Source organism: Mycolicibacter engbaekii, assembly GCF_002101585.1.
GTDB lineage: Bacteria > Actinomycetota > Actinomycetes > Mycobacteriales > Mycobacteriaceae > Mycobacterium > Mycobacterium engbaekii.
On record NZ_LQOT01000018.1, the window covers coordinates 1 to 57671 of the forward strand.

Below are 57671 nucleotides of genomic sequence, written 5' to 3' on the forward strand. Positions count from 1 at the left end.
CCCCCCCCCCCGCCGGAGCCCGGGCGCTCGCCGGGCTCGCGGCTGTCGGAGTCCGCACCGGCGCCGCCGTTGCCACCGTTGCCGGCGCGGCCGCCGGCACCGCCGGAGCTGGTTCCGGCGGTGCCGGCGAAGTGGCCGCCGCCGCCCCTGCCGCCAGCGCCGCCGAGGACGGCGCCGTTGCCGCTGTTGCCGCCGTTGCCGCCGCCACCACCGACGCCGCCGCCGCCTCCGTTGGCGGCACGGCCGCCGCCGCCGGTGCCACCGGTGCCGCCCGTGCCGCCGGCGCCGCCGCTTCCGGCGTCCGGTCCGGCGTCGCCGCCGTTGCCGCCGCGACCGCCGCCGCCCCCGCGACCGCCCTGAGACGTGCCGCTGTAGGCGCCCCCGCTGCCGCCGTTACCCCCGGCGCCGCCGATCCCGCCGTTGCCGGAGTTGGCTCCGGCGCTGCCACCGTTGCCACCGATGCCGCCACCCCCGCCGTCGCCGCCCCGGTGACTGCTGGCGGCCCAACCGCCCGTGCCGCCGGTGCCGCCAGCCCCGCCGTTACCGCCGTTGCCGGCGTTCGGGCCGGCGTTGCCGCCGTCGCCGCCCCGGCCACCCAGGCCGCCCTGAAGCCCGCTGCTGGCATCGCCGCCCTTGCCGCCGCTGCCACCGTTGCCGCCGTTGCCGACGGTGCTGTCGCCCCCGTTGCCGCCGGTTCCGCCGGGGGCGCCGTAGAGCTGCCCCACGCCATGTCCGCCGCGGCCCCCGTTGCCGCCGTCTCCGCCGCCACCGTCGGCGCCGCGGTCACCGCTGTGGCCACGGACCCCCGCAGCGTTGAGCCCGCCGAGCCCGCCGGTGCCGCCGTTGCCTGCGGCCAGGGCGCCATCGCCGCCCCTCCCGCCGGAGCCCGGGCGCTCGCCGGGCTCGCGGCTGTCGGAGTCCGCACCGGCGCCGCCGTTGCCACCGTTGCCGGCCCGGCCGCCGGCACCGCCACCGCCCCCCTGGCCGCCGGTCCCGGTCTCCGACCTCGCCACTCCGCCTTCGCCGCCGGCACCGCCGTCACCTCCGGCCGCGCCGCGGCCGCCGCTGCCGCCGTCCATACCGGCGATCGACGCATACCGCGGAGTGACCCCGTTTCCGCCCTTTCCGCCGTTTCCGCCGTCTCCGCCTTCGCCGCCGACGCCACCGTTCCCGGCAAGGATTCCGCCGGCACCGCCCGCACCGCCCTGGCCGCCGGCCCCACCGACCCGGCCGATCGCGCCGTTGAGACCGGCGCGGTTGCCGTCCGTCTTGCCGTTCGCCCCGTTGTTGCCGACGCCGCCGTCGCCACCCCTGCCGCCGGCCCCCCCGTTACCGGTGGGCCCGGCGTCACCGCCGTTGCCGCCATTGCCACCTGCCTGACCGTTGCCGTTGGCCAGTCGGCCGCCCTTACCGCCGTCGCCGCCGTCGCCACCGTGGCCCGAGTTCGGTCCGGCGATCCCGGCGTTGCCGTTCGGGGTCCGGGTTCCATCCCCGCCCAGGCCACCCTGCCCGCCCGTGCCGCCGCGTCCGACCTGCCCGCCCGCCCCGCCGTTGCCGCCGTTACCGGCTCCGGCTCCAGCGGTGCCGTCGGCGCCGTTTCCACCTGATCCGCCGCGGCCCGCTTCGCCACCGTCCCCGCCGGCGCCGCCCACGCCGCCGGAACCGTGCCGGCCGGCCGTTCCAGCGGTTGCCGTGCCCCCGGTGCCCCCGCTGCCACCGGAGCCGCCCTGGCCCCCCTGCCCGCCGTTGCCGCCGGACCCACCGTTGCCACCGTCTTTGCCGCTTCCCGCGGCAGCGTCCTCGCCACGGACGCCCGCGCCGCCGGCACCCCCGTTGCCGCCCTGACCGCCCGTCCCGCCCGCGCCGCCGGCGCCCCCGTCGCCGGCCAGGGTGCCGCCCGAGCCGCCGCTGCCGCCGGCCCCACCGCTGCCGCCGGTGCTCCCGCGGCTGCCGTCGGCACCCGGTCCGGTTGTGAGGCCCGCCGCGCCGGTGCCGCCGGCTCCACCGTTGCCGCCCGCTCCACCGTCACCGAAGAAGAAGGCGTCCCCGCCCGCGCCACCGGCACCGGCAGTGCCGCCGATTCCGTCGATGCCGGCCCCACCGTCTCCACCGTTGCCGCCGTTGCCCATCAACCAACCGCCGGCTCCGCCGTTGCCTCCCGCGCCGCCACCGTCGGCGCCGGTGCCGCCGGCCCCGCCGTTGCCGAACCAGCCGGCGTCGCCGCCATCACCGGCGGCGACGGGCTCGCCGTCGACGATCTGGCCGGAGTAGCCGGCGCCGCCATCACCGAACAGCCAGCCTCCGGCGAGACCGTCCACGCGGTCGGGCGTGCCGTCGGCGCCGTTGGCGATCATCGCCCCCAGCCCGAGTTCCTCGCTGAGGCTGTTGAGGCCGTCGAGCACCGGGGTGGCTCCCGGGCTGTTGATCCATTGCTGGACGGCCTCGTGGATGGGCAGCCACACCAGGCTTCGCCAGGCGTCGCTCAGCAGCTCCTCGAAGTCGTCCCACAGTTCGGCGGGCGGAGTACTGAACAGTTCTGGTAGGCCGATCGCGACGTCCGGCGTCGTATCCACGCCGGGCAGCAGCCAGTCGATATCGCTGTCCTGGTCAAAGCTCAGCAGGTCGGTATCTGCATGAGCTGATAGCGGTGCCGTCAGGGAACCTGCCCCCAGTAGTAGAAACGCCGTAGCGGCCACGCCTGCGCCACGGTGTGGGGTCCCAGGTTGCCGGTTGTGGCGCCGGTTGTGCGTGCGATTGCGACGTCCCATGTCGAGCGTCTCCCAACCTTTGGTCACTCAAATGGTTAGACAACTATGCCACTAGAAACAAAAGTTTTTAGGTTTTCGGGAATCAGCGCCTAGGCGCCAGTGGATGAGGTGGGATCGGGCGGCCCAACCCGGCTAGACGAGCGGCGCCGCTCGCCTGCGCTGGTCGACCATCGCCAGTGCGGTGTCGGCCCAGCGAATGTTCTCTTCCTCGAACGCGATTCCGCGCAGAAGAGTCAGATAAGGCCCGAGGTGTTCGGCCTCTTCGATATAGCTCTGCTCACTGCGGCCGTCGAGCAGCCGGTCGCGCCTGGCCAGGTAGCGGTCGAGCTTGGCTTCGGCTCGTTTGCGGCTTTCGCCGATGGCGGCGCACACGGCAGGCCCGTCCCCGACATCGAGTGCCTGGACTTGGACCAGCAATTCGTCGCGAACCGTGGTGGGTTTGGGAGAAGCCGCAGTGAACGCGTGCAGGATCTCCCGGCCATGGTCGGTCAGGGAATGCACACGCTTATTCGGCCGGCGCTCCTGCTGCACGACGCGCGTGCGGATCAAGCCCTGCGCCGCCATCCGCTCGAGTTCGCGATAGAGCTGCTGCGGGGTGGTCATCCAGTAGTTGGCGACCGATGCGTCGAAGCGCTTGGCCAGGTCGTAGCCGGAAGCCTCCCCCTCCACCAACGCAGCCAGCACCGCGTGTTGCAAAGCCATCGTCGTCCCCCTGAACTCATGCGTGCTCGCCGCCACGGTGTCGCCGCGCCTGGCAGATCTGCAAAATAGCAGCGGGCTGACCAGTAGCGGAAGTGATTAGTCACCTGCCGCGCGAGACCAGCCCCCTCGCCGTCGGGGTAGGCCGCCCAGGGGTACCGGCCAGCGGTGTCAAGGCGCGTGTGTCAGCGGTGCGACTCCGTCGCTAGCATGGCGTTATGACCGCGATCACTCCCGCCAGCGCACCGCTCTCCGGCACCGATACGGTGTCCAACCCCGCCACCGGGGAGGCGGCGGGCCAGGTGCGCTGGACCGATCCCGCCGAGGTCGACAAGATCGCCGCCGGGCTGCGCACCGCCCAGCGCGAGTGGGAGCACCGCGGCGCCAAGGGCCGGGCCAAGGCGCTGGCCCGCTTCGCGCTGTGGCTCGGCGACAACCGGGACGAGATCGAGCGCCTGCTGATCTCCGAGACCGGCAAGTCCGCCACCGACGCCGCCCAAGAAGTCCCCCTGCTGATCATGATCCTGTCCTACGTGATCAAGGTGATGGAGAAGGCGGTGGCCCCGGAGACCCGGCCGGCGTCCACCCCGGTACTCAAGGTCAAGAAGATCACCATCCACTACCGGCCGCGGCCGGTCGTCGGCGTCATCGCGCCGTGGAACTACCCGGTGGCCAACGCAATGATGGACGCGATCGGCGCGCTGGCGGCCGGGTGCGCTGTGCTGCTCAAGCCGTCCGAGCAGACCCCGCTGACCGCCGAACTGCTTCGCAAAGGCTGGCTGGACTCCGGGGCTCCGGATGTGTTCGCGGTGGTGCAGGGAGCCCGCGAAGTGGCCGAAGCGGTGATCGACAACTCCGACTACGTGCAGTTCACCGGCTCCACGGCCACCGGACGCAAGGTCGCCGAGCGGGCCGCCAGCCGGCTGGTGCCGGTCAGCCTCGAACTGGGCGGAAAAGACCCGATGATCGTGTGCGAGGACGCTGACATCGACCTGGCTGCGCACGCGGCGGTCTGGGGCGCGATGTTCAACGCCGGCCAGACCTGCGTGTCGGTCGAGCGGGTGTACGTGCTCGAACCCGTCTACGACAAGTTCGTCGCCGCGGTGGTCCGCGACGTCGAGGCGCTGCAGGTGGGCACCGGCGAGGGCAAGCACTTCGGGGCGCTGATCAGCGAACAGCAACTCGCCATCACCGAGCGGCATGTCAAAGAGGCATTGGCCGCCGGCGCCCGCGCACTGACCGGCGGTGAGCGCTCTCCCGGACCCGGCAGCTTCTACCCGCCCACCGTGCTGGTCGACGTCGACCATTCGATGGCCTGCATGACCGAGGAGACCTTCGGGCCGACCCTGCCGATCATGAAGGTCAGCAGCGTGCAGGAGGCGATCCGGCTGGCCAACGACAGCCCCTACGGGCTGAGCGCCTCGGTGTTCTCCAAAGATGTCGCCCGGGCGAAGGACATCGCGCTGCAGTTGGACTGCGGAGCGGTCAACGTCAACGACGTGATCTCCAACCTGATGTGTACGACAGCGCCGATGGGCGGCTGGAAGACCTCGGGTATCGGGGCGCGCTTCGGCGGCGAGGACGGCATCCGCAAGTTCTGCCGGCAGGAGACCGTCGTCGTGCCGCGCACCAACGTCGGCGCGGGTGGTAACTACTACCACAACTCGCTGGCCACGCTGGCTCGGACCAACCGGTTGCTCACCCGGATCGTGTTGGCCCGCCCGCGCCGTACCGCGAAATAGTGCGGCTCTTCTCGGCGGCGCTGTTCTGGTTGCTGACCACCGCGACACTTGCGGTGGCGCTACCGACCGCGTGGGCGCAGTACAACCTCATCGATGCCGACGGTTATGCCCGGCTGGCGGCCCGGGCCGCAACGGTGCCCGCCCTCCAGGACGCGGTCGCGGCCGAGCTCAGCGCCCAGACGGTGCAGCTGATCCGGGGGAGCGGCCTGCGCATCGACCCGGCGGAGGCCCGGGAGGCGGCTCGCCAATTCACCGCCGGACCGGAGTTTCCGGCGCAGTTCGTTCGGGTCAACCGGGACGGGCATGCCTGGTTGCTCAACGTCGGCGATCCCGGGCCCTGGGAGATCGACGTGATGCCGATGCTGCGCAGTGACGCGTTCGCCCAGCTGCTGGCCATCTACCCCGTCACGCTGCCGGCCTCGTTGACGGTGCCGCTGACATCGACGTCCACCGAGGTGATGCGCCCAGCCGGGCTGCACCGGCTCGCGGTGTGGGGCCCGTTGCTCACCGTCGTGCTGGGCGCCATGGCCGGATTGTGCGCGGTCCTGACGGTGGTCGCCGCACGCCACCGCGGCAGGGCCCTGGCCAGCTTGGGTGTCTCGGCGCTGCTGGTGGGAGCCGGCGTCTGGTCGGCCGTCGAAGTGGCGCGGCGCTACCTCGATCAAGTGCTGCGCCAGGCCACCGGCGACATCCGCCGGATCGCCGATGCCGTTGCCGACGTGGCTCAAACAAGTCTGCATCAGTGGCTGACCGTAACCCTGGCTGCCGGGGCAGTATTAGTGCTGGTAGGAGTGGGTACGGCGTTGCTGGGCGGACTGCGGAAAACCTGAATGTCGCCCGAACGGTGGATACCGAACGGCCATTGACTTTTGCAATGATCTCGGCGAAGGAGTTCCTTTTTCCCCGAGAGGCGGGCTCGCCCCCATGAGTGACCACGACGTGCCGTCGGCCGGACCGAACGCCGACGTGCCCGGACCACTCTCGCCGCCTCCGTCGGTCCGGTTCGACTTCCAGCCCTATCACGTGCTGCGCGTACTGGCCGTCGTGTGGGCGGTGGCGGGCCTGGTCACCTGGCCGGGCATCGGGTGCTGGGTCAGCGCCGCGGTGTCGGCGTGGGCGGACTGGTACACCCGCAGACACCGCATCGGCTGGCCGATCGACGCGGAGGACTTCCTGGTGGAGCGGGGATGGGCGCTGCGCCGTCCCCGACACCGCGCTGCCGACAACCGGCCCCCGATCCCGTTTCGCCCCATGACGGTTCCCGAGCTCTATGCCGCCGCCGTCAAGATCTTGCTGCGCAACTGGCCGACCCTGGTCGGCGTCCCGGCCCTCATCTGCACCGGTTTCGGGGCGGTCTTCGTGTTGATCATGAACAGCCTGGAGGCGCCCACGCCCGCGCATGTGGCGGAACTTTTGATCACCGGCCACGACACGCTGCTCAGCGTGTTGGCCATGACGCTGGCGGTGCTGGCGGTGCTCTACGTCCTGGTTCTGCCGGCCGATGCGCTGCTGATCCTGTTGGGCGTGCAGGCCACCGACAAAGTGGTCGGCGGCAAGCGCGTTCGGTTCGAGGAGATGTTCTGCCGTGCCACCGAACGGGTGCGCGCGGTGAGTCGACTGACCTCCGCCTACTACATGGTCGGGGTGGTGGTGGTGGTCTTGCATGTGGCCGCGCGCCACAGCGGTTTCTATGCCGCAACCATCCCGCTCCTCGTGGTCGCGACCGTCACCGCATTTGTGCTGGGAATGCTGCTGAGCATGTCGCCCATCGTGATGATCCTGGAAAACCGCGGAGTCGCCGAATCATTCGGGCGTTCGATCCAGCTCTGCAAGCCCGCGGCGGGACGGATCATCGGTATCCACGTGCTGTGGATGACCGGCATGGCGGCCGTGGCGCTGCTGTCCTCGGCGCTGACCTGGGTGACCGTGGTGATCACCTACCCGGTGCTGATCGGCCTGGTCCGGTGCCTGCAGATGCTGGTCTACACCGACCTGCGGATCCGGCAGGAGAACTACGGGCCCGAACTGCTCGCCGAGTGGGTGCGCAACATGGGCCGGGAGGGGCTGGCCAGCGGCTAGCCTGCGGCGGGGCCGCCCAGCATCCGCCACAGGAACGAAAAGCTCAGCGCCGACTTGAACGCCGCCTGGGCGTTGTCGGCCGCGCCGCCGTGGCCGCCCTCGATGTTCTCGTAGTACCAGACCCGGTGCCCGGCCGCCTGAAGTGCCGCGGTCATCTTGCGGGCGTGCCCGGGATGCACGCGGTCATCACGGGTCGAGGTGGTGATCAGCACCGGCGGATAGCCGGCATCGGCCGAAATGTTCTGGTACGGCGAGTACTTACTGATGAACTCCCACTCATCCGGGTCATCGGGGTCGCCGTACTCAGCCACCCACGACGCACCGGCCAGCAGCAGGTGGTAGCGGCGCATGTCCAGCAGCGGCACCTGGCAGACCAGCGCCCCGAACAGCTGCGGGTAGCTGGTCAGCATGATGCCCATCAGCAGTCCGCCGTTGCTGCCGCCCACCGCGCCGAGCTGCTCGACGGTCGTGATGCCACGGTCCACCAGGTCGGTTGCCACCGCGGCGAAGTCCTCGGCCACCAGATGCCGGCCCGAACGCATCGCCTGGGTGTGCCAGTCCGGGCCGTACTCGCCGCCGCCGCGGATGTTGGCCAGCACGTAGGTGCCGCCGCGTGCCAGCCACAGCCGGCCCAGCACGGCGTCGTAACCGGGCGTGCGTGCCACCTCGAATCCGCCGTAGCCGCCCAGCAGCGTCGCGCCGGTCGCATCGGCGGGGCGAACCACGAAGTAGGGGATCGCGGTCCCGTCTTTCGAGGTCGCGAAGTGCTGGTGCACGGACAGCCCGTCGGCGTCGAAAAGCGCCGGAGCGGATTTGATCTCCGTCAGGTCGCCGTCGGCGGGGCCGTGCAGCAGGCGTGAAGGTCTGTCGAATCCGCTTGAGTCCAAGAAGATCTCGTCGCCGGTGTCGTCGGCGGCCACGATCACGGTGTTGGTGTTGGGCGGCACCGCATCGATGGGTCGCCGTTGCCAGTCGACCGGCGAGACCACTTCCACGCGGCTGGCCACGTCATGCAGGGTCACCAGCACCAGATGATCACGGGTCCATGCGTAGTGATGCAGGGCGGTGTGGGCGTCCGGTTCGAAGACGACGCGGCACTGCGCGGTGCCGGCGAGGAACTCCTCGTAGTCGGCGGCCAGCAGTGAACCGGCCCGATACGACGCGGTGCCGGTGTCCCAGTCGGTGCGCAGCTCGATCAGGATCCACTGCCGGTGTACCGACACCGAGGCGTCGGTGGGGGCGTCGATGCGGATCAGCTCGCCGTCACGCAGCTCGTAGACCTGGTCGTTGTAGAAGTCGATCGCCCGCGACACCATGGTGCGCTCGAAACCCGGAGTGCGGTCTGCGCCCGCGGCCACCAGCACATCGGTGACCGAACCGGTGAACACCGTCTCCGCTTGGATCAGGTCCTGGCCGCGTCGCCACCGCTTCACCATCCGGGGATAGCCGGATTCGGTCAGGGAGTCGGCGCCGAAATCAGTACCCACCAGGACGGTGTCGTCGTCGGCCCAGCTGATCCGCGTCTTCGCCTCGGGAAGCTCAAATCCCTGACGATCCGGCCCGACGAACTCTCGTGTCGTCATATCGAATTCGCGCACCACCACCGCGTCGGACCCGCCCCGGGACAGCGATATCAGGGCCCGGCTGTGGTGGGGTTCGATCACATTGGCGCCGCCCCACACCCAGTTCTCGTCGTCGGCGCGGGCCAACTCGTCGAGGTCGATGACCACCTCCCAGTCCGGGTGGTCGGTGCGGTAACTGTCCAGGCTGGTGCGCCGCCACAGCCCCCGGGGGTTGGCGGCGTCACGCCAGAAGTTGTAGAGGTAGGCCCCGCGGCGCCGCACATACGGGATGCGGGCGTCGGTGTCGAGCACCTCGCGGGCTGCGGCGCGCATCGCCTCGAAATCGTCGCCGGCGAACTCGTCGACAGTCGGCACGTTGTGGGCGCGTACCCACTCCAGTGACCGTTCGCCGGTAACGTCCTCCAGCCACAGGTAGGGGTCGTCGCAGTCGTGGGCGGGCATGGAATTCATTGTGACGGTGACGGTAATGTGAGTTGAGTAACACCCATGTCTAAGGAGCAGCGTCGATGACCGTTTTCGCACGTCCGGGTACCGCAGGAGCGGTGATGAGCTACGAGTCCCGGTACGGGAACTTCATCGGCGGGCAGTGGGTGGCACCGGTGGGCGGTGAATACTTCGAGAACACCACCCCGGTCACCGGTCAGCCGTTCTGCGAGGTTCCGCGCTCCACGGCGGCCGACATCGACTTGGCGCTGGACGCCGCGCATGCCGCCGCGCCGGCCTGGGGCAAGGCGTCCCCGGCCGACCGGGCGGCGATCCTGACCAAGATCGCCGATCGGATCGACCAGCACCGCGAGCAGCTCGCGGTCGCCGAGGTGTGGGACAACGGCAAGCCGGTCCGGGAGACCCTCGCCGCCGACATTCCGCTGGCCGCGGATCACTTCCGCTACTTCGCCGCGGCGATCCGCACCCAGGAGGGTGCGCTCAGCCAGCTCGACGACGACACCGTTGCCTACCATTTCCGCGAGCCGCTGGGCGTGGTCGGCCAGATCATCCCGTGGAACTTCCCGCTGCTGATGGCCGCCTGGAAGCTGGCGCCCGCGCTGGCCGCCGGGAACGCGGTGGTGCTCAAGCCGGCCGAGCAGACTCCCGCGTCCATCCTGTACCTGATGAGCCTGATCGGCGACCTGCTGCCGGCGGGAGTCGTCAACGTCGTCAACGGATTCGGTGTCGAGGCGGGCAAGCCCCTGGCGTCCAGCAACCGGATCGCCAAGATCGGCTTCACCGGCGAGACCACCACGGGACGGCTGATCATGCAGTACGCCAGCCAGAACATCATCCCGGTGACTCTGGAACTGGGCGGCAAGAGCCCCAACATCTTCTTCTCCGATGTGCTCGCCGCCAACGACGACTTCCAGGACAAGGCGCTGGAAGGCTTCGCCGGTTTCGCCCTCAACCAGGGCGAGGTGTGCACGTGCCCGTCGCGGTCCCTGGTCCAGGCGCCCATCTATGACGAGTTCCTGGAACTGGCCGCGATCCGCACCAAGGCGATCCGCCAGGGCGATCCGCTCGACATCTCCACGATGATCGGGGCGCAGGCCTCCAACGACCAGCTGGAGAAGATCCTGTCCTACATCGCCATCGGTAAGGAGGAAGGCGCCACCACCGTCACCGGTGGCGAACGCGCGGAGCTGGGCGGCGACCTGTCGGGTGGCTACTACGTGCAGCCGACGATCTTCGCCGGCCATAACAAGATGCGCATCTTCCAGGAGGAGATCTTCGGCCCGGTGGTCTCGGTGACCTCGTTCACCGACTACGACGACGCGATCGCGATCGCCAACGACACCATCTACGGCCTGGCGGCCGGGGTATGGAGCCGCGACGGCAACACCGCCTACCGGGCGGGCCGCGACATCCAGGCGGGCCGCGTGTGGATCAACTGCTACCACGCCTACCCGGCGCACGCGGCGTTCGGCGGCTACAAGCAGTCCGGCATCGGCCGGGAGAACCACAAGATGGTGCTCGACCACTACCAGCAGACCAAGAACCTGCTGGTGTCCTACTCCCAGACGGCGAACGGCTTGTTCTGATGGCCGCCCCGGACCGGGTGCTGGTCACCGACGCCGCCGCGGAACTTCTGTCGCGGCTGGTGGCACGCCACGGCCCGGTGATGTTCCACCAGTCCGGTGGCTGTTGTGACGGTTCGGCGCCGATGTGCTACCCCGACGGCGACTTCATCATCGGCGACCACGACGTGTTGCTCGGTGTGCTCGACGCCGCCGGCGCCGAGGTTCCGGTCTGGATCTCCGGTCCGCAGTTCGCGGCCTGGAAACACACCCAGCTGACCATCGACGTGGTGCCCGGCCGGGGGGCGGGCTTCAGCTTGGAGGCACCCGAAGGGATGCGGTTTCTGACCCGCAGCCGGGCCTTCACGGACGCCGAGAACGCGGCACTGGAATCGCTGCCGGTGATAACCGGGTCGCTACCGGGCTGACCGGCGTAATCGCCGTAAAATCTGGTGGTGTGATTCCGCTCCCGCGCCCCTGGTTGCTCAGCAGCGCCATGCTGGTCGGGGCGGCGCTCGGCATCCTGGCCGGCATCGGGGTGACCCTGCTGATCAGCGCGCCGCTGCGCCCGGACGTCGCGATCACGCTGGTACTCGGTGCGCCCAGCGTCGCGGGGCTGGTGCTGGTGTTCGTCTCCTCGCGTCGGTGGGTAACCGCATTGGGTGCGTTTCTTCTCGCGCTGGGGGTCGGATGGTTCGGCGCGCTGGCCGCGATCCAGGTGGTCTCCGGTGTCTGAGGCCACCGACACCGGGTCGCTGCCGATGACCGAGCCCCATATGGCTCCGATTTTCGACACCGGGCCCCACCCGGTGCCGCTGCCGTCCGATGAGGTGGGCGAGGCGCCTGCCGACGATGTGCCGCCGGCGCGGGTCCCCGAAGCGCAATCCCGGCTGGCGCCGGCCAAAATGCCGGCAAACCCCGCCAAGCCGCCCAAGCCAGTGTTCGTGGCCGGCCAGTATCAATTCCTCAAGTGGTGGCAGCTGGCCCTGGCGCTGGCCGCGGTGTGGATCCCGGCGGCTGGGATCGGCCTGGGGCTGTTCGCCTGGTGGTACTCCCTGGCCGACAAGACACCGGCCGTCTTCGTCGTCGTGGCCTACGCGGTGGTGTGTACGGTCGCCGGGCTGATCGTGGCGATGGTCGGGGAGAGGCCGCTGGTCTCGGCGGTCGCGATCGCGCTGCTGTCGGCGGTGTTCGCCTCGGCGGTGGCCGCCGCGCCGCTTTACGGGCATTACTACTGCCAGCACGTCAGTCGCTGCGTCGCCGGCGTTCTTCCGTACTGAGCTGCTTGCCACGGGAATTGAGGTCGCACCCGGCGCTCGAGCGCTATTTCTGGCAGGTGAACTGGCAGACGTCGGTGTTGCCATTGCGAAACAGCTCGGCGCAACCGGTGAGGTATTTCATATAGCGCTCGTAGACCTCTTCGCTCTGCAGAGCAATCGCCTCGTCCCTGTGGGCCGCCAGCGAGGATGCCCAGGTGTCCAGGGTGCGCGCGTAGTGCATACGAAGCGGCTGAACGCGGGTGACGCTGAAGCCGGCCGCGGTAGCGTGCCGCGTCACCTGTGCCACCTGCGGAAGGCGGCCGCCCGGGAAGATCTCGTCCATGATGAACTTGACGAACCGCAGCAGCTGCATCGTCATTTTCAGCCCGCGCTCCCGGAACTCTTCGCTGCTGGCCGCCACGATTGTGTGCAGCAGCATCACCCCGTCGGCGGGTAAGGCGCGGTAGGCGAACTCGAAGAAGTCGTCGTACCGGTCGTAACCGAAGTGCTCGAACGCCCCAATCGACACGATCCGGTCGACCGGTTCGTCGAACTCCTCCCAGCCCTGCAGGAACACGCGCTTGCTGCGCCGGTCGTCCATCGCATCGAAAGTTGTCTGCACGTGGACGGCCTGGTTCTTGCTCAGGGTCAGCCCGACCACGTTGACGTCGTACCGCTCCACGGCCCGGCGCATCGTGGCACCCCACCCGCAGCCGACATCCAGCAGGGTCATCCCGGGCTGCAACCCGAGCTTGTTCAGCGCCAGATCGATCTTTGCGAGCTGGGCTTCCTCCAGGCTCATATCGTCGCGCTCGAAATATGCGCAGCTGTAGGTCTGTGTCGGATCTAGAAACAGCCGATAGAAGTCGTCGGACAGGTCGTAATGCGACTGCACGTCCTCGAAATGCGGCCTCAGCGATTTCGCCAATGACATTGTTCCCCCATATTGTTTGCGCGGGCGGTCACACGAACGACCCCGACGCCCCCATGCTCGGCGGCGCCGAGCGGTCTGTGTTGGCTGCCAACCCGAGCGCAGGTGTTCGTTTACGACACCGGCGAAGTGGGTTCCGGTCGGCGGTGAAACCCGCCCCGGGGATACCCCCGGGCTGTGGCGCGGAAACCGCAGCCGGCCGACACCGCAACGCCGCTACCGGGCCGGCGCGGACGGCGGTACGCGCCCGGCCGCCCGCCGGCCGCCCACGTGAGGCATCCGATAGCCGCGGGTCCGGGCGGCGGGCAGTCGCTTCCCGCTAGGGTGAACCCGTGACCCACTATGACGTCGTCGTTCTTGGAGCCGGTCCCGGCGGGTATGTCGCGGCCATTCGAGCCGCCCAGCTGGGCTTGAACACCGCCATCGTCGAGCCGAAATACTGGGGCGGGGTCTGCCTCAACGTCGGCTGCATCCCCTCGAAAGCGTTGCTGCGCAACGCAGAGCTGGCGCACATCGTCACCAAGGAAGCCAAAACATTCGGCATAAGCGGCGAAGCCACGTTCGACTACGGGGCAGCCTTCGACCGAAGCCGCAAGGTCGCCGAGGGCCGGGTTGCCGGCGTGCACTTCCTGATGAAGAAGAACAAGATCACCGAGATCCACGGCTACGGCCGGTTCACCGACCCGAATACGCTGGCGGTCGAGCTCAACGAGGGCGGAACCGAGACCGTCACCTTCGACAACGCGATCATCGCCACCGGGTCCAGCACCCGGTTGGTGCCGGGCACCTCGCTGTCGGACAACGTCGTCACCTACGAGCAACTGATCCTGAGCCGGGAGCTGCCGGCCTCGATCATCATCGCCGGTGCCGGGGCCATCGGCATGGAGTTCTCCTACGTGCTGGCGAACTACGGCGTGGACGTGACCGTCGTGGAGTTCCTGCCGCGGGCGCTGCCCAACGAGGACGCCGACGTGTCCAAGGAGATCGAGAAGCAGTTCAAGAAACTGGGCGTCAAGGTCCGCACCGGGACCAAGGTGGAAAGCATCACCGACGACGGGTCGACGGTGTCGGTCGTGGTGAGCAAGGACGGCCAGACCGAAACGCTGCAGGCCGACAAGGTGTTGCAGGCCATCGGCTTTGCGCCCAATGTCGACGGCTACGGGCTGGAGGCGGCCGGGGTCGCGCTGACCGAGCGCCGCGCCATCGGGGTCGGGGAGTACATGCAGACCTCGGTGCCGCACATCTACGCCATCGGTGACGTCACCGGGCTGCTGCAGCTGGCGCATGTCGCCGAGGCGCAGGGCGTGGTGGCCGCCGAGACCATCGGCGGGGCCGAGACCATGTCGCTGGGTGACTACCGGATGATGCCGCGGGCCACCTTCTGCCAGCCGCAGGTGGCCAGCTTCGGTCTCACCGAGGAGCAGGCCAAGGCCGAAGGCTATGACGTCAAGGTGGTGAAGTTCCCGTTCACCGCCAACGGCAAAGCGCACGGCGTGGGCGACCCGAGCGGGTTCGTCAAGCTGATCGCCGACGCACGCTACGGCGAGCTGATCGGCGGGCACCTGGTCGGCCACGATGTGTCCGAACTATTGCCCGAGCTCACCTTGGCGCAGAAGTGGGATCTGACGGCCAACGAACTGGCCCGCAATGTGCACACGCACCCGACCATGTCCGAGGCACTGCAAGAGTGCTTCCATGGGCTGACCGGACACATGATCAACTTCTGATCCTCGGCTCGGCGCTCGAGGCGCTGCTGTCAGCTCTTGACGAGAGTGAACTGGGCGACATAGCTGACATTGCGTTGAAAGAAATCTGCGCAGCCCAGCAGGTACTTGACGTACCGCTCGTAGACCTGGTCAGAGGTCACGGCGATCGCCTGCTCGCGGGCCGCTTGCAACCTGGTCGCCCAGGTGTCCAGAGTCCGTACATAATCCTGCGTAAGGTCTTGACGATCGGCGACGGAAAACCCTGCAGCGCCTGAGTATTCGACAACATCGTCGTCGCAGGGCACCGAGCCCCCGGGGAAGATCTCCTTGGCGATGAAGCGCATGAACCGCAGGTCCGTCATTGTGATCGGAATGCCCATCTCCGGCCAGCGCTTGAGCGGGTGTCCCATGATGGTCTGCAGGACCATCCGCCCGTCGTCGGGCATCAGCCGGTGGCACAACTCGAAGAAGGCGCCGTATCGCTCCTTGGGGAAGGCTTCGAAGGCCTCGATACTGATGATGCGGTCGACCGGTTGGTCGAATTCCTCCCAGCCGCGCAGCAGAATCCGGCGGGAACGCTCGGTGTCCACATCGTCCAGGAGTCGCTGGCCGAGGCTGCACTGATTTCTGCTCAAGGTCAGGCCCACCACGTTGACGTCGTGGGTTTCGATCGCCCGCAGCATGGCCGATCCCCAGCCGCAGCCGATGTCGAGCAGCGTCATCCCGGGAGCAAGATCGACCTTGGCCAGTGCCAGATCGATCTTGGCGATCTGCGCCTCCTGGAGGGACATGTCCTCGCGCTCGAAGTACGCGCAGCTGTACGTTCGGGTCGGGTCCTGGAACAGGCCGAAAAAGTCGTTCGAGATGTCGTAATGGGCTTGCACGTCTTCGTAGGCCACTGCCATCTTCGGTGTACCAGGCGCAGTGTCGGTCATCAGCCCGGACTCCTATCTGCTCCGGTGAGCCGGCAAGCCGGCCAAGAGCCGTTCATGCCGGCGTCTTTTCGCAGGTGAACTGGACCACGTCGGTATAGCCGGTGTCGAACAGCTCCGCGCAGCCGGTCAGATACTTGTGGAACCGCTCGTAGACCTCCGGCGAGGTGATGGCGACGGCCTCGTCCTTCTTGGCCTCGAGATTGGCCGCCCAGGTGCTCAGGGTCCGAACGTAGTGCGGCTGCAGATGCTGCTCGCGGGTCACGGTGTAGCCGGCCTTGGTTGCGTGTTCGGTGATCTGCGCGGCCAACGGCAGGCGTCCCCCGGGGTAGATCTCATCCATGATGAACTTGATGAACCGCAGCCGCGACATCGTCAGCGGCAGCTTCTTGGCCTGGATCTCCTCGTCGCTGGGGATGACGATGCTGTGCAGCAGCATCACCCCGTCATCGGGCATCCAGCTGAACGTCTTTTTGAAGTAGCCGTCGTACTTGCTGAATCCGAAGTGCTCGAACGCGCCGATCGACACGATGCGGTCGACTTTGCCGTCGAATTCCTCCCAGGGCTGCAGCCTGACCTCCATGCGGCGCGTGCTGGTGGAATGCGCGAACACGTTGTCCTCGATGTGCTGCTTCTGGTTTTCCGAGAGGGTCAGGCCGATGACGTTGACGTCGTAGCGCTCGGCGGCCCGCCGAATCGTGGAACCCCACCCGCAGCCGATGTCGAGCAGGGTCATCCCGGGCTCCAGGCCCAGCTTGCCCAGCGACAGATCCACCTTGGCCAGCTGCGCTTCCTCCAGCGTCATGTCGTCGCGCTGGAAGTATGCGCAGCTATAGGTCTGAGAGGGGTCCTGCCACAGTTTGAAGAAGTCATTGGAGATGTCGTAGTGGAACTGCACCTCGCGTTTGTCTGATCCGCGCGTCTGTGCAGCCGAGTTCGACAGCCACTTGGACTCGGCTTTGGGGCTCGCGCTCGGGGAGTGTGCCACCGCTGGTCCTCTCGGTCGGGAGAGAAGGTCGGTGCTGGTGGCTCAACACTTGGGCCGACATTACGCCTCTCAACGGGGAGGTGTGCTGTGATCAGCCTCCGAACAAGCAGAAGACTCCGAAAGCCACCACCATGCCGGCCACGTTCGCGCAGGCATTGACCACGTCATTGCCCACCCAGCGCCAGCCGGTGGACGCCCGTGCCGGGGCACCGCAGTGCAGTGCGTCCTCCACCGTGGCCCCGCACGTCGCGCAGACGAAGCGGGCCTGCACGCTGGCACCGATGAGCGTGTCGACCAGCGAGCCGACGACTCCGGCCGCCAGACCCACCGGCACCATCGCGACACCGCCGTACACCGCGCCGAACAGGCCGACGGCCAGCGCGCCCAGCACGGTGGCGGCAGAGCCCAGCGGGGACACCGCGCCGGAGGTGCCCTTGGGCACCCGGCCCCGGGTGCGCAGCGACAGCGGCTCGCGGTTGGAGAAGCGCCCGATCTCCGAGGCCCAGGAGTCGGCGATACCGGCCGCGATCCCGCCGATCGACACGGCGTACCAGTACGTGCCGCCGGTGAACGCATAACCGATCACCGGGACCAGCACCGGAAGGCCGGCGTTCACCACCACCTGGCTCAGGGTGCGCATTCCCGCGGTCCGGGCCGGTCGGCGATAGGCGGTGAGCAGGCTGGTGAGGGAGAAGAACAAGGCGGCCGGGATGATCCACGCCCACCCGCCGAGGCCGACCGCCACTGCGGCGATCAGGCCGCCGCACAGCGCTCCCGGCAGGTCCAGCCAGCGCATCCGGAGCATGAACGGCACGATGGCGCAGCCGAACACGACCGCCGCCATCCAGCGCAGCGCGTCGTCGGTGGACAGCTCGCGCGCCACGTGCAGCAGCAACGCCACCCACGGCGTGATCAGCAGGTTGTCGGCGGCCGGCAGCACCAGTAGCTCGATGGCGGCCGTCGTCATCGCGACGAACAGGGCAACCGAGACTGCCATGAACATGTTCAGTTCCAGGCCGGCCCGGCAGAACGTCCAGGTCACTGCGAAGGCGATGGCCACGAAAGCCATCGAGCCCTCAAGGGTTCGAACTCCGCCGCCGGCCGCGACGTGGTGGCGTCCATAGCGCTGTCCGATCAGCGCCGCGCCGGCATCGGCAAGGCCCAGCACCAGGACACCACCTGCGATGGCGACCCGGTCCGGCCAGAAGGCCAGCACCGCCAGCAACGCCCCGGCGGCAAATCCCACCAGTCCGTAGTCGCGGGACCGGGTCCCGTCGAAGACCCCCGGCACCGGGACCAGTCCGCGCTCCACGATGAACGCCAGGGCCACCGTGGCGACCGCCAGCACACCGGCCACCACTGCCCCGTGCGACAGCTGGAATGCGGCCAGGGCCGCGAACAGTCCGCACAGCGCATGGGGGATCTTGCGGATGACCAGGGGGCTCGCCCCCCGCCGCGCCAGTGCTCGCCCGACGACGATCAGCACAGCCGCGATGAACAGGACCCCGCCCCCGGCGACGGCCAGGTCGTGGCTCACGGTGGCTGTCACGCAGGGCTACTCATCGAAGTCCAGCGGCACCCGCAGCGCGCTCAGGGTGGCGGCCAGTGCGTCGTATTGGCTGGTCAGCATGACGAATTCGATCAGCCGGGGCCGATCCAGATGCGCTGCCAGCAGCGCCCAGGTGGCATCGGAGAGCGTACGGGTCTCGATCAGCTCGTCGACCCCGGTCAGCAGTGCTCGCTGGCGGTCGGTGAGCCCGGGCGCATCCGGGCCCTGAAAGATCCGCTCCTGGGTGGCCTCGTCGATGCCTACCGCCCGGGCCATCCGGCGGTGGTGCTGCAGTTCGTACTGGCTGTCGCGCAGGTGGCCGACGCGCAGAATCACCAACTCGGTGTCGCGGGCCGAGAACTTCCCGCCCCGCATGAGCATCCCGCCGAACGGCAGCCAGGACCACATCAGCCGCCGATGCTGTCCGAGCGTGGTGAACAGGTGCGCCCGGGGTACGCGCTGGCGCGCCGCGATGACTTTGCAGACGAGCCAGTTCGTGACGCCGAGGTCACGCAGGCCGGGGGAGTCGGGGATACGAGCAATCACCGCTGTTGCTTTACCAGATACGGCGAGACAGTGCTGCGATGTTCGTTGAGATCCAGGTCACGCCCGAGCGCTGGGAAGGCCCGCTGGGGGCAGTTGTCGTGTTCGCAGACCCGGCAGCCCACCCCGATCGGCGTGGCCGGGACGTCGTGGCCGGCCGCCAGGTCCAGCCCTTCGGAGTAGACCAGCCGGTGGGCGTGGCGCAGCTCGCAGCCCAGCCCGATCGCGAAGGTCTTGTCCGGCTGGCCCCAGCGGGCGGCCCGGCGCTCGACGGTGCGGGCAACCCACATGTACTTGCGCCCGTCGGGCATTTCGGCGATCTGGACCAGGATCTTTCCCGGATTGCCGAAGGTCTCGTAGACGTTCCACAGCGGGCAGGTGCCGCCGCTGGAGGAGAAGTGAAATCCGGTGGCCGACTGCCGTTTCGACATGTTTCCGGCTCGATCGACCCGGACGAAGGAGAACGGCACGCCCCGCATGGACGGCCGCTGCAGGGTGGACAGCCGGTGCGCGATGGTTTCGTAGCTGACCCGGTAGAAGGCCGACAATCGCTCGATGTCATAGCGGAACGTCTCGGCGCGATCGTGGAACTGCCCGTAGGGCAACACGATCGCCGCGGCGAAGTAGTTGGCCAGACCCAGCCGGGCCAGCGTCCGGGAGTCCTTCGAGGTGAACTTGCCCTCGTCGACCATGGCCGTGATCTGCTCGTCGAACTCCAGATAGGCCAATTCGGCGGCCATCTTGAACACCCGCTGCCCCCAGGACAGATGGTTGGAGATGTCCAGGGTGCGGGTCGCCGGGTTGTACCGGTGCAGCACCGTCTCGCCGAGGTCGATCCGGCGATTGATGCGCACCCCATGCACCTCGGTCAGGCGGTTGGCCAGCTCGACGGCCAACTCGCCCTGGTGCCGGCGCATCCGGGTGGCCAGTTCTTCGGCCGCCGTGTCGAGTTCGTGGAGGTAGTTCTGGCGCTGGTAGAAGTAGTCGCGGACCTCTTCGTGCGGCATGGTGATCGCCCCGGTGCCGCTGCCGTCGGAGAAGCGCTCCTCGGTGGCCGCGGCGAGTTGGGCCGTGGTGATGCGGTAGCGGCGGTGCAGGTTGACCATCGCGCGGGCCACTTTGGGGTGGGCGCTGACCACCTCGGCCACCTCGGCCAGGTCGACCTCGACGTCGAGGTCGCGGTCCATGGCGACCTCGCGCAGCTCGGCCACCAGCCGGGTGTCGTCCGGGGAGGAGAAGAAGCTGGCGTCCACGCCGAAGACCTCGGCGATGCGCAGCAGCACCGCGACCGTCAGCGGCCGGACGTCATGCTCGATCTGGTTGAGGTAACTCGGCGAGATCTCCAGCATCTGCGCCAGTGCGGCCTGGCTGAAACCGCGCTCGCTGCGTAGCTGGCGTACTCGGGAGCCGACGTACGTCTTGGCCACCCCACCGACCCTACCTGGTGTGAAGCCGACATTCGCATTGTTGGCATGGCATGATCCGCTCAGGGAAAGACGTACGGGGAGCATCGATGCAGCAGACACAGCTGACCGGCCTGGCCAAGGAATTGATGCCGGTGCCGGACCCACATCCCGACGTGTTCGATCGGCAGTGGCCGCTGCGGGTCGCCGACATCGACCGCGTGGGCCGGCTGCGGATGGACGCCGCCGCCCGCCACATTCAGGACATCGGCCAGGACCAGTTGCGCGAGGGCGGGTATCAGGAAACGCACCCGCTGTGGATCGTCCGGCGCACCATGATGGATCTGATCGCGCCTATCGAGTTCCAGGACATGTTGCGGATGCGGCGCTGGTGTTCGGGCACGTCCAACCGGTGGTGTGAGATGCGGGTCCGCATCGACGGCCGCAAGGGCGGACTGATCGAATCCGAGGCGTTCTGGATCAACATCAACCGCGAGACCCAGGGGCCGGCGCGGATCTCCGAAGACTTCCTGGCCGGACTGAAGCGCACCACCAGCGTCGACCGGCTTCGCTGGAAGGCCTACCTGAGTCGCGGGGACCGTGACGTGAGGACTGGGGCCGCCGAGATCCGCGAGTACCCCATCCGGTTCACCGACATCGACCTGTTCGACCACATGAACAACTCGGTGTACTGGAGCGTGGTCGAGGACTACCTGTCGAGCTACCCGGAACTGCTCGGTGCCCCGCTGCGGGTCACGCTCGAACACGACGCGCCCGTCGCGCTGGGCGACAAATTGGAGATCGTCTCGCACGTTCATCCCGCCGGCTCGACCGACAAGTTCGGTCCGGAGCTGACCGACCGCACTGTTAGAACGCTCACATACGTGGTGGGCGACGAAGTCAAGGCGCTCGCAGCGATCTTTCCGCTGTAACGCGTTCTAGTCAGTACGCGCGTACTGCTAAAAGCGGCGCTGACCTGTGCGGATAAGTTACCGGCCGGTAGCTTTCCGGCGGATTTCACGACCGGCTTTTTGGACGGTTCTTCGCAAACTTTGCAAATTGGCGTGGTTGCATGGCGGAACTTGGCAATTAAACCGCTGGACCTGGGCAGATGTGCTGTGCCATGGTCGCCTCATCACACCAGTGGAAACGTCGGGGTGTTAGCAAGGCCGGGAAGTGATTCGCAGCGCTGCGCTAGAGCACGACCGCCCCGACGATCGAGACCGCAAAGGAGCGCATCCGATGTCGACCGTTGGCACGCCCAAGAGCCCCGAGCAGATCCAGCACGACTGGGACCACAACCCGCGTTGGAAGGGCGTCACCCGCACCTACACCGCCGAGGACGTCGTCGCGTTGCAGGGCCGCGTCGTCGAGGAGCACACCCTGGCCCGTCGCGGCGCCGAGGTGCTCTGGGAGCAGCTGCACGACCTGGACTACATCAACGCCCTGGGCGCGCTGACCGGCAACATGGCCGTCCAGCAGGTCCGGGCCGGCCTCAAGGCCATCTACCTGTCCGGCTGGCAGGTCGCCGGCGACGCGAACCTGTCCGGACACACCTACCCCGACCAGAGCCTCTACCCGGCCAACTCGGTCCCGCAGGTGGTGCGCCGGATCAACAACGCGCTGCTGCGCGCTGACGAGATCGCCAAGGTGGAGGGCGACACCTCGGTGGACAACTGGCTGGCCCCGATCGTGGCCGACGGCGAAGCCGGCTTCGGTGGTGCGCTCAACGTCTACGAGCTGCAGAAGGCGATGATCGCCGCCGGTGTGGCGGGCTCGCACTGGGAAGACCAGCTGGCCTCGGAGAAGAAGTGCGGCCACCTGGGCGGCAAGGTGCTGATCCCCACCCAGCAGCACATCCGCACCCTGACCTCGGCGCGCCTGGCCGCCGACGTCGCCGACGTGCCGACCGTGGTGATCGCTCGCACCGACGCCGAGGCCGCCACCCTGATCACCTCCGACGTCGACGAGCGCGACCAGCCGTTCATCACCGGCGACCGGACCGCGGAGGGCTTCTACCGGGTGCGCAACGGCCTGGAGCCGTGCATCGCCCGGGCCAAGGCCTACGCCCCCTACGCCGACCTGATCTGGATGGAGACCGGCACCCCGGACCTGGAGCTGGCGCGCAAGTTCGCCGAGGGCGTCAAGGCCGAGTTCCCCGACCAGATGCTGGCCTACAACTGCTCGCCGTCGTTCAACTGGCGCCAGCACCTGGACGACGCGACCATCGCCAAGTTCCAGAACGAGCTGGGCGCCATGGGCTTCAAGTTCCAGTTCATCACCCTGGCCGGCTTCCACGCGCTGAACTACTCGATGTTCGATCTGGCCCACGGCTACGCCCGCAACCAGATGAGCGCCTACGTCGAGCTGCAGGAGCGCGAGTTCGCCGCCGAGTCGCGTGGCTACACCGCCACCAAGCACCAGCGCGAGGTCGGTGCCGGTTACTTCGACCGGATCGCCACCACGGTGGACCCGGCGTCGTCGACCACCGCGCTGGCGGGTTCGACCGAAGAGGGTCAGTTCCACTAGGCCTCAATGGCACCAGCCATGAGGCGAGATTCGCGCCGAGCGTGAACGTAGGGCGGCTTTCTTGTCGGATTCCCGCCCTACGTTCACACTCGGCGGTCAGCACCCCGGGGAGTTGACAGCGCAGGCCCCGTCCAGCCATGTTGGGCGGGGCTTGTTGCTGCCGCCGAGACAAAACTTGCCGTGAGGCCGAAAGGAACACAGTGTCGATCCAACGAGTAGGTGTCATCGGAGCCGGTCAGATGGGCGCCGGAATCGCCGAGGTGTCGGCGCGTGCCGGCGTCGAGGTGAAGGTTTTCGAGACCACCGACGCACTGGTGACCGCCGGGCGTAACCGGATCGTCAAGTCGCTGGAGCGCGGCGTGAGCGCCGGCAAGATCACCGAGCGCGAGCGCGACGACGCCGTCGGCAACCTGTCCTTCACCACCGATCTCGGGGACTTCGCCGATCGGCAGCTGGTGATCGAGGCGGTCATCGAAGACGACACCGTCAAGTCGAAGATCTTCGCCGAGCTGGACAAGGTGATCACCGACCCGGACGCCGTGCTCGCCTCGAACACCTCGTCCATTCCGATCATGAAGATCGCCGCCGCCACGCAGAACCCGCAGCGCGTGCTGGGCCTGCACTTCTTCAACCCGGTTCCGGTGCTGCCCCTGGTCGAACTGGTCAGCACGCTGGTCACCGACCCGGCCGCCGCCGACCGCACCGAGGAATTCGCCAGCGCGGTGCTGGGCAAGCAGGTGGTGCGCTGCTCGGACCGGTCCGGTTTCGTGGTGAACGCCCTGCTGGTGCCCTACCTGTTGTCGGCGGTGCGCATGCTGGAGTCCGGCTTCGCCACCGTCGAGGACATCGACAAGGCGATCGTCGCCGGACTGTCGCACCCGATGGGCCCGCTGCGGCTGTCCGACCTGGTCGGCCTGGACACCCTGAAGCTGATCGCCGACAAGATGTACGAGGAGTTCAAGGAGCCGCTCTACGCCGCGCCGCCGCTGCTGCTGCGCATGGTCGAGGCCGGCCAACTCGGCAAGAAGTCCGGCCGCGGCTTCTACACGTACTGATCCCCGAGCTGCCCCGCGGGGTTAATGCGTGGCCGTCACGCCGTAGGCGAACCAGCAGGGTTTGCCCTCCATCGGGGAGTCGAACGGCGTCGCCGTGCGGGTCAGCCCCTCGGGCGGGATCAGGGTGGGGACGCCGTTGAAGACGACGCACTTGGAGTCGGTGAGCAGGTCCTGGGGTGGCCGCTCACCTGCCGGTGCGTCCTGGATGCCCTGATTGGCGGCGCGATTGGCCTGCTCGGCGGCGCTCCTGGCCTCGTTGACAGCCCGGTTGGCGATTCCGGCCGCGCAGGCCTGCGGGTCCTGAGGTTGCCCCTGATCGTCGCCGGCGCACGCATCCTGTCCTTGCCCGCCCGGCGGTTCCGGCTCATCCGCGCCGGCCGGTGCGGCAAACGTCAGAATCGCCCCGGTGGCGATCAAGGCCGACACGACCGTTCTCACGGTGCTTGGGTAGCGCTTTGCGGACATAGCGAGGCACCTGCCTTCCCGGGTCTTCTCGGGCAGCGCATCGATCGGACGGATCTGCCCCCCAGCCGAGGTTTCGGCGTACCCGTGACGTTAGGCGACAGGGCCGCCCGAGAGATACAGGGATTTCCCTGGTATTGGGCCAGGCCTCAGCGGCTTTGTGTGCCCGCCGCTCGCCGCCACGGCAGTATCGGTGACGGGTGCGGTCCGGCGTTGAACTTCTCCAGCGATCCGCCCACCTCGACGATCCCGCAGAGCGCGTTCCAGCTCAGCATCGTCAGATAGTCGATCAGGTCATCGGCGCTCATCCGCGGGTCCAGCAGCCACGAGTGGGTGGCCAGCTGCACGCCGCCGACGATCATGTAGGCCCAGGGCTCGACTCCCTGGGTGTCCATGCCGACCGCTTTCATCCGGCGCCGAAGCATCACGGCGAGCATCCGGGCGATGATCCGCTCGGAGTCGGCGATCACCTTGCTCTTGCTGGCCGAGCTGTTGGCCATCACGAACCGGTACGGCTCGGGTTCGTTGGCCACGGTCTGCACGTAGACCCGGATGATCTCGCGGACCAGGTCGTAGCCATCGAGGTTCGCTGACAGCGCCGCGGCCATGTTCGGGATCAGCGTGGTCTGCGCGAAGCGCATCATCACCGCGGTGGTGAGGTCGTTCTTGTCGACGAAGTACCGGTACAGGACGGTCTTGGACACGCCGATCTCCGCGGCGATCTCGTCCATGCTCACATAGCGGCCACGGCGCCGGATCGCCTCGATCGTCCCGTCGACGAGATCGTTGCGGCGATCGACCTTGTGCTGGTGCCACCGCCGTTTGCGCCCGTCAGACTTAGCGGTGCCCGTATGGAGCTGCTGTGCCACTATCGCGGATTCCATTCACTAGACCTAATAGATAATACGGGCTGGTCCAGCAAACTTCGTGGGCCGGTAACAGTAACCGGCCGCGCAGATGGCGGATGATGGTGTGGTGGCGGATCTACAGAATCAGCCGAGTTGGCCGGGCGCTGCGCAAACCGTGCAGGCCTTGGCGGAGTCGTTCGCCGGTGCTGATCCGGCCGCGGACGCGGTCCGATTGCGGGACCTGCGCCGGATGAAGGTGGTGGCGCTGAGCTTCCTGCTCGGTGCCACCGTGGTCTTCCTGCTCTGCCGGTGGGCGCAGGCAGACGGCCTGGCCCCGGCCTGGGTGGGCTACGTCGGCGCCGCGGCCGAAGCCGGCATGGTGGGCGCGCTGGCGGATTGGTTCGCCGTCACCGCGCTGTTCAAGCACCCCCTGGGCATTCCCATCCCGCACACCGCGATCATCAAGCGCAAGAAGGATCAGCTGGGGGAGGGGCTGGGCACCTTCGTCCGGGAGAACTTTCTGTCACCACCGGTGATCGAGACCAAGCTGCGCGACGCGCAGATCGCCGGCCGGGTGGGCAAGTGGCTCTCGGAGCCGGTGCACGCCGAGCGGGTGGCCGGCGAAACCGCCACGGTGCTGCGGGTCCTGATCGAGATGCTGCGCGACGACGACGTCCAGGACGTGATCGACCGGATGATCGTGCGTCGCATCGCCGAACCGCACTGGGGACCGCCCATCGGCCGCGTGCTGGGTTCGCTTCTGGCCGAGAACCGGCAGGAGGCGCTGATCCAGCTGCTGGCCGACCGCGCCTTCCAGTGGTCGCTCAACGCCGGTGAGGTCATTCAGCGGGTGGTGGAGCGCGACTCGCCGTCCTGGTCGCCGCGCTTCGTCGACCACCTGGTGGGCGATCGCATTCACCGGGAGCTGATGGATTTCACCGACAAGGTGCGCCGCAATCCCGACCACGAGCTGCGGCGCAGCGCGACCCGATTTCTGTTCGAGTTCGCCGACGACCTGCAGCACGACCAGGCGACCATCGCCAAAGCCGACGCCGTCAAGGAGCAGCTGATGGCCCGCGACGAGGTGGCCAACGCCGCGGCCACCGCCTGGCGGACACTCAAGCGTCTGGTGCTCGAGGGTGTCGACGATCCGTCCAGCGCGCTGCGCACCCGGGTGGCCGCGACCGCGGTCCAGGTAGGCGAGTCGCTGCGTGACAAGGCTGAACTGCGCGACAAGGTGGACAACTGGATCGTGCGGGGCGCCCAGCACCTGGTGGGCCACTACGGGGTGGAGATCACCGCGATCATCACCGAGACCATTGAGCGCTGGGACGCCGCCGAGGCCAGCCGGCGCATCGAACTGCATGTGGGGCGCGATCTGCAGTTCATCCGGATCAACGGAACCGTGGTGGGGGCACTGGCCGGCCTGGCGATCTACACCATTGCCCAACTTATGTTCTGACCTGCGCTAGCAAGTGCTTGCAAAAGTTAGCACTCGGCATTATCGTGACACGTGTCAGCAATGATCAGCTCGCGAAAGGGGTCACCGGTGTCGCAGGACGACAAGCTCGCGGCAGTGGTTTCCACGGCAGCGGCGGATATCGGCAGCTTCATCCGGACCCAGCGCGAAGCCGCGCAGGTGTCCATGCGGCAGCTGGCCGAGAAGGCCGGTGTCAGCAACCCGTATCTGAGCCAGATCGAACGAGGGTTGCGCAAGCCCTCCGCTGACGTCCTCAATCAGATCGCCAAAGCCCTGAGGGTCTCCGCCGAGGTGCTCTACGTCCGGGCGGGAATCTTGGAGCCGAGTGAGAAGAGCGAGGTTCGTGACGCCGTGGTGGCCGATACGGCGATCACGGAACGGCAGAAGCAAGTTCTGCTCGACATCTACGGCTCCTTCGTCCAGCAGAACGAAGCCGAAGGTGAGGAGACGCCACCTGACTGATCCGCATGCGTTCTCCTGACGAAATGCCCACGCAAGATTTCACACCGAAAGGAACCCGAAATGGCTGAGAACCCGACCATCGAAGAACTGAAGGCCCCGCTGCTCGCCGCGCTCGGCGCCGCTGACCTGGCCCTGGCCACCGTGAACGACCTCGTCGTCAACCTGCGCGAGCGGGCTGGCGAAGCCCGCGAGGACGCCAGCAACCGCGTCGAGGAGCGGCGCGCGCGGCTGACCAAGCTGCAGGAGGAGCTGCCCGAGCAGTTCGCCGAGTTGCGGGAGCGCTTCACCGCCGACGAGCTGCGCAAGGCCGCCGAGGGCTACGTGGAGGCTGCCAGCGAGCGCTACAACGACCTGGTGGCGCGCGGTGAAGCGGCCCTGGCGCGGCTGCGCAGCCAGACCGGTCTGGAAGACGCCTCCGCTCAGGTGGAGGGCTACGTGGACCAGGCCGTCGAACTGACCCAGGAGGTGCTGGGCAACGTCGCGTCCCAGACCCGCGAGGTCGGTGAGCGTGCCGCCAAGCTGGTCGGCATCGAGCTGCCCAAGAAGGAAGAGGCCGCGCCGGCCCCCGCCGAGAAGCCCGCGGCTCCGGCGCCCGCCAAGAAGGCTCCGGCTGCCAAGAAGGCTCCGGCCGCCAAGAAGGCCCCGGCCAAGAAGGTCACCCAGAAGTAGTCGCAGTTCGACGCCCGGGACGGTGCCCGCCTAGGCTTGCAGCGTGATCGCTGCGAACCTGGTGGGTACCGTCCTTGGCGTTTTGCAGATCGCCGTCTTCGCGACATCGGTGTATGCCTTCGTCCACGCGGCGCTGCAACGCTCCGACGCCTACACCGCCGCCGACAAACTCACCAAGCCGGTCTGGCTGGTGATCCTCGCGGTGTGCGGGCTGATGGCGCTGCTGTTGCAGGTGATGGGCATGGCCATCGCGGCCTGCGCGGCGGGGGTCTATTTGGTGGACGTGCGGCCCCGACTCCTCGAGGTGCAAGGCAAGTCCCACTAGCGCCATGCTGCGTTCGGTGTTTTCAGTTGCGCTGGCGGGTGCCGCGGTCGCGGTGTGTTGTGCCACGCCGGCAATGGCAGAGATCGGCGGATACGTCGACCGCGCCGAGTGGGCCAGCTATGACGACGGTCTGAGCCTGCGGGTGTATCCGAGCGCCTCGGCCCGGGCGGCGGCGATCCGCCTCGACGCCGCGGCCGGCGAACAGGCGTGGCGCGAGGTGCTCAACCACGCCCCGGAGGCCGATCGGCCCGGAATGCGCGAGCAATTCCTCTGTCACTGGAACTATGCCGAGTTCGCTCGACCCGGCAAGCTCAGCTGGAACCTGGAGCCGTGGCGGCCCGTCGTCGACTGGGTCACCATGCTGGAGTCCGGCTGCAATCCCGGCGCCGCCGAGGAGGTCTTCTGATGTCCGCGACAGCCGCCGGCCGCTGGGGTCGTGACCAGGTTGCGCAGCGGGTCGACCACACACTGCTCAAACCCGAGGCGACCGCGGCCCAGGTCGTGGCCGTGGTCGCCGAAGCCGCCGAACTCGGCGTCGCCGCGGTCTGCGTGTCGCCTCTGATGGTGGCCGTCGCAGCGGCGGCGAACCCGGCCGGTGTCCCCATTGCTGCGGTCGCGGGCTTCCCGTCCGGCAAGCATCGGCCGGAGATCAAGGCCCAGGAGGCCGTGCTGGCCGCGGCGGACGGGGCCGCTGAGATCGACATGGTGATCGACATCGGTGCGGCACTGGCAGGTGACTTCGCCGCGGTGGGCACCGACATCGCGACCGTGCGGGCCGCGGTGCCGGGCGCGGTGCTCAAGGTGATCCTGGAGTCCGCCGCGTTGCTGGAGCTCGCCGGTGACGCCACGCTGGTCGCCGCCTGCCGAGCCGCCGAAGACGCCGGAGCCGACTTCGTGAAGACCTCCACCGGCTTTCATCCGTGCGGCGGGGCATCGGTGCACGCGGTGTCGCTGATGGCCGACACGGTCGGGGACCGGCTGGGGGTCAAGGCCAGCGGCGGGATCCGCACGGCCGGCGAGGCGGTGGCCATGCTGGAGGCCGGGGCGACCCGGCTGGGGCTGTCGGGCACCCGCGCCGTGCTCGACGGGTTGGGCTAGCCCCGCCCACCGGCCCTCAGTCGGGAATCGAAGCCGGGGTGGGGACCACCACGGCGAAAAGATCCGCCATCGCCGCCAGGCTCGCGGCCTGCATGGCGGCGGCTGACACGGTGCCGTCGCCGCTCGGCAGGGCCCGCGTGGCGGTGGCCGAGGCAACCACGGTGGGCGCATAGCCCAGATTGAAAGCCCCACGCGCCGTGGAGTTGACGCACATGTGCGTCATGAATCCGGCCAAGATCAGATTCGTCGCGCCGCGTTGGAGCAGCAGGTCGTTCAACTCGGTGCCGACGAAGGAGTTCGGATAGGCCTTCACCACCACCGGCTCCCCGGCGCGCGGCGCCACGGTGGAGACAATGGCACCGGACTCGCTGTCGATGTCATAGGGCGACCCGGGGCCGGCGTTGTGCTGGATGTGGATGACGGGAATCCCCGCGCTACGGGCCCGGTCCAGCAGAGCTGCCGTGCTGAGCAGTGCATCCTGAACGCCGTCGAGTTCCATCACCCCGCGGGTATAGGTGTTCTGGCAGTCGATGAGCACCACAGCGGATTCGCCCAATGACGAAGGCGTGGTGGGTAATCCGGTCAGCGTGCGCAGGGTCTCGGTCATGGGTTCTCTTCTCCAATAGTCGGGTCGATGTTGCGGAGTGTGTCGTGAGGGTGATTCGGCTATCCGGCGGCTGACTTGGTGGCCAGGACATCGGATGAGAACGGGCTCAGCGCGAACCACTTCGGGAGGGCTCGCGCGAGCTTGGCCGGGCCTTCTACCAGGATCTCGCCAGTGGCAATGGCGTCTTCCAATTGACGATGACCGAACCAGATCTGGTGCCACAGTCGACCGCTCCCGGTCACGCTGAGATCGACCGGGAAACGGGGATCGTGAAGGCAGACCGATACTTCGGCGCTTGTGGCTACGATCCAGCCCCGTCTCACCTCGCCGTCGGTGAAGTCGAACTGGATGGTGGTGCGCCCTTCGGGCAGCGCAGAGGTGACTCCTGCGCGCATGCGCCACAACAGCAGGGCATTGTCGACCTGGTCGGGCTCTGGTTCAGGAAACCACCAGCGCACCGTCCAGCGCCCCAGCGCGTAGATCAGTTCGTGGAGGTCTTCACCCGCTTCGGTGAGCCGGTATTCGTGGGTGCGGCCGGTGCCTGTGGGCACCCGGGTGAGCACCCCGACTCCCTCCAGGTGCCGCAAGCGGGCAGCGAGCAGGCTACGCGACAATCCAGGCAACCCCCGCAGGATTGCGCTGAACTGGCTTGAGCCGACCATGATTTCACGGACGATCAGCAGGCTCCAGCGATCACCGAGCACGCTCGCCCCGATCGATACGGGACAGTATTCGGCAGGAACTACGGGCATGACCGAGACGCTACACCTCCAAATATGGTTCATATTTAGAACTAAAATAGTAGTGATTCTAAACCTAGATCAGGGCCGGCCTTCCTGGTTTGGTTGGCGTCCAAGACAGCAACTTCTGCCATGAAGACAGGTCACATGACGCTTGGAACCGCCTACGAGGATCTGACGATCTTCCAACAGATCTCGCCGGAGACTGATGCCGTGCAGGGGTGGCCCCTGCACTTTCCCGATGGATCGCCGCCACTGTCGCCGGATTCAACTGCGCTGCGGTCACAGAATTGGTATGGGTTTCGTGACCCGAACCGGTCCATCTACGTCGACTGGGTAGCCGAGGCGCACCAGAATGAGACCGCGCTGGCCTACCAGCTCGAGTTGCTGGAGAAGGCGGTCGGTTCCGGTGGTGGTGATCCCGACTGGTTGCGCGAGGGGATCGCCGGTGTCGCGGCAGTACTGCCGTATGCCGACCGGTCCTACTTCCGGGTGCTCAGCCGTGCTCAGCGTTTGGCATTGTCTGACACGGTGACGCTGGCACTCGTCTTCGGCGCCGCCGACGCGCTGCGTCATGTCGAGCACGCGGCAGCTCAGCGTGCGGGCATCGAAAGCATCTCCGGGGAAGTGACTTTCAACGCTGTCGAGCAGGCGTGGACCGCAGGCGCAGGCTGGCAACCGTTCCGTGCCGCAGTCGAGCAGGTGCTCGCCACCAGCGATTGGGTCGAGGCGCTGATCGCGGTCAACGTCATCCTGGAACCGCTGGTGGGCCGGTTTCTGCGGCTGGGCTACCTAGAGCGGGGCGGTCGCCGTTACGGAGATACCTACACCATTGCGGCAACCGCGACATGGCTCCAGGACCGTGACCGGGCCGGACGCTGGACCTTCGCGCTGATCGATCACCTGCTCGCCGACCCCGAATACGGTGCAGCCAACCGGGTGATACTCACCGACTGGGTCGATCGGTGGGAGGCTCGCGCGAGCGAGGCGGTCGCCGCGCTGTTGCTGCATCTAGGGGAATTCGCAACCGCACCAGACGATCTCAACGAGGCCTGGGCAGACGTTGTGCACACCTATCGTCGCGAGGTCGGCGACCGGTGGGCCACGAAGCTCGCCGTGACGGGAGGTTTGTGATGGCGCGCACAACGGCACGGCCGGCCGCGCGTGGCGTGGGCGCCAGCCTCATCAAAGGCCCGGAAACCGACGCCATCGCCCGGTACCTGCGGCGCACCCAGCCGACGGTCAACGTCACCGATCGGGGTGTGTACCTCAAAGCCGACGCTCCCGACGAGATCATCATCGATCTCGCCGAGCTGTCCGCCGAATTCGGCCGCCCGCTCGAAATCGAAGACGTCTTGATCGTTTTAGCAAGCTATTTCGGAGAGATCGACCCGCAGCGCGGAGCGCGTCCCGGCACCGGACGGCTGGTGTTGCGCGCAGAGGCGCTGAGCGATCGCTCCCACAACGACGAAGGTATCTGATGACTGCGCCGACTACTCGCACCCACGATCTGATCAAGCAGTACACCTGGGATTCCACCCGCACTCCGCCCGCCGCCGTCTTCCCGAGCCGCTATCGCATCCCGGAGCGGGGCCGGGACCCGTTCAAGCTGCTGTTCCGCGACTATGCGCGCATGGAGGTGGAGAAGGATCTCCGGGTGCAGCGGGCCATGGACAGCGCCGCATCGCTGCGTACCACCGAGGCCATCGAGCCGCGGTGGATCGAAGGGCTGAAGCTGGCGTTGCCCCTCACCGCCGAGGCGGAGTACCAGGCGATGAAGGGTGCCGGATTACTGATCTCCTCGATCAACAATCCCGAACTGCAGCAAGGCTACGCCGCTCAGGCGCTCGACGAGGCTCGGCACCTTCAACTCGTCGGCGCGTTGCGCCGGCACTACCTGTCTCATGCCCCCGATACCGACGGCCTGCAGTTCGGGTCGCGGGCGCTCGCCCGCCACCCCATCGGTGCCGTCGCGCGAGCCGCATTCGCGCCCAATTCCGTCAACGACCCGATCGACGCGGTGATCGCGCTGAACGTTGTCCTCGAGACCGCTTACACCAACCCCCTGACCGTCGCGTTACCGCAAGTGGCCGCCGCCAACGGCGATGACGCCTATGCAGCGGCCTACCTGTCGATCCAGTCCGACGAAGTGCGCCACATGGCCAACGGGCATGGCACGCTTCGTGCTGTTGCTGAGGTCCCGGACAATATTCCCCTGGTGCAGGGGTCGTTGGACCGCGCATTCTGGCACCAGCATCAGGGCGCAGACACCGCGACCGCTGTGGCGGCCGAATACTATGTCCGCCACCGCCCATGGGCCTACCGAGATGCCTGGGAGGAATGGGTGGTCGATGACTTCATCGGCTCGTTCTCCCGCCGATTCGGCCCGTTCGGGCTACGCGAGCCAGCGCGCTTGGCCGACGTCGCCCGTGGCGTCGAATCCCAACACCACGCTGTTGCCATCGGACTGGCCGCGCTGTGGCCGTTGAACTTCTTCCGGACCGATCCGCTCGATGAGACCGACTTCGAGTGGTTCGAAGCGAACTACCCCGGTTGGTCGGCGGTCTACCAGCCGCTGTGGGAGGCATACGCAGCACTGTCTGACCGTGCCAACGGACGCCTGTTGCTCCAAGAACTGCCCGGCGTGCCGCCGTTCTGCCAGGTGTGCCAACTGCCCTGCATCGTCCCCCGCTTCGAGGCGCCGGAAACTCGCATCATCGAATACCAGGGCGCTCGCTACGCCCTGTGCAGCGAAGGATGCGAGATCAACTTCTCATGGAATCCGGTGTCCTACACCTCCTTCGGGACATTCTGGAGCCGGTACGATGGCTGGGACCTCGCCGATGTGGTGCTAGACCTGGGCTTCCTGCGATCTGACGGGCGGACCTTGGTCGGCCAACCACATCTGCGCTCCGAGGGCCTGTGGACGATCGACGACATTCGCGCGATCGGGGTCACGGTTCACGATCCATTGGCGTCGTGAGTGTCGACATGTCGCAGCCGGGCATCCTGACCGTAGAGCCCTTCGGGGTGAGTCTGACCGTCCAGCCCGACGAGAAGCTGCTGCAGGCCATTCTGCGTAACGGCAACTACGTCCCGTTCGGCTGCAACCACGGCGGTTGCGGAACGTGCGCGGCCCAGGTGGTTGCCGGGGACCTAGAGCAGGACCCCGGCACGTTGACCACCCTCGATGAGCGAGCGCGAGCTCAGGGACAGGTGCTGCTGTGTTCGTCGCGACTGATCGGTGACAGCGCCGTGGTCGACGTCAGCGCCAGCGGGATCTCCGGTGAGGAATTCGTCGGTGCTCCATTGCAGGACAGGGAGGTCACCGTCGAGAGTCTGACCGCTGTCAGCCCCGATCTGAACGTTCTGACGCTCAGTGCGCCGCCGCCACCGTGGGCGCCGCGCCCCGGGCAGTTCGTCCACATAGAACTGCCGGACCGTACCGGATGGCGTGCCTATTCCCTTGCCTCGCCTGCTGATGCATCCCTACTGCAATTCGTCATCCGGTCCGTGCCGGGAGGCGCGTTCACCACGGCCCTCGATGAGATTCGGCCTGGCGGCAGCCTGCGCATCCGCGGGCCGTTCGGATCGTTCCAGCTGCGCACCTCCCACCGGCCCAAACTCTTCATCGGCAGCGGCGCCGGCATCGGGCCGCTCCGCCCGATGATCCACGACCTCCTGCAATCCCCAGGGCATCCACCGGCTCAACTCGTCCATGTCGCGCGCAGTGCGGCGGAGTTGGTATTCGGCGAGGAATTCGCAGCTCTTGCCAAGAGCGACAACGACTTCGCCTATCACCCGCTGCTGCCGCAGGACCGTAGCCGGGGTGCCGACCGCGTGATCGAATGGCTCGCTGACCACGGCACCGCCACCGAGTTGCGGCGGATGGAGGCCTACTTGTGCGGGCCGGATCGCTTCGTCGACAGCACTGCCGGCGCCCTCTGCGCAGCGGGACTGCGGTCCCGCTATCTCGCTGCGGATCGTTTCACCGCGTCCGCCGGGCCAGCCGTTACCCCCGCCCGCCTATCGACCTGAATTCCCCAACGACGAAATCCCGCGCCGCCGAACCAAGGAGACCCCATGACCGACACCCCCACCAGCCGCACCCTTGACATCGTCTATGCGGCACAGGAAGGACTCGAGCGCCTCACCCCGCAAGAGGCCGCCGCCGCACTCAACGATGGAGCGTTGTTCATCGACACACGCACCAGCGAGGAACGGGAGGCCGACGGCACGATTCCCGGCGCGATCCACGTGCCGCGCAACGCTGTCGAAGCGTTCCTGGACCCAACTCACCGGCCGCTGTTCACGGCCGAGGAACTGGCCGATCTCCCACCGGTGCCGGAGCCGGGCCAGAAGATCATCGTCCTGTGCAACCTGGGCCTGGCCTCCAGTCTGTCGGCCGCTTCATTGCAGCGCATCGGCCTCAGCGACGCCACCGATGTCGAAGGTGGATTCCAGGCCTGGAAAGCCGCCGGTCTGCCCGTCATCAGCGGAGGCGCAGTCTGATTCGCCGATACCCTGGCCGCGGGCGGCGGTGTGCGCTTTAGAGCGACGCGAAGCACTCTCTCGACGAGGACGCCGGAATGGTGGCGTTGCGCGTCGAGAACGTCACCTCGACCCCGGAGTCGGTGACGCCGACGGTGTCGAGGTGGATGCCCAGCGGAAGGTCGTCGGTCACCTTCGCGGTCAGCTCGTCGAGGTTGCGCTGCACACTGTCGCGGTCCAGATCACGGCCGAGGAGCTCCAACTCGGTCACCTGCAGTGACAGCCCGTTGTTCACCAGCTGCGGCTTGACCGTCGCCTTGTTGAGCAGGCCCTTGAGCTGCACGGTGCCGGCGTCGGGATCGGCGGTGACGCTGCCGGTGACGATGCTGCCGATCACCGGGACAACGTCTTGGATCGAGTCCTTGATGCCCTCAGCCGGCCAGGTGATGGTGCCGTCGACCGAGCCGATCGTGCCTTTGGAGTCCGGCGTTCCGGAGCTCTTGGTGTCCTTGTTCAACCGCACGTCGCGGATGTCCAAAGCCAGTCGCATGCCCTTGGCCTGCCGGATCTGGTTGCCCGCGGTCTTCACCGAGATGTGGCTGTAGGCGTCGGTGAAGTACTGCGTCAGCACCGGGGGAGTGGTCCCGAAGGACACGTGGGCGCTGTCCTGGGTCTCGCATGTGACGGCCTCGGCGACCAGAGTCTTGGCGCGGTGGCGGGCGTAGAGCTCACCGCCGAGCATCGCCACCAGGGCCACCGCGAGGACCACGGTCAGCGCCAGCATGACTGCCGGCAGGCCGGAAAACCGATGGGAGGTTCCGGGAGCGCTCATCTTTGCAGGTTACAGATTGGCGAAGCAGGGGTCATCCGACCGCGGGATGGAGGCGTTACGGGTGGAGAACCGCGCCACCACCCCGGTGTCGGTGACTTCGATGCCGTCGGCGCGCAGCCCGAGCGGATAGCGCTTCGTCAACTCCTTGGCGAACCGGTCCAGTTCGGGCTGCAGCGACTCGCGGGGCAGGGTCAGCGCGCCCAGCCCGGTCAGCTTCTGCACCCGCAGGGACAGGCCCCCGTCGACGACCTCGGGTTTGACCACGACGCTGGCCAGCCCGAAAGCGCCCTTGAGCTCGACCGTGCCGTCCTGCGGGTTGGTCTTGAGGTCCGACACCAGGTTGCCCAGGACCGGCACCATGTTCTGCACCGTCTCCTTGATGCCGGCAGCCGGCCAGGTCAGCGTGGCCTGCAGCGAACCGATGGTGCCCTTGGAGTCGGCAGTGCCGTGCAGGTCGACGTCGGAGATGTTCACCTCGGCCGTCATCTGTTTGGCGTCTTTGACCTGGTTGCCGGCGGTGCGGATGGAGATGTTGGTGTAGTTGCCGGTGATGTGCTGCCACAGGAACGGCGGCGTCACCCCAAACGAGGCACTGGCCTTGTCGTTCACCACGCATTCGGTCGCCTTGGCCACCTTGCTGTCGCCGATGCGGCGGGCGATCAGCTCGGCGCCGATCAACCCGGCCAGCGCCAGCGCGATCACCGTGACCAGGATCAGGACCAGCGCCAGCGGGTCGCGCAGGATCGACGCCGACCGCGGCGCAGTCTCGATCGCGGTGGTGGGCGCCTCGCCGGCGGCCGCCGGCTGTGCGGACGGTGCAACGGGCTCCTGCGGGGGCCGCGAGGTCTGCGGGGGCGCTGCGGCGGCATGCGGGGGCGCTGCGGCCGGTGGTGGCGCTGCGCCCTGCGGGGGCGCTTGTGGGGGCGCTGCGGGAATCTGGGTGGTGGGTTCCTCGCGAGTGCCCGCCGGCATCTGCCGGGTGGGCGACGCGGAGGGCTCCGGCGGGCGCTGGGGAGCGCTGCCGTGCGGATCGGGCTGGCCGGTGGGGCGAGCCCAGGGTGACTCGCCTTGGGGAGGTCCGGACGGGTTGCTCACCCGCGCGATTCTGCCTTACCGACGTGAACGAAGTCGGCGCGATTGCCCAACACGGCCAGCGCGCGACGGGCGGCGGCGACCGCGTCGAGGTCGACGTCGCAGACCAGGAGCTGCGGCGATGCGCCGGCCGCGGCCACCACTTCGCCCCACGGCGAGGAGACCACGCTGTGTCCCACACCCGTCGGTGCGCCGGAGGGATCGGCCGGAACGCCGGGGTCGGCCTGCCCCACCGCGAGCACGTAGCTGGTCGAATCCAGCGCGCGGGCGCGGGCCAGCAGCTCCCACTGGGACAGTTTCCCCGGCCCGGAGCCCCAGGAGGCGCAGACCGCGATCAGCTGGGCGCCGCGGTCGGCGAGCTCGGTGTAGAGCGCCGGAAACCGGATGTCGTAGCAGGTCGACAGCCCCACGCCCACCCCGTCGACCTCGATCACCACCGGCTCGGACCCCGGCGCAACCGTGCGCGATTCGGTGAAACCGAAAGCGTCGTACAGGTGGATCTTGTCGTAGTGGGCATCTGTTCCGGGGCCGACGGCCAGCAGCGTATTGGCCACGCGGCCGTCATCGGCGGGAGTGAACATCCCGGCCACGATGGTGATCCCGGTCCGCGCGGCGACACCGCGAACCGCCGTCGCCCACGGTCCGTCCAGCGGTTCGGCAACCGGGCCCAGCGGCACCCCGAACCGGCACATGGCCGCCTCGGGGAACACCACCAACGAGGCCCCCTGCGCCGCCGCCCGCTCGGCGTAGTCGCTCACCAGCGCCAGATTGGCGGCCGGATCGGTGCCGCTGAGTATCTGCGCACAGGCAATCCGCATGGCTCCACCCTAGGGCGTCGGCGCAGCACCGCCCTGCTGCAGCCACGCCACGGTGAACCGCTGCTCGGCGGTCATCAACTCGGCCAGCTGCCCGCCGATGAAACCTTCGATCTTTCCGCCGACCAGCGGGATGTCGACCTGCACCGTCGCAGTCAGCCGCAACTCGCTGCCGCCGGCGGCCGGCACCAGGCTCGCGTCGCCGGACAGCTTCGCCGGGGCGCCGAGGATCTTGCCGGTCACCTGGGCGCGGGTGCGGCCGTCGCGCACCGGCTGCCAGATCTCGCGCCGCGCCACATCCAGGTGGCCGTGGTGGAACTGCGCCGCCAACGCGGGCAACTTGTGCCGATGGACGCTTTGCGTGGTGGCGATCTCGACGCCGCCGTCGGAGCCGACGAGCATCGATTCCAGCTTCACCACGTCGGCTCCCGAGTCGGCCAGCCGGGCCCGCCAGTAGCGCTCGTCGGCGAATGCGGCATACACCTGCTCGACGCTTGCCGGGTAGTGCTCGGAGAGCGTGAATGTACGCGGCATAGCTGGTCACGCTACCGTTACCGGCCGTGGGCGGTTCCGAGTTCGCGGGCGCGCGTGTCGCCGAGCAGGTGCCGCTGGCGCCGTTGACCACCCTGCGGGTGGGACCGGTCGCCCGCCGGGTCATCACCTGCACCGAGACCGAGCAGATCGTCGCAACGCTGACCGAACTCGACGCCGCCGGTGACCGCCCGCTGCTGCTGGCGGGGGGCTCCAACGTGCTGATCGCCGACGATCTGGCGGACCTGACCGTTGTCCTGCTGGCCAACGCCGGCATCACCGTCGAGGGCAGTCTGCTGCGAGCCCAAGCCGGTGCGGTCTGGGACGACGTCGTCGCGCGCGCGGTGGCAGCTCAGCTGGGCGGGCTGGAGTGCCTGTCGGGTATCCCGGGCTCGGCCGGTGCCACCCCGGTGCAGAACGTGGGGGCCTACGGGGTGGAGGTCGCCGACCGCCTGACCCGGGTTCTGCTGCTGGATCGGCGCACCGGCCAGGTGCGCTGGACGCCGGCCGGCGAGTTGGAGCTCGGATACCGCACCAGCGTGCTCAAACGCTCCCCCGAGGATCGGGCAGCGGTGGTGCTGGAGGTGGAGTTCGAACTGGATCCGGCCGGGCGCAGCGCGCCGCTGCGCTATGGCGAGCTGACCGCCGCACTGCACGCCGCCGACGGCGAGACCCGAGACCCGGCGGCGGTGCGCGCCGCGGTATTGGCGCTGCGCGCGGCGAAAGGCATGGTGCTCGATGCCGACGATCACGACACCTGGAGTGTCGGTTCGTTTTTCACCAACCCCGTGGTGTCCGGGGATTTCTACCGCAGCCTGGCCGATCGCCTCGGGGGGCCGATACCGCACTGGGACGCTTCGGGTGGGGTGAAACTGGCGGCCGGCTGGCTGGTGGAACGGTCCGGCTTCGGCAAGGGCTACCCGGGCCCGGGTGCGCCGGCACGGCTGTCCGGCAAGCATGCGCTGGCGCTGACCAACCGCGGTAGTGCCACCTCCGCCGACATCGTGAGCCTGGCCCGCACCGTGCGCGACGGGGTTTATGCGGCGTTCGGCATCACGCTGCACCCCGAGCCGGTGCTTGTGGGGTGCGCGCTGTAAGTCCCGGGTGTAATCAGCATCGCAGGTGGTCAGGCCCCTGGGCCGGTATCTTGGGATGCCGTGGACCTGAACCGGCGACACGCATTGGCGGCGCTGGCTGCCGGGGTGCTGGCGCCGGCCGCGCTGGCCGGATGCACCAGCCGGTCCGGTAAGAACGCCGAGAACGCCCCGCCGGCGGAGCCGACCCTGACCTTCGAGCCCGCGCTGGACGACGGCGCGGTGACCGACGTGCTGCCCACCGCCGAGGTCGGCGTCTCGGTCCGCGACGGCTGGTTTCAGCGGGTGACGCTGACCAGCCCGGCCGGGAAGGTGCTGGCCGGAACGTTCAACCGGGAACGCACCCGCTACAGCATCACCGAACCACTCGGCTATGACTCCGTCTACACCTGGAGCGGGTCGGTGGTGGGCCACGACGGCAAGGCGGTGCCGGTCAACGGCAGTATCACCACCGTTGCGCCCACCACCGTCATCGACGGGGGCTTTCAGTTGGCCGATGGGCAGACGGTCGGAGTGGCCGCACCGGTGATCTTGCAGTTCGACGCTCCGATTGCCGACAAGGCAGCCGTCGAGCGGGCCCTGACCGTCGTCACCGAGCCCCCGGTGGAGGGCGGTTGGGCCTGGCTGCCCGACGAGGTGCAGGGGGCCCGGGTGCACTGGCGCAGCCGCGACTACCTGCCGGCCGGAACCACCGTCCATGTCAGCGCCAAGCTGTACGGCCTCGCGTTCGGCGAGGGCGCCTACGGCGCGCAGGACATGTCCCTGGACTTCTCGATCGGGCGGCGGCAGGTGGTGCGGGCCGAGGTCTCCTCGCACCGCATCCAGGTGATCCGCGACGAGGGCGTGATCATGGATTTCCCCTGCAGCTACGGCCAGGCCGACAAGCCCCGCAACATCACCCGTAACGGCATCCACGTTGTCACCGAGAAGTACGCGGACTTCTACATGTCCAATCCGGCCGCCGGTTACAACAACATCCATGAGCGCTGGGCGGTTCGGATCTCCAACAACGGGGAGTTCATCCACGCCAACCCGGCCAGTGCGGGCGCCCAGGGCAACACCAACGTGACCAACGGCTGTATCAACCTGTCGACCGAGGATGCCGAGCAGTACTTCTACAGCGCCGTCTACGGCGACCCCGTCGAGGTGACCGGCAGCTCGATCCAGCTGTCTTACGCCGACGGGGATATCTGGGACTGGGCCGTGGACTGGGACACCTGGGTTTCGATGTCGGCGTTGTCGGCCGCCGAGCCGGGCCGGCCGACGCTGCCCAGCAGGGCGCCGGCCACCCCGACCGACGCGCCGACGCTGTCGGGCACCCCGACGACCACGCGGGCCGCTAGTCCGGCACCCGGCGGCTAGCGAGGCTCGACGCAGGAGAGGCGAAGCTGGGCCGCCGCATCAGACCCGGCGGCTAGCGAGGCTCGACGCAGGAGAGGCGAAGCTGGGCCGCCGCATCAGATCTGGCGGCTAGCCCGGGTCGCCGACGCCTGGTCGCGCGGGCGGATGACGATCTGGTCGAGGTCGACGTGCGGCGGCCGGGAAGCCACGAACCCGATCACCTCGGCGATGTCGGCGGCGGTCAGCGGGGTCAGACCGGAATAGACGGCGTCGGCGCGCTCGCGATCGCCGTCGAAGCGCACCAAGGAGAACTCGGTGTCCACCATGCCGGGCGCGATTTCGGTGAGCCGCACCGGTTTTCCCAGCAGCTCGCCGCGCAGTGTGCGGTGCAGCGCGCTCTGGGCGTGCTTGGCCGAGGTGTAGCCGGCGCCGCCGTCGTAGATCTCGAAGGCGGCGATGGAGGTCACGGTGACCACCAGGCCGTCGCCGGAGGCGACGAGGCGGGGCAGCAGCGCTCGCGTCACGTGCAGGGTGCCCAGCACATTGGTCTCCCACATCCAGCGCCAATGCTCGAGGTCGGCCTGCTCCACCGGAGTCAGGCCTTTGGCGCCGCCGGCGTTGTTGATCAGCACGTTGATCGACCCCGACAGCGAATCGCAGAGGTGTTCGCAGGTCTGGGCCAGGGCGGCCACCGCGCCCGGGTCAGTGACGTCCGTCACTACCGCGGTGCCCCCGATCTCCTCGGCCAGCGCGGCGATCCGCTCCTCGCGCCGCGCGGCGACGACCACGTGAAAGCCCTGTCCGGCAAGAACTTTCGCGGTTGCCTCGCCGATACCCGAGCTGGCTCCGGTCACCACGGCAATGCGCCGGTCGCCTTGGAGTGTCTTCATCGCACCAACCTTAGTGATCGTGATAGATTCTCAGCTATGTCTCGCAGTGCCCGCTTTCTGACAGCGGTCTGTCTGGTCGCCCACGGCGCGTGTTGTCGCCCGTGTTGCTGCGCCTGACCTGCTGCGAGTAGCGCTCCTTGGGAGAGTCCGCCAGGTCGGAGGCGTAAACGGCCCAGATTCGGACTTTTCTTTCAGACAAGGACACCCCCCTCGTGCGCACTACCGCTCTCACCGCTCACCTCCCCAGCCACCGGCCCGTGCGGACCCGCTCTCATCCGCGGGTGCTGGCCCCCGCCCTGCAGCTGGCCGACAGCGCGGGTGCTGAGGTCTTCGCCGCGGTGCGCCAGCACGGCCCGGTCGCCCGAGAGGCCATCGCCGGCGCCACCTCGCTGAGCGTCGCCACGGTCAACCGGCAGGTCAGTGCCCTGCTGGAAGCCGGACTGCTGCTGGAGCGCGCCGACCTGGCCACCTCCGGTGCCATCGGAAGGCCGCGCCGGCCGGTGGTCGTCAACCACGAGCCGTTCCTCACGCTGGGCCTGCACATCGGGGCCAAGACCACCAGCATCGTGGCCACCGACCTGCTCGGCCGGACTCTCGACGTCGTCGAGACCCCGACGCCCAACAACGGGTCGGCGCGCGCACTGGCCTCGCTGGCCGCCAGCGCCAGCCGGTACCTGACCCGCTGGCAGAAGCGCCGCCCGCTGTGGGTGGGGGTGGCGATCGGTGGCGCGGTCGACGGCGCGACCGGCCACGTCGACCACCCGCGGCTGGGCTGGACCGCCGCGCCGGTGGGACCGGTGCTGGCCGAGGAACTGGGGCTGCCGGTGTCGGTGGCCTCCCATGTCGACGCGATGGCCGGAGCGGAACTGCTCTTCGGCGTGCGGCGGCCCACGGCGAACAGCACCACCAGCCTCTACGTCTACGCCCGGGAAACGGTCGGCTACGCGCTGGTGATCGGCGGCCGGGTGCACAGCCCGGCCAGCGGCCCCGGCACCATCGCCGGCCTGCCGGCCTTCTCGGAGCTGCTCGGGGGAACAGGACATCTGGAAACCACCGTCAGCGACGAGGCGGTGCTGGCTGCGGCTCGCCGGCTGCGGCTGCTGCCGGAAGGCAGCGGCGCCGTCTCGGCGGCGGTGACGACGCTGGTGCGCGAGGCGCGCGGCGGCGACGAGCGGGCAGTGGCGCTGCTGTCCGAGCGGGCCCGCGTCCTGGGCGAAGCGGTGGCGATGCTGCGCGACGTACTCAACCCCGATGATCTGGTGGTCGGTGGACAGGGATTCACCGAGTACCCGGAGGGTGTGGCCGAGGTGGAACGGGCGTTTCGGCAGCGATCGGTGCTGCCGCCGCGCAGCATCCGGGTGACGGCGTTCGGCAACCGGGTGCAGGAGGCCGGTGCTGGCACGGTGGCCCTCGGTGGGCTCTACGCCGATCCGGTCGGCGCGATGCGCCGCTCCCGCGGACCGGTCGCCCGCGTGGTCCCCGAAGTGTCCGCCTGACCGAACCTGTCAAGATGACTGGGTGGGGTACGGGGTTGGAGGCGTCAGATCCGATGTGCAGCGGGTAGCGCTGCTGTCGGTCCACACTTCGCCGCTGGCCCAGCCCGGCACCGGCGATGCGGGCGGCATGAACGTCTACGTCCTGCAAAGCGCCCTGCATCTGGCGCGGCGCGGAGTGGCCGTCGAAGTGTTCACCCGGGCCACGTCGTCGGCCGATCCGCCGGTGCAACATGTCGCTCCCGGGGTGCTGGTACGCAACGTGGTGGCCGGGCCGTTCGAGGGCCTGGACAAGAACGACCTGCCCACCCAGCTGTGTGCGTTCGCGGCCGGCGTGCTGCGCGCCGAGGCCGCCCACGAGGCCGGCTATTACGACGTCGTGCATTCGCACTACTGGCTCTCCGGTCAGGTGGGCTGGCTGGCCGCCGACCGCTGGGCGGTCCCGCTGGTGCACACCGCGCACACCCTGGCCGGAGTCAAGAACGCCGCCCTGGCTGCCGGAGACGCCCCCGAACCACCGCTGCGCGCGGTCGGTGAGCAGCAGGTTGTCGACGCCGCGGACCGGCTGATCGTCAACACCGAAGACGAAGCACGTCAACTCGTTGCGTTACACGACGCCGACCCGCGCCGCATCGACGTGGCGCACCCGGGGGTGGATCTGGAGGTGTTCCGGCCCGGGGACAGGCGGGCGGCACGACAGGCGCTGGGGTTGCCGGCAGACGAACCGATTGTGGCGTTCGTCGGACGCATCCAGCCACTCAAGGCGCCCGACATCTTGTTGCGGGCCGCCGCGAAGCTGCCCGGGATGCGGGCGGTGGTGGCCGGCGGCCCCTCGGGGAGCATCGGGCTGGCGGAACCGGGCAGCCTGGTTGGGCTGGCCGCCGAACTGGGTATCAGTGACCGGGTGACATTCCTACCGCCGCAGTCTCGTGAGGATCTGGCGAACCTCTTCCGGGCAGCCGACCTGGTGGCGGTGCCCAGTTACTCGGAATCCTTCGGCCTCGTGGCGCTGGAGGCGCAGGCGTGCGGCACCCCGGTGGTCGCCGCGAAAGTGGGTGGCTTGCCGGTGGCGGTCCGAGATGGCGTCACCGGCCGACTGGTCGACGGGCACGACATCGATGCCTGGGCGGCAGCGCTCGACGAGCTGCTGCGGCTGGGCAGCGGCCCCCGCGGCTGGGCGATGCGGCGGGAGGCGGTCGAGCACGCGGCGCAGTTCTCCTGGGAGCGCACCGTAGACGCCCAGCTGGCGAGCTACTCCCAGGCCATCGAAGACTTCGCATCCGCGCGGGGTGCGCGGATGCGAGTGCTCACCTCGGCGCGACGCGCCCGCCGCTGGCCGATGCGGCGGGGAGCGCGCGCGTGAACCGCGATGAGGTCCAGGAGCTCGTCGAGACCACCCTGCGGGCGGCGGAGCTGATCTACACCCCGACCCCGGGCTCGCACGGCGGGCTGCCGGGCCTGATTGTGGAACTGCCCGGCGAGCGCAAGCTCAAGACCAACACCATCCTGAGCGTGGGGGAGCACTCGGTGCGGGTCGAGGCGTTCGTCTGCCGCAATCCCGACGAGAATCACGCGGGGGTGTACCGGTACCTGCTCAAACGCAACCGGCGGCTCTACGGGGTGGCCTACACGCTGGACAACGTCGGCGACATCTACCTGGTCGGCCGGATGTCGCTGAGTTCGGTGACCGCCGAGGAGATCGACCGGGTGCTCGGGCAGGTGCTCGAAGCCGTCGACTTCGACTTCAACACCCTGCTGGAGTTGGGCTTTGCCACCTCGATCCAGAAGGAATGGGAGTGGCGGGTGTCCACCGGCCAGTCCCTGAAGAACCTGCGGGCGTTCGAGCATTTGATCGAGCCGGGCAGCTGACCGTCAGCCGCGCGGCGGCTCGGCGCCGACGGCCGACTCCAACTCGCGTAGGGCGCGCCCGGTTCGCGAGACCATGGTTGCGATGTCGGGCATCACATCGCTGTCGGCGACATAGCCGATCCCGATGCGATCGGCGTACGAGCACACCGTGACATTGAGCGTCTGGCCGTCGAAGACCGCCGACACCGGATAGATTTCTTCGACATGTGCACCGTTCCAGTACATCTCAGCGCCCGGACCGGGCACGCTGGACACCGGAAGGTTGTATCCGGTGCTGATCCGCGGGCCGGCTGGCGCGAGGGCCTGCCCGATTGTCGAGGCGATGCTGGGTGCAGCCAGCGACAGTGATCCCGCGGAGCCATACCGGGCGACGTAGCGCTTTCCGCCGACCATCGACCGGTGCACCCGTCGCAGACGTGCGAGCGGGTCGGCGAGGTCGGTGCCCATCGGGCACAGCCATGCGCCGAAGCGGTTGCCGGCGCCGTCGTTCGCCGGGTTGTGGGCGCGAACGCTGATGGGACAGAACGCAACCAACGACCGCCTCGGCAGGTCGCCGTGATCGCTGAGCCAGTCGCGCAGCGCCCCGCCGACAACCGCGGTGGCGACGTCGTGGGCCGTGGTGCCGGTGATCTCCTGCACCGCCCGGATCCGGCTCTTGGCCCAACTGGCGGCGATGACGCCGCGGTTGGGTCCCAGCCGCCGGTTGAACGGTGTGAACGGAGCGCCCACCGCCGGGACGGTGGCGCGGCCGGTGACCATCGCCAGTGCTGCACACGCCTGGCTTTCGGGGATGCGTGCCAAGGCGGTGATGCCGGAGCCGGCCAGGCCGGCCAGCCGCCGCAGCGGTGCCAACAGGTCCCATCGGGCACCGGCGGTTGCCGGCGGGTGGTCTCGTTCGGCATAGAACGGCGGCATTGCGCGCCGATCAGGATCGGTGCTCAGGGCACTGCCGATCAGCCGCATCCCCGCGACCCCGTCCACCATGACGTGCTGGGCCTTGAGGTAGAAGGCGAGTCGGCCGTCGGCGAGCCCGTCGATCAGGAACGCTGTCCACATCGGCCGCGACCGATCCAGCCGCTGCGCGTGCAGCGTGCCGATCAGCTGCCAGAGCTCGGCGCTGCCGCTGCCGTTCGGCAGGGTGCGTCGCACGAGGTGGCGCCGCACGTCGAGGTCGCGTTCCTCGCGCCAGACCCACAGACCGCCGGTGCCCGGGCTCCGGTGCGGAACGCGGCGGAACAGCCGATCGACGACGACCGGTTGGGCCAACGCCTGGTGGTAGAGCTGGTCGGCGAAGCGTTCGGCGGAGGTTCGTGGCGGGGCGAGAATCATCACCGCGCCGATATTGATCGGGTGCAGCAGCGCGTCCCCGGTGATCATCGCCGCGTCGAGCAGGCGCATCCCGTTCATGGCTCACCTCGCCCCGTCGGCCCGTCGCGCTGCGGGCCGGCGCGGGAATCGAAGGCCGCCCCATGACGCTATCGCCGCGGGCGGCGCTGCGGCAGGGCCATTGGCCTCAGCAGCGGTGGGCCAACGGCAGGCAAACCGGCCGCCGCGGACTCGGTCGGGCCGAGGTCACCGGCGGGTTGCCCGACGCCGCCCCGGCTTGTCCGGCGGGGCCGCCGTGAGACACTGACGCCCATGTCTGACACTGCCACTCTGGTGCTGCTGCGCCACGGGGAAAGCGAATGGAACGCCAGCAACCAGTTCACCGGCTGGATGGACGTCAACCTGACCGACAAGGGCCGCGCTGAGGCGGTTCGCGCCGGTGAGTTGCTGGTCGAGCACGAGCTGCTGCCGGACGTGCTCTACACCTCGCTGCTGCGACGCGCGATCACGACCGCGAACCTGGCGTTGGACGCCGCCGGCCGGCACTGGATTCCGGTGCACCGCACGTGGCGGCTCAACGAGCGCCACTACGGCGCGCTGCAGGGCCTGGACAAGGCCGCCACCAAGGCCCGCTACGGCGACGATCAGTTCATGACGTGGCGGCGCAGCTACGACACCCCGCCGCCACCGATCGAGGCCGGCAGCCGCTACAGCCAGGACACCGACCCCCGCTACGCCGACATCGGCGGCGGGCCGCTGACCGAATGCCTGGCCGACGTGGTGGCCCGCTTCCTGCCCTATTTCACCGACGTCGTGATCCCGGACCTGCGGTGCGGCAAGACGGTGCTGATCGCCGCGCACGGCAACTCCTTGCGGGCGCTGGTGAAGTACCTCGACGGCATGTCGGATGAGGCGGTGGTCGGCCTGAACATCCCCACCGGCATCCCGCTGCGCTACGACCTGGACGCCGACCTGCGGCCGAAGGTCGCCGGCGGTGTCTACCTGGACCCCGAGGCGGCGGCCGCCGGTGCCGCGGCGGTGGCCAGTCAGGGCGCCAAGTAGCGGACGTGGGCCGGTCCGGCGTGAATACGGGGTGGAGAACGGGTGAAATCTTCGCGTTGAATTCACGTTCCGCGCACGTCGGAGTCGAACAGCGGTCAACTGAGGGTTGCAGACTGCGTACGATTTGGCCGTGGCTGCGACCTCAGCGCTGACACTCGCTGCAGCGTCGGCGATTCCTGCGCTCGTTGCGGGGGTGGCCGCCGGCGTATGGCTCACGCCGCGGCTGGCCGAGCGGCGCCGCCGGGCCGCCACCGAGCGGTCCGGGATCACCGTCGCGGAGATGTTGCAGCAGATCGTCTCGCATGCCTCGCTGGGGATTGCGGTGGTCGACTCCCACCGTGACGTGGTCTACCTCAACGAGCGCGCCACCCAGCTCGGTGTGGTGCACGGCAGGCTGCTCGACGACGAGGCCTGGGCCGCGGCCCAACGTGCACTGGCCGGGGAGGAAGAGGTCGTCTTCGACCTGTCGGTGGCAAAACGGGCTCCCGGTGCCACGCGGGCGGACCTGTCGGCGGTGCGCGGTTACGCGCGGCTGCTCTCGCAGGAGGACCGCCGGTTCGCGGTGGTGATCGTCGACGACCAGTCCGAGCAGGCCCGGATGGAAGCCAGCCGCCGCGACTTCGTGGCCAATGTCAGCCACGAACTCAAGACCCCGGTGGGAGCGATGGGTCTGCTCGCCGAGGCGTTGCTGGCCTCGGCCGATGACCCCGAGGCGGTTCGGCCGTTCGCGGAGCGGGTGCTGATGGAGGCGAACCGGCTGGCCAGCATGATCGGTGAGCTGATCGAGCTGTCCCGGCTCCAGGGCGCCGACCCGTTGCCGAATTTGGGCGTCGTCGATGTCGACGCGGTGGTCAACGAGGCGATCTCCCGGCACAAGGTGGCCGCCGACAACGCCGAGATCACGATCACCACCGACGCCCCGAGCGGTTTTCGGGTGCTCGGCGACGAACCGCTGCTGGTCACCGCGCTGGCCAACCTGGTCTCCAACGCGATCGCCTACTCACCGCACGGTTCCCCGGTCTCGATCAGCCGGCGCCGCCGGGACGGCTTCATCGAGATCGCCGTGACCGACCGGGGCATCGGCATTGCGCCCAAGGATCAGCTTCGGGTGTTCGAACGGTTCTTCCGCAGCGACAAGGCGCGCTCGCGGGCCACCGGCGGCAGCGGACTGGGGCTGGCGATCGTCAAACATGTCGCGGCCAACCACAACGGCACCATCACGCTGTGGAGCCAGCCGGGCACCGGATCGACGTTCACCTTGGCGATTCCCGAATACCAGGGCAGTGTGGACCACGAGTAGAAGGAGTAGTCATGACACCCGCTGTCGACCGCCTCGAGCGCAGCGATGAACAGGAGCACTGCCGATGACACACGTCTTGATCGTCGAAGACGAGGAATCACTGGCCGATCCGCTGGCATTCCTGCTGCGTAAAGAGGGTTTTGAGGCAACCGTGGTGGGCGACGGGGCCGCGGCCCTGGCCGAATTCGAGCGGATCGGCGCCGACATCGTGCTGCTGGATCTCATGCTTCCGGGGATGTCGGGCACCGACGTGTGCAAACAACTGCGTGCGCGTTCCAGCGTGCCGGTGATTATGGTCACGGCCCGGGACAGCGAGATCGACAAGGTCGTGGGCCTGGAGCTGGGTGCCGACGACTACGTGACCAAGCCCTATTCGGCCCGCGAACTGATCGCGCGGATCCGTGCGGTGCTGCGCCGCGGCGGCGACGACGAGAGCGGTGTTGGCGAGGGTGTGCTCGAGTCCGGCCCGGTGCGCATGGACGTCGAGCGGCATGTGGTGATGGTCAACGGCCAACAGATCACCTTGCCGCTTAAGGAGTTCGACCTGCTCGAATATCTGATGCGCAACACCGGCCGGGTGCTGACCCGCGGCCAGCTGATCGACCGGGTCTGGGGGGCCGACTACGTGGGCGACACCAAGACGCTCGATGTCCACGTCAAACGACTTCGGTCCAAGATCGAGGCCGATCCTGCCAACCCGGTGCACCTGGTGACCGTTCGCGGGCTGGGTTACAAGCTCGAGGGCTGAACCAGCGCCTATTGCGTCTGCGGGGTCTCCGACTTGCTCAGCGGGGCTCTCGTCGCCGAAGATCACGGGACTGGACGTCCGGCTTCTTAAGGTAACCTTAATCAAGGTTGGCTACGGAAGCTTTGGGCCCCATCTAGAACCCATCTTCGTCAGGGATACGGGAGACGCGATCGATGAGCGGGCCGGACGACACGGTGCAACCTATGCGCACGCTGGTGGACTTGCTGACCCAACGCGCGCAGCAGCGCGGCGACCAGCTGGCCTTCTCCTTCTCGCGGGACGGCGACGAGCACGAGGTCAGCCGGATCACCTACCGGGAGCTTGACCGCCGGGCCCGTCAGATCGCGGTGGACCTGCACGCCCACGGCGCCACCGGGGAACGCGTTCTGGTGCTGTGCCCCCCGGGCCTGGACTTCATCGCCAGCTTCTTCGGCTGCCTTTACGCCGGGGCCATCGCGATCCCGGTGCATCCGCCCATGCGCGAGCACCTGCTGCCGCGCGTGGAGTCGATCATCGCCGACGTCGAGCCGGGCTTCGCGCTCACCACCAGCGAGATCGAACCCAAGATCAAGCCCGCGATCGACGGTCTGCCCGGTGGGCCGGCACTGCGCTGGTCGCTTACCGACAACACTGCCGCGGGCAGCGAAGCCGCCTGGGTGCCGCCGCAGATCGACGGCGAGAGCATCGCGATGCTGCAGTACACCTCCGGGTCGACGAGTGCGCCTAAGGGCGTCGTGCTGACCCACGGGAACCTGGTGCACAACCTGGTGACCATCGCCGAAGCCTGGGGTGCCAGCACCGACATGCAGGCCACCGGGGTGTTCTGGCTGCCGCCGTACCACGACATGGGCCTCATCGGGGGCTTGCTGGAGACGTTGTATGTGGCCGGCAACTCGATCCTGATGCCGCCGACGGCGTTCATCAAGCGGCCGATGCGCTGGCTGGAGGCAATCTCCCGGCACCGTGCCATGATCACCGCCGCGCCGAACTTCGCCTTCGACCTGTGTGTCGAGCTGAGCACACCGCAAGAACGAGCCGCGCTGGACCTGTCGCATTGGACAGTGGCGCTCTGCGGAGCGGAACCGGTGCGCACCGCCACCCTGGACAGCTTCGCGGAACTGTTCGCACCGGCCGGCTTCCGGGCGGAATCGTTCTACCCGGTCTACGGGCTGGCGGAGGGCACCCTGCTGGTCTCCGGCGGATCGGACCTGCCGGTGCCGATGGTGCAGCACATCGACCGGGTCGCCCTCGGCGACAACCGGGTGATCGGCGTCGCCCCCGAGGACCCCAACGTGGCGACCATGGTGGGCTGCGGCAAGCCGCGCGGCGGCCAGCGGGTGATCATCGTCGACCCCGAGACCCGCCTGGAATGCGCCGCCGACCGGGTCGGCGAGATCTGGGTGTCGGGCGGCAGCGTCGCGCACGGTTACTGGGGCGCCCCCGAACTGTCCGCGGAGACCTTCGGCGCAACCCTGGCCGACACCGGCGAGGGACCGTTCCTGCGCACCGGTGACCTGGGCTTCCTGCATTCCGGGGAGCTGTTCGTCACCGGCCGCCGCAAAGACCTGATCATCATCCGCGGCACCAATCACTACCCCAACGACATCGAGCTGACCGTTCAGAACACCAACCCGGGGCTGCTGCGCGGCCGGGGTGCGGTGTTCTCGGTTGCTCCGGAGCCGGGCGCCGCGGAGCAGCTGGTCGTGGTCCAGGAGGTGGACCCGAGCCGGATCAGCGGCGATCAGGCCGACGAGGCCATGCGGGCCATCCGCACCGCGGTCACCGAGAACCACTCGGTGCGCACGCACGCCGTCGTGCTGGTCCAGCCGTTGCAGCTGCCCACCACCTCCAGCGGCAAGATCCAGCGCAGCGCGTGCAAGCAGCGGTATCTCGACGGCGAGCTGCCGGTGGTGGCCCAATGGCCGTCGGCAGCCGATGCCCAGGCCCAGCCCGCCGCCGCGGAGCCGGCCCCCGCCGCGCAGAGCTCGTCGGACACCCCGGGCGCCGCGGAGATCAGCGCCTGGCTCATCGAGCGGCTGGCCCAGGATCTCGAGTTGCCGGTAGCCGAGATCGACCCCGCCAAGCCCTTCGCCTTCTACGGCCTGGACTCGATCCACGCGGTCCGGCTCTCCAGCGCCCTCGAGAAGTGGTTGGGCTGCGAGCTGGTCCCCACCATCGCCTACGAATACCCGTCGATCGATCTGCTGTCGGCGCATCTGGCACGCATCGCGGCGCAATCCCCGGCGGCCCCGGCGGCGGGAGCCGCCGCCGAACGCCCCGACCGGCCGGCGCCCGACGAGCCGATCGCCATCGTGGGTATCGGCTGCCGGTTCCCCGGCGCCGACGGCCCCGAGGGCTTCTGGCGGCTGCTGTCCGGCGGGGTCGACGCCACCAGCGACGTGCCGGCCGACCGGTGGGACGCCGACGCCTTCTACAACCCCGACCCGTCGGTGCCGGGCACCGCGGTCACGCGGCGCGGCGGCTTCCTGGGCCAGGTCGACCAGTTCGACTTCCAGTTCTTCGGGATCTCACCGCGCGAATCGGCGCAGATGGACCCACAGCAGCGACTGCTGCTCGAGGTGGCGTGGGAGGCGCTGGAGGACGCCGGTCAGGTACCGGATCAGCTGGCCGGCAGTCGCACCGGCGTGTTCGTCGGCATCGCCACCAACGACTACGGCTTCCTGCGGCTGGGACAGCCGCAGCTCGTCGACGCCTACACCGGCACCGGCAACGCGCTGAGCATCGCCGCCAACCGGCTGTCCTACACGTTCGACTTCCACGGCCCCAGCATGTCGGTCGACACCGCCTGTTCGTCCTCGCTGGTCGCGGTCGACCTGGCGTGCCGCAGCCTGCGGGACGGCGAATGCACCATGGCGCTGGCCGCCGGAGTGAATGTGATCCTGTCGCCGGCGCTGGCGATCAACTTCAGCAAGGCCCGGGTGATGGCGCCCGACGGCCGCTGCAAGACATTCGACGCCGACGCCGACGGCTATGTCCGCGGCGAGGGCGCCGGGGTGGTCGTGCTCAAACCGCTCAGCCGGGCCCTGCAGGACAACGACCCGGTGTACGCGGTGATCCGCGGCAGTGCCACCAATTCCGACGGCCGGACCAACGGCTTGATCGCACCCAGCGGGCGCGCGCAGGAGGACGTGCTCACCGAGGCGTTCCACCGGGCCGGTCTTCCGGTCAGCGCGGCGCAGTACATCGAGGCGCACGGCACCGGAACGGCGATCGGTGACGCCATCGAGGCCAACGCCCTGGGCACGGTTCTGGCCGAAGGCCGGCCGGCGGGCAGCCGCTGTCTGGTCGGCTCGGTCAAGACCAACATCGGCCACCTGGAGGCGGCGGCCGGCATCGCCGGCCTGATCAAGGTGGCGCTGTCGTTGCAGCACCGCGCGATCCCGGCCAGCCTGAACTACACCGAGCCCAACCCGCACATCCTGTTCGACAGCCTGCCGCTGGAGGTGGCGCAGACCCTGACCCCGTGGCCGGCGGCCAGCCGCGCGGTGGCCGGGGTCAGCTCCTTCGGGTTCGGCGGCACCAACGCCCACGTCGTCTTGACCGAAGCCCCGCAAGCCCGCAGCAGCCACCCCGACGACGGCGCGGCCCCGCGCACCGAGCTGCTGGCCCTGTCCGCGCGCTCGCCCGAAGCGCTGACCGCGCTGGTCGGCGAGTACGAGATGGCCCTGTTCTCCGGCGGCCTGCTGGGCGGCAGTGCCCTGACCGACCTGTGCTACACCGCCGGGGCCCGGCGCGGCCACCACGACTACCGGCTCGCGGTGGTCGGTGACACTCCGGCGGCGATATTCGAGTCGCTGTCGGCCTACCGGCTCGGTGAGTCGCGCCCGGGATTGGCGGTGGGGCACTGTGCGCCCAGCCGGCCCGGACCCGGCGTCACCTTCGTGTTCTCCGGACAGGGCTCGCAGTGGCACGGCATGGCGCTGCGACTGCAGGCGCAAGAGCCGGTGTTCGCCGATGCGCTGGCTGCCTGTGACGACGCGCTGTTCCCGCACCTGGGGCATTCGATCCTCAAGGAGCTGGCCGCCCAGGACGGTCCACAGGACCGCTGCAAGCTCTCCGACATCGGGATTCTGCAGCCGACCATCTTCGCGATTCAGGTGGCCCTGGCGGCGCTGTGGCGGTCGTGGGGCGTCGAGCCCGCGGCTGTGGTGGGGCACAGCCTCGGCGAGGCCGCGGCCGCCCACGTCGCGGGCGCGCTGAGTCTGGACGACGCGGCACGGGTGATCTGCGCGCGGGCCCGGATGCTGCGCGGCGTCCGCGGGCGCGGGGCGATGATGGTCACCGAAACCACCATGGCCGAGGCGCAGGATCTGATCGCCGGCCACGAGACCGAGGTGGCCGTCGCCGCGAGCAACAGTTACCGGTCGACGGTGCTCGCCGGCGACCGCACGGTGCTCGAACAGTTGATGGCCAAACTTCAGCAGCGCGACCGGTTCTGCCGGTGGATCGAGGTCGACGTCGCCTCGCACAGCCCGCAGATGCAGGCCCTCGGCGCCGGGCTGCGCGGCAGCCTGGTGAAGCTGAAGCCGACCGCCCCGACCGTGCCGATGTATTCGACGGTCACCGGCGAACTGGTGGGCGACAAACTGCTGGACGCCGACTACTGGGTGGCGAACCTGTGCTCGCCGGTCCGGTTCTCCCCGGCGCTGCGGCGGCTGCTCGAAACCGGGCACAACACCTTCGTCGAGCTCAGCCCGCATCCCATCCTGCTGACGGCGGCCCGCGAGGATGCCGAGCATCTGCATCGCAGCGCCACGCTGCTGCCCTCGATGCGCCGCGACGACGAGGGCCGCGCGACCATGCTCGGTTCCCTGGGCACGCTCTACACCATGGGGCAGCGGGTGGCCTGGGACCAGATCTATCCCGCCGGCAGCCGCTGTGTGCCCGCCCCGACCTACCCCTGGCAGCGGGTGCATTCCTGGCTCAACGCCGGCTCGATCGCGGCGCCGCGGCACAGCGCCGCGGGGGCGCCCGGCGGCGGTGGCTGGCGCGGACCGATCAGGTCGGCGGCGCAGCCCGAAACCGTGCTGGCCGAGGTGGACATCACCGGTCCGGCCGCCCTGTCGGCCGACGGCCTGCGCGAGTTGGCGCTGACCGCGGCTGAAGTCGCCTTCGGTCCCGGCGACCGTTCGGTCGCCGAGCTGAACGTCGGTGCCCCGGGCCAGGGGCCGACAGTCCAGTTCGCGCTGACCGGAGACACCTTCGAGTGCTACGTCTGCGACCACACCGGAACGCAGTGGTCGCTGCTGGCCACCGGAACCCTGGCCGCCGGGGCGTCGCCCGCGCCGGCCGTCAGCACCGCCACCACAGACCCGCGGTCCCGCAGTTACCAGATGCGTTGGCAGCCGGCGTCGTTGGCGACCGACGCCGAACCCCGGCCCCAGGGGGCCGGGAGCTGGCTGATCCTGTCCGACGGCCCGGTCGCCGACACGCTGCGGGACTACCTCGAGGCGCAGTCGCAGTCCTGTGTGCTGGTCGAACCGGTTGTCGGACTCGCCGAGATCGAACGGATCTCCGCCGACAGTTACCGCATCGATCCGGCCCGGCCCGAACACTTCGGGGAGCTGCTGCGCGCCGCGTTCGGCGGTGACCGCCCGCCGTGCCGCGGGGTGGTGCACCTGTGGAACGTGCTGGACGCCGCGCCGGCCGACACCACCGACGAATCGCTACAGACGGCGATCACGCTCGGAACGCTGAGCGTCGTCCACCTGATCCAGGCGCTGACGCGCACCGGCTGGCCGGAATCGCCGCGGCTGTGGCTGGTGACCCGCGGGGCGCAGCCGGCGGGGCAGGACGACGGCGAAACGGGGGCGCTGTCGGTCGGCCAGGCACCGGTCTGGGGGCTGGGCCGCAGTATCGACCACGAACACCCCGAACTGCGGGCCACCGGCGTCGACCTGTCCGCCGACGGCGGTCCCGAAGAGCTGCGGGGCCTGCTCGGCGAGATCTGGTCGGACAACCCCGAGACAGATGTCGCCCTGCGTGGTCACCGCCGCTATGTCGCCCGGCTGGAGCCCTACACCGCACCGGCGGCACAGCCCGGCGAGATCGCGCTGCGTGACGACGCGACCTACCTGGTCACCGGCGGCCTCGGCGCGGTCGGTGGCACGGTGGCCCGCTGGCTGGTCGAGCGCGGTGCTCGCCACCTGGTTCTGATGGGCCGCAGTGCACCGTCACCGGCCGCGCAGGCGGCCCTGGACGGCCTGCGCGCCGCCGGGGCGCACGTCACGGTCACCCAGGGCGACGTCACCAAGCCGCAGGATGTTGCTGCGGCGCTGGCCGTCATCGCCGACTCGATGCCGCCGCTGCGCGGTGTGGTGCACGCGGCCGGAACTGTCGACGACGCGATTCTGGCGCGCCTGGACGCGGCGAAGCTGCGCTCGGTGACGGCCCCCAAGGTGCAGGGCGCCTGGAACCTGCACACCCTCACCGCCGGCGCGGAGCTCGATTTCTTCGTGATGTTCTCCTCGGCGGCCTCGGTACTGGGATCGCCCGGTGCGGCCAACTATGGCGCCGCCAACGCCTTCCTGGACGCGCTTGCCTGGCAGCGCCGGGCGGCCGGCCAGCCGGCGCTGAGCATCAACTTCGGCCCGTGGGCCGGGCTGGGCATGTTCACCAACTCCGAGCTGCACCGGCACTTCGCCCACTACGGCGTCGAAGGCATGCCGGCGGAGCAGTATTTGGCTGCGCTGACGGCGCTGCTGGCAGACGGCGCCACCCAGGCGATGGTGCTCGACATCGACTGGGCGCGGTGGCGTCCCAGCGCGAGGTCGCCGCTGCTGCGCGAGCTGCAGGACGCGGGCGCGGCGGGCGGTGCGGAATCCGGCAGCGGTCTGTTCGCGGCGGTTGTGGCGGCCGCTCCGCAGGAGCGCCAGCAGCTGCTGGAGACCTACCTGCGCGACCTGGTCGCCGGAAAGCTGGGTCTGGCCCCGACAGGACTGGACGTGAGCGCCCCGTTGAACAGTCTGGGGGTGGATTCGCTGATCACGCTGGAATTGCGCATCCAAGTGGAGCGGGAGCTGGGTATCGTCGTTCCGGTTGCCCGGCTGTTGGACGGACCGAGCGTGGTCAGCCTGTCCAGTTGGCTCGCCGAGCAGCTGGCCGCGGCGCCGGTCCCGGCGGTGGCCGCCGAGGCCGCCGAGGCGCCGGACACCGCCGCGGGGGCCTCGCCGGAGATGGAGCTGCTGGCGCAGGTCACCGAGCTGTCCGACGAAGCGGTGGATGCGTTGCTGGCCAAGATGATGGCCGAAGACGAGCAAGCCGAACAGGTCAAAGACGGAGGTAGCGCGTGACGGACCATCCGGACGTGCCCGCCGATCTCGCCGGCCTCTCCCCGGAGAAAAAGCGTGAGCTGCTGGCCCAGCTGTTGTTGGCCAAGGCCAAGGACGCGGCGTCCGAGCACGAGCTGTCCTACGGGCAGCGCTCGATGTGGTTCATGCACCGCCTGGCGCCGGACAGCGCGGCATACACGGTGGCCTACGCCGGACGTGTGCACGGCGAGTTGGACATGGCGGCCCTGCAGCGCGCCGCGCAGGCACTGGTGGACCGGCACCCGATGCTGCGGACCACCTACACCGAGCGCGACGGCCACCCGGTTGCCCTGGTGCACCCGCGCTGGCCCCTGCGAATCGCCGTCCACCAGACCGGTTCGGACCCGAGTGAACTCGACCGGTGGGTCCAGACCGAGATCAATCGGCCGTTCGATCTGCGTACCGGCCCGGTGCTGCGACTGACGGTGCTGCAGCGGCCGGACGACCACGTGTTGCTGCTGACCGTGCACCACATCGCCGTCGACTTCTGGTCCATCGACGTGATCCTCGACGAGCTGCGTGCGCTCTACGCCGCCGAACAGGGCGCACCGTCCTCGACTCCGCCGGGGCCACCCGCGGACCGCTACGTCGACTACGCCGCGCAGCAGGCCCGGATGCTGGCCGGGCCCGAGGGCGAGCGGCTGTGGGAGTACTGGCGCGAGACGCTCGCCGGCGACCTGCCGACCTTGGCGCTGAGCACTGACCGGCCCCGACCGGCGGTGCAGACCTATGACGGCGCGCTGCACCGATTCGGCATCGACGCCGCGGTCACCGCCGGCGTCAAGCAGTTGGCGCGGACTGCCGGAGTGACGCCCTACATGGCGTTGCTGGCCGCCTATGCGGTGCTGCTGCAGCGCTACAGCGGCCAGGACGACCTGGTGATCGGGTCGCCGTTCGCCTGCCGCGACCGGGCCGGTCTGATGGGCATGGTCGGCTACGTGACCAACCCGCTGCCGCTGCGCGTCGACTTAAGCGACGACCCAAGCTTTTCCG

Annotated in this window: 51 protein-coding genes (1 of these 51 running past the window's edge); 32 read left to right on the forward strand and 19 right to left on the reverse strand. The window is 68.8% G+C overall.

Translation table 11 applies throughout. The annotated features are described in order from the left end of the window. Positions 1-2696: PGRS repeat-containing protein (locus AWC02_RS22815; protein ID WP_272818973.1), on the reverse strand; the 2696-nt coding region annotated here is incomplete at its 3' end. Positions 2697-2900: 204 nt separating this feature from the next. After that, entirely contained in the window at positions 2901-3470 is a 570-nt protein-coding gene (locus AWC02_RS04430; RefSeq protein WP_085127589.1) for a PadR family transcriptional regulator, read from the reverse strand. Between the two features lie 215 nt (positions 3471-3685). On the opposite strand from AWC02_RS04430, the gene AWC02_RS04435 reads away from it, so the two are divergent. From AWC02_RS04435 to AWC02_RS04445, 3 genes are all read left to right on the forward strand, one after another. Continuing rightward, positions 3686-5209, forward strand: a complete 1524-nt coding sequence (locus AWC02_RS04435; protein ID WP_085127590.1) for an aldehyde dehydrogenase family protein — start codon at positions 3686-3688, stop codon at positions 5207-5209. After that, positions 5209-6039: a hypothetical protein gene (locus AWC02_RS04440; protein ID WP_085127591.1), complete on the forward strand. Its 831-nt coding sequence runs from the start codon at positions 5209-5211 to the stop codon at positions 6037-6039. The genes AWC02_RS04435 and AWC02_RS04440 overlap by 1 nt, the downstream gene beginning before the upstream one ends. Positions 6040-6133: 94 nt before the next feature. After that, positions 6134-7288 (forward strand): hypothetical protein, encoded by a 1155-nt coding sequence (locus tag AWC02_RS04445; RefSeq protein WP_085127592.1) that lies wholly within the window; start codon positions 6134-6136, stop codon positions 7286-7288. On the opposite strand, the gene AWC02_RS04450 is transcribed toward AWC02_RS04445, so the two are convergent. Further along, positions 7285-9321 carry a prolyl oligopeptidase family serine peptidase gene (locus AWC02_RS04450; RefSeq protein ID WP_085127593.1) on the reverse strand — a complete coding sequence of 679 codons (2037 nt, stop codon included), beginning with the start codon at positions 9319-9321 and terminating at the stop codon, positions 7285-7287. The two genes, AWC02_RS04445 and AWC02_RS04450, sit on opposite strands and share 4 nt — an antisense overlap. A gap of 56 nt (positions 9322-9377) precedes the next feature. Between AWC02_RS04450 and exaC the strand changes: the two genes are divergently transcribed. From exaC to AWC02_RS04470, 4 genes are read left to right on the forward strand one after another with little or no spacing between them, the layout of a single operon-like run. After that, positions 9378-10901, forward strand: coding sequence for an acetaldehyde dehydrogenase ExaC (gene exaC, locus AWC02_RS04455; RefSeq protein ID WP_085127594.1), 1524 nt, complete (start codon positions 9378-9380; stop codon positions 10899-10901). Continuing rightward, the gene (locus AWC02_RS04460; protein WP_109560870.1) at positions 10901-11305 is read left to right on the forward strand and encodes a DUF779 domain-containing protein; all 405 of its coding nucleotides are present in this window, start codon (positions 10901-10903) and stop codon (positions 11303-11305) included. Before exaC ends, AWC02_RS04460 begins: the two co-directional genes overlap by 1 nt. A 29-nt stretch (positions 11306-11334) precedes the next feature. After that, positions 11335-11613 (forward strand): putative holin, encoded by a 279-nt coding sequence (locus AWC02_RS04465; protein ID WP_046315353.1) that lies wholly within the window; start codon positions 11335-11337, stop codon positions 11611-11613. Next, positions 11606-12157: a hypothetical protein gene (locus AWC02_RS04470; protein ID WP_085127595.1), complete on the forward strand. Its 552-nt coding sequence runs from the start codon at positions 11606-11608 to the stop codon at positions 12155-12157. The genes AWC02_RS04465 and AWC02_RS04470 overlap by 8 nt, the downstream gene beginning before the upstream one ends. 43 nt (positions 12158-12200) lie before the next feature. On the opposite strand, the gene AWC02_RS04475 is transcribed toward AWC02_RS04470, so the two are convergent. Continuing rightward, positions 12201-13070, reverse strand: coding sequence for a cyclopropane mycolic acid synthase family methyltransferase (locus tag AWC02_RS04475; protein WP_085127596.1), 870 nt, complete (start codon positions 13068-13070; stop codon positions 12201-12203). 329 nt (positions 13071-13399) lie between these two features. Between AWC02_RS04475 and lpdA the strand changes: the two genes are divergently transcribed. Beyond that, the gene (lpdA, locus tag AWC02_RS04480; protein ID WP_085127597.1) at positions 13400-14794 is read left to right on the forward strand and encodes a dihydrolipoyl dehydrogenase; all 1395 of its coding nucleotides are present in this window, start codon (positions 13400-13402) and stop codon (positions 14792-14794) included. A 29-nt stretch (positions 14795-14823) separates the two neighbouring features. Here lpdA and AWC02_RS04485 read toward each other — a convergent pair whose 3' ends face one another. The 5 genes from AWC02_RS04485 to ramB form a co-directional block, all read right to left on the reverse strand. Beyond that, complete coding sequence (locus tag AWC02_RS04485) at positions 14824-15708, reverse strand: cyclopropane mycolic acid synthase family methyltransferase (RefSeq protein ID WP_165757841.1); 885 nt, start codon at positions 15706-15708, stop codon at positions 14824-14826. Positions 15709-15760: 52 nt separating this feature from the next. Continuing rightward, on the reverse strand, positions 15761-16693 hold the full coding sequence (locus AWC02_RS04490) for a cyclopropane mycolic acid synthase family methyltransferase (RefSeq protein ID WP_085127599.1): 933 nt from the start codon (positions 16691-16693) through the stop codon (positions 15761-15763). Between the two features lie 91 nt (positions 16694-16784). Continuing rightward, the gene (locus tag AWC02_RS04495) at positions 16785-18242 is read right to left on the reverse strand and encodes a DUF92 domain-containing protein (RefSeq protein ID WP_165757842.1); all 1458 of its coding nucleotides are present in this window, start codon (positions 18240-18242) and stop codon (positions 16785-16787) included. A gap of 6 nt (positions 18243-18248) precedes the next feature. After that, positions 18249-18788 (reverse strand): carboxymuconolactone decarboxylase family protein, encoded by a 540-nt coding sequence (locus tag AWC02_RS04500; RefSeq protein WP_085127600.1) that lies wholly within the window; start codon positions 18786-18788, stop codon positions 18249-18251. Then, positions 18785-20212, reverse strand: a complete 1428-nt coding sequence (gene ramB, locus AWC02_RS04505) for an acetate metabolism transcriptional regulator RamB (RefSeq protein ID WP_085127601.1) — start codon at positions 20210-20212, stop codon at positions 18785-18787. Before ramB ends, AWC02_RS04500 begins: the two co-directional genes overlap by 4 nt. An 86-nt stretch (positions 20213-20298) precedes the next feature. On the opposite strand from ramB, the gene AWC02_RS04510 reads away from it, so the two are divergent. The 3 genes from AWC02_RS04510 to AWC02_RS04520 all read left to right on the forward strand — a co-directional run bounded on the left by AWC02_RS04510 (position 20299) and on the right by AWC02_RS04520 (position 23772). Then, complete coding sequence (locus AWC02_RS04510; RefSeq protein ID WP_109560871.1) at positions 20299-21120, forward strand: acyl-[acyl-carrier-protein] thioesterase; 822 nt, start codon at positions 20299-20301, stop codon at positions 21118-21120. 310 nt (positions 21121-21430) lie between these two features. Beyond that, positions 21431-22717 carry an isocitrate lyase gene (gene aceA, locus AWC02_RS04515; RefSeq protein WP_085127603.1) on the forward strand — a complete coding sequence of 429 codons (1287 nt, stop codon included), beginning with the start codon at positions 21431-21433 and terminating at the stop codon, positions 22715-22717. A gap of 200 nt (positions 22718-22917) precedes the next feature. Then, on the forward strand, positions 22918-23772 hold the full coding sequence (locus AWC02_RS04520) for a 3-hydroxybutyryl-CoA dehydrogenase (protein WP_085127604.1): 855 nt from the start codon (positions 22918-22920) through the stop codon (positions 23770-23772). A 21-nt stretch (positions 23773-23793) separates the two neighbouring features. Here the strand turns inward: AWC02_RS04520 and AWC02_RS04525 are convergent, their stop codons facing one another. Continuing rightward, positions 23794-24210 (reverse strand): hypothetical protein, encoded by a 417-nt coding sequence (locus tag AWC02_RS04525; protein WP_133055600.1) that lies wholly within the window; start codon positions 24208-24210, stop codon positions 23794-23796. 173 nt (positions 24211-24383) lie between these two features. Next, on the reverse strand, positions 24384-25118 hold the full coding sequence (locus AWC02_RS04530; RefSeq protein WP_419179200.1) for a TetR/AcrR family transcriptional regulator: 735 nt from the start codon (positions 25116-25118) through the stop codon (positions 24384-24386). Between the two features lie 73 nt (positions 25119-25191). On the opposite strand from AWC02_RS04530, the gene AWC02_RS04535 reads away from it, so the two are divergent. The 6 genes from AWC02_RS04535 (at position 25192) to deoC (ending at position 29116) form a co-directional block, all read left to right on the forward strand. After that, positions 25192-26544: a DUF445 domain-containing protein gene (locus AWC02_RS04535; RefSeq protein ID WP_237160319.1), complete on the forward strand. Its 1353-nt coding sequence runs from the start codon at positions 25192-25194 to the stop codon at positions 26542-26544. Positions 26545-26631: 87 nt separating this feature from the next. Continuing rightward, positions 26632-27024 carry a helix-turn-helix domain-containing protein gene (locus AWC02_RS04540; RefSeq protein ID WP_085127656.1) on the forward strand — a complete coding sequence of 131 codons (393 nt, stop codon included), beginning with the start codon at positions 26632-26634 and terminating at the stop codon, positions 27022-27024. A 60-nt stretch (positions 27025-27084) separates the two neighbouring features. Next, the gene (locus tag AWC02_RS04545; protein WP_085127606.1) at positions 27085-27693 is read left to right on the forward strand and encodes a heparin-binding hemagglutinin; all 609 of its coding nucleotides are present in this window, start codon (positions 27085-27087) and stop codon (positions 27691-27693) included. Between the two features lie 61 nt (positions 27694-27754). Next, positions 27755-28018: a DUF2516 family protein gene (locus AWC02_RS04550; protein ID WP_207567994.1), complete on the forward strand. Its 264-nt coding sequence runs from the start codon at positions 27755-27757 to the stop codon at positions 28016-28018. Between the two features lie 73 nt (positions 28019-28091). Further along, positions 28092-28424, forward strand: coding sequence for a DUF2599 domain-containing protein (locus AWC02_RS04555; RefSeq protein WP_419179201.1), 333 nt, complete (start codon positions 28092-28094; stop codon positions 28422-28424). Continuing rightward, positions 28424-29116: a deoxyribose-phosphate aldolase gene (gene deoC / locus AWC02_RS04560; protein ID WP_085127609.1), complete on the forward strand. Its 693-nt coding sequence runs from the start codon at positions 28424-28426 to the stop codon at positions 29114-29116. Before AWC02_RS04555 ends, deoC begins: the two co-directional genes overlap by 1 nt. 16 nt (positions 29117-29132) lie before the next feature. Here deoC and AWC02_RS04565 read toward each other — a convergent pair whose 3' ends face one another. Together AWC02_RS04565 and AWC02_RS04570 are read right to left on the reverse strand one after the other, a co-directional pair. Beyond that, complete coding sequence (locus tag AWC02_RS04565; RefSeq protein ID WP_085127610.1) at positions 29133-29723, reverse strand: cysteine hydrolase family protein; 591 nt, start codon at positions 29721-29723, stop codon at positions 29133-29135. Between the two features lie 59 nt (positions 29724-29782). After that, entirely contained in the window at positions 29783-30475 is a 693-nt protein-coding gene (locus AWC02_RS04570) for a winged helix-turn-helix transcriptional regulator (protein WP_165757843.1), read from the reverse strand. Positions 30476-30610: 135 nt separating this feature from the next. Between AWC02_RS04570 and AWC02_RS04575 the strand changes: the two genes are divergently transcribed. From AWC02_RS04575 to AWC02_RS04595, 5 genes are read left to right on the forward strand one after another with little or no spacing between them, the layout of a single operon-like run. Next, a complete protein-coding gene (locus AWC02_RS04575) occupies positions 30611-31597 on the forward strand; it encodes a ferritin family protein (protein WP_165757844.1) in 987 nt (328 codons plus the stop codon). Then, a complete protein-coding gene (locus AWC02_RS04580) occupies positions 31597-31944 on the forward strand; it encodes an MmoB/DmpM family protein (protein WP_085127613.1) in 348 nt (115 codons plus the stop codon). Before AWC02_RS04575 ends, AWC02_RS04580 begins: the two co-directional genes overlap by 1 nt. Continuing rightward, complete coding sequence (locus AWC02_RS04585; protein WP_085127614.1) at positions 31944-33446, forward strand: ferritin family protein; 1503 nt, start codon at positions 31944-31946, stop codon at positions 33444-33446. The genes AWC02_RS04580 and AWC02_RS04585 overlap by 1 nt, the downstream gene beginning before the upstream one ends. Further along, positions 33443-34501: a 2Fe-2S iron-sulfur cluster-binding protein gene (locus AWC02_RS04590; protein ID WP_085127615.1), complete on the forward strand. Its 1059-nt coding sequence runs from the start codon at positions 33443-33445 to the stop codon at positions 34499-34501. Before AWC02_RS04585 ends, AWC02_RS04590 begins: the two co-directional genes overlap by 4 nt. 45 nt (positions 34502-34546) lie before the next feature. Then, complete coding sequence (locus tag AWC02_RS04595; RefSeq protein WP_085127616.1) at positions 34547-34975, forward strand: rhodanese-like domain-containing protein; 429 nt, start codon at positions 34547-34549, stop codon at positions 34973-34975. Between the two features lie 37 nt (positions 34976-35012). On the opposite strand, the gene AWC02_RS04600 is transcribed toward AWC02_RS04595, so the two are convergent. The 4 genes from AWC02_RS04600 to AWC02_RS04615 are packed head-to-tail and all read right to left on the reverse strand — an operon-like array spanning position 35013 to position 38227. After that, the gene (locus AWC02_RS04600; RefSeq protein WP_085127617.1) at positions 35013-35786 is read right to left on the reverse strand and encodes an LmeA family phospholipid-binding protein; all 774 of its coding nucleotides are present in this window, start codon (positions 35784-35786) and stop codon (positions 35013-35015) included. Between the two features lie 9 nt (positions 35787-35795). Continuing rightward, positions 35796-36881, reverse strand: coding sequence for an LmeA family phospholipid-binding protein (locus AWC02_RS04605; RefSeq protein WP_336385666.1), 1086 nt, complete (start codon positions 36879-36881; stop codon positions 35796-35798). Further along, a complete protein-coding gene (locus AWC02_RS04610) occupies positions 36878-37696 on the reverse strand; it encodes a carbon-nitrogen hydrolase family protein (RefSeq protein ID WP_085127619.1) in 819 nt (272 codons plus the stop codon). Before AWC02_RS04610 ends, AWC02_RS04605 begins: the two co-directional genes overlap by 4 nt. Before the next feature lie 9 nt (positions 37697-37705). Continuing rightward, on the reverse strand, positions 37706-38227 hold the full coding sequence (locus AWC02_RS04615) for a DUF2505 domain-containing protein (protein ID WP_085127620.1): 522 nt from the start codon (positions 38225-38227) through the stop codon (positions 37706-37708). A 26-nt stretch (positions 38228-38253) separates the two neighbouring features. On the opposite strand from AWC02_RS04615, the gene AWC02_RS04620 reads away from it, so the two are divergent. Together AWC02_RS04620 and AWC02_RS04625 are read left to right on the forward strand one after the other, a co-directional pair. Further along, positions 38254-39321: a UDP-N-acetylmuramate dehydrogenase gene (locus tag AWC02_RS04620; protein WP_085127621.1), complete on the forward strand. Its 1068-nt coding sequence runs from the start codon at positions 38254-38256 to the stop codon at positions 39319-39321. A 12-nt stretch (positions 39322-39333) separates the two neighbouring features. Continuing rightward, positions 39334-40680, forward strand: coding sequence for a L,D-transpeptidase (locus AWC02_RS04625; RefSeq protein ID WP_109560872.1), 1347 nt, complete (start codon positions 39334-39336; stop codon positions 40678-40680). Positions 40681-40775: 95 nt separating this feature from the next. Here the strand turns inward: AWC02_RS04625 and AWC02_RS04630 are convergent, their stop codons facing one another. Continuing rightward, positions 40776-41549: an SDR family oxidoreductase gene (locus AWC02_RS04630; protein ID WP_085127623.1), complete on the reverse strand. Its 774-nt coding sequence runs from the start codon at positions 41547-41549 to the stop codon at positions 40776-40778. 212 nt (positions 41550-41761) lie between these two features. On the opposite strand from AWC02_RS04630, the gene AWC02_RS04635 reads away from it, so the two are divergent. From AWC02_RS04635 to AWC02_RS04645, 3 genes are read left to right on the forward strand one after another with little or no spacing between them, the layout of a single operon-like run. Next, a complete protein-coding gene (locus AWC02_RS04635) occupies positions 41762-43045 on the forward strand; it encodes an ROK family protein (protein ID WP_085127624.1) in 1284 nt (427 codons plus the stop codon). 22 nt (positions 43046-43067) lie between these two features. Further along, positions 43068-44405 (forward strand): D-inositol-3-phosphate glycosyltransferase, encoded by a 1338-nt coding sequence (gene mshA / locus AWC02_RS04640; RefSeq protein ID WP_237160320.1) that lies wholly within the window; start codon positions 43068-43070, stop codon positions 44403-44405. After that, on the forward strand, positions 44402-44911 hold the full coding sequence (locus AWC02_RS04645) for a type III secretion system chaperone family protein (RefSeq protein ID WP_085127625.1): 510 nt from the start codon (positions 44402-44404) through the stop codon (positions 44909-44911). Before mshA ends, AWC02_RS04645 begins: the two co-directional genes overlap by 4 nt. A 3-nt stretch (positions 44912-44914) precedes the next feature. Here AWC02_RS04645 and AWC02_RS04650 read toward each other — a convergent pair whose 3' ends face one another. Next, positions 44915-46318, reverse strand: coding sequence for a wax ester/triacylglycerol synthase family O-acyltransferase (locus AWC02_RS04650; RefSeq protein WP_085127626.1), 1404 nt, complete (start codon positions 46316-46318; stop codon positions 44915-44917). 231 nt (positions 46319-46549) lie between these two features. Here AWC02_RS04650 and AWC02_RS04655 point away from each other — a divergent pair, with 231 nt between their 5' ends. From AWC02_RS04655 to AWC02_RS04675, 5 genes are all read left to right on the forward strand, one after another. Further along, complete coding sequence (locus tag AWC02_RS04655) at positions 46550-47299, forward strand: phosphoglyceromutase (RefSeq protein WP_085127627.1); 750 nt, start codon at positions 46550-46552, stop codon at positions 47297-47299. 130 nt (positions 47300-47429) lie between these two features. Then, positions 47430-48599: a sensor histidine kinase gene (locus AWC02_RS04660; RefSeq protein WP_085127658.1), complete on the forward strand. Its 1170-nt coding sequence runs from the start codon at positions 47430-47432 to the stop codon at positions 48597-48599. A gap of 64 nt (positions 48600-48663) precedes the next feature. Then, positions 48664-49347 (forward strand): response regulator transcription factor, encoded by a 684-nt coding sequence (locus AWC02_RS04665; protein WP_046317457.1) that lies wholly within the window; start codon positions 48664-48666, stop codon positions 49345-49347. 173 nt (positions 49348-49520) lie between these two features. After that, positions 49521-56660 carry a type I polyketide synthase gene (locus AWC02_RS04670; RefSeq protein ID WP_085127628.1) on the forward strand — a complete coding sequence of 2380 codons (7140 nt, stop codon included), beginning with the start codon at positions 49521-49523 and terminating at the stop codon, positions 56658-56660. Then, positions 56657-57671 carry the beginning of a non-ribosomal peptide synthetase gene (locus tag AWC02_RS04675; RefSeq protein ID WP_085127629.1) on the forward strand. 4415 nt of this gene lie beyond the right edge of the window, so only the first 1015 of its 5430 coding nucleotides appear in the window; the start codon lies at positions 56657-56659; its stop codon lies off the right edge, out of view. The genes AWC02_RS04670 and AWC02_RS04675 overlap by 4 nt, the downstream gene beginning before the upstream one ends.

Bases quoted from the DNA above. Each gene is read 5' to 3' on its own strand.
- AWC02_RS04430 (WP_085127589.1), bottom strand. From the start codon at position 3,470: ATGGCTTTGCAACACGCGGTGCTGGCTGCGTTGGTGGAGGGGGAGGCT.
- AWC02_RS04435 (WP_085127590.1), top strand. From the start codon at position 3,686: ATGACCGCGATCACTCCCGCCAGCGCACCGCTCTCCGGCACCGATACG.
- AWC02_RS04445 (WP_085127592.1), top strand. From the start codon at position 6,134: ATGAGTGACCACGACGTGCCGTCGGCCGGACCGAACGCCGACGTGCCC.
- AWC02_RS04450 (WP_085127593.1), bottom strand. From the start codon at position 9,321: ATGAATTCCATGCCCGCCCACGACTGCGACGACCCCTACCTGTGGCTG.
- exaC (WP_085127594.1), top strand. From the start codon at position 9,378: ATGACCGTTTTCGCACGTCCGGGTACCGCAGGAGCGGTGATGAGCTAC.
- AWC02_RS04460 (WP_109560870.1), top strand. From the start codon at position 10,901: ATGGCCGCCCCGGACCGGGTGCTGGTCACCGACGCCGCCGCGGAACTT.
- AWC02_RS04475 (WP_085127596.1), bottom strand. From the start codon at position 13,070: ATGTCATTGGCGAAATCGCTGAGGCCGCATTTCGAGGACGTGCAGTCG.
- AWC02_RS04485 (WP_165757841.1), bottom strand. From the start codon at position 15,708: ATGACCGACACTGCGCCTGGTACACCGAAGATGGCAGTGGCCTACGAA.
- AWC02_RS04510 (WP_109560871.1), top strand. From the start codon at position 20,299: ATGCAGCAGACACAGCTGACCGGCCTGGCCAAGGAATTGATGCCGGTG.
- aceA (WP_085127603.1), top strand. From the start codon at position 21,431: ATGTCGACCGTTGGCACGCCCAAGAGCCCCGAGCAGATCCAGCACGAC.
- AWC02_RS04530 (WP_419179200.1), bottom strand. From the start codon at position 25,118: ATGGAATCCGCGATAGTGGCACAGCAGCTCCATACGGGCACCGCTAAG.
- AWC02_RS04535 (WP_237160319.1), top strand. From the start codon at position 25,192: ATGGCGGATGATGGTGTGGTGGCGGATCTACAGAATCAGCCGAGTTGG.
- AWC02_RS04545 (WP_085127606.1), top strand. From the start codon at position 27,085: ATGGCTGAGAACCCGACCATCGAAGAACTGAAGGCCCCGCTGCTCGCC.
- AWC02_RS04555 (WP_419179201.1), top strand. From the start codon at position 28,092: ATGGCAGAGATCGGCGGATACGTCGACCGCGCCGAGTGGGCCAGCTAT.
- deoC (WP_085127609.1), top strand. From the start codon at position 28,424: ATGTCCGCGACAGCCGCCGGCCGCTGGGGTCGTGACCAGGTTGCGCAG.
- AWC02_RS04565 (WP_085127610.1), bottom strand. From the start codon at position 29,723: ATGACCGAGACCCTGCGCACGCTGACCGGATTACCCACCACGCCTTCG.
- AWC02_RS04570 (WP_165757843.1), bottom strand. From the start codon at position 30,475: ATGCCCGTAGTTCCTGCCGAATACTGTCCCGTATCGATCGGGGCGAGC.
- AWC02_RS04575 (WP_165757844.1), top strand. From the start codon at position 30,611: ATGACGCTTGGAACCGCCTACGAGGATCTGACGATCTTCCAACAGATC.
- AWC02_RS04580 (WP_085127613.1), top strand. From the start codon at position 31,597: ATGGCGCGCACAACGGCACGGCCGGCCGCGCGTGGCGTGGGCGCCAGC.
- AWC02_RS04585 (WP_085127614.1), top strand. From the start codon at position 31,944: ATGACTGCGCCGACTACTCGCACCCACGATCTGATCAAGCAGTACACC.
- AWC02_RS04595 (WP_085127616.1), top strand. From the start codon at position 34,547: ATGACCGACACCCCCACCAGCCGCACCCTTGACATCGTCTATGCGGCA.
- AWC02_RS04600 (WP_085127617.1), bottom strand. From the start codon at position 35,786: ATGAGCGCTCCCGGAACCTCCCATCGGTTTTCCGGCCTGCCGGCAGTC.
- AWC02_RS04610 (WP_085127619.1), bottom strand. From the start codon at position 37,696: ATGCGGATTGCCTGTGCGCAGATACTCAGCGGCACCGATCCGGCCGCC.
- AWC02_RS04615 (WP_085127620.1), bottom strand. From the start codon at position 38,227: ATGCCGCGTACATTCACGCTCTCCGAGCACTACCCGGCAAGCGTCGAG.
- AWC02_RS04630 (WP_085127623.1), bottom strand. From the start codon at position 41,549: ATGAAGACACTCCAAGGCGACCGGCGCATTGCCGTGGTGACCGGAGCC.
- AWC02_RS04650 (WP_085127626.1), bottom strand. From the start codon at position 46,318: ATGAACGGGATGCGCCTGCTCGACGCGGCGATGATCACCGGGGACGCG.
- AWC02_RS04655 (WP_085127627.1), top strand. From the start codon at position 46,550: ATGTCTGACACTGCCACTCTGGTGCTGCTGCGCCACGGGGAAAGCGAA.
- AWC02_RS04665 (WP_046317457.1), top strand. From the start codon at position 48,664: ATGACACACGTCTTGATCGTCGAAGACGAGGAATCACTGGCCGATCCG.
- AWC02_RS04670 (WP_085127628.1), top strand. From the start codon at position 49,521: ATGAGCGGGCCGGACGACACGGTGCAACCTATGCGCACGCTGGTGGAC.